This is a genomic window from Paenalicyclobacillus cellulosilyticus (assembly GCF_014647315.1).
GTDB classification, from domain to species: domain Bacteria; phylum Bacillota; class Bacilli; order Alicyclobacillales; family Alicyclobacillaceae; genus Alicyclobacillus_J; species Alicyclobacillus_J cellulosilyticus.
In genome coordinates this window covers 1-57,671 of sequence record NZ_BMOY01000015.1, presented here as the reverse complement: position 1 = coordinate 57,671, position 57,671 = coordinate 1, and the positions used below count along the sequence as shown (strand labels likewise).

The 57,671-nt window shown below is 64.0% G+C and carries 51 protein-coding genes, 12 tRNA genes and 1 pseudogene (1 of these 64 running past the window's edge); 61 read left to right on the top strand and 3 right to left on the bottom strand.

Annotated elements, in window-relative coordinates:
• From infB to IEX97_RS06310, 20 genes are all read left to right on the top strand, one after another.
• Positions 1-1,291, top strand: part of the annotated coding region (infB, locus tag IEX97_RS06405) for a translation initiation factor IF-2 (protein ID WP_229776515.1) (this coding region is incomplete at its 5' end). 707 nt of the annotated region lie to the left of the window's left edge; 1,291 of its 1,998 annotated nt are in view.
• A gap of 45 nt (positions 1,292-1,336) precedes the next feature.
• Entirely contained in the window at positions 1,337-1,795 is a 459-nt protein-coding gene (rbfA, locus tag IEX97_RS06400; RefSeq protein WP_188881835.1) for a 30S ribosome-binding factor RbfA, read from the top strand.
• A gap of 19 nt (positions 1,796-1,814) precedes the next feature.
• Positions 1,815-2,822 (top strand): DHH family phosphoesterase, encoded by a 1,008-nt coding sequence (locus IEX97_RS06395; protein WP_188881834.1) that lies wholly within the window; start codon positions 1,815-1,817, stop codon positions 2,820-2,822.
• Entirely contained in the window at positions 2,819-3,799 is a 981-nt protein-coding gene (gene truB / locus IEX97_RS06390) for a tRNA pseudouridine(55) synthase TruB (RefSeq protein WP_188881832.1), read from the top strand. Before IEX97_RS06395 ends, truB begins: the two co-directional genes overlap by 4 nt.
• A complete protein-coding gene (ribF, locus tag IEX97_RS06385) occupies positions 3,786-4,751 on the top strand; it encodes a riboflavin biosynthesis protein RibF (protein WP_188881831.1) in 966 nt (321 codons plus the stop codon). Before truB ends, ribF begins: the two co-directional genes overlap by 14 nt.
• Positions 4,752-4,908: 157 nt before the next feature.
• Positions 4,909-5,175: a 30S ribosomal protein S15 gene (gene rpsO / locus IEX97_RS06380; RefSeq protein ID WP_188881829.1), complete on the top strand. Its 267-nt coding sequence runs from the start codon at positions 4,909-4,911 to the stop codon at positions 5,173-5,175.
• Positions 5,176-5,322: 147 nt separating this feature from the next.
• Entirely contained in the window at positions 5,323-7,521 is a 2,199-nt protein-coding gene (gene pnp / locus IEX97_RS06375; RefSeq protein WP_188881827.1) for a polyribonucleotide nucleotidyltransferase, read from the top strand.
• A gap of 191 nt (positions 7,522-7,712) precedes the next feature.
• Complete coding sequence (locus tag IEX97_RS06370) at positions 7,713-8,690, top strand: polysaccharide deacetylase family protein (protein WP_188881825.1); 978 nt, start codon at positions 7,713-7,715, stop codon at positions 8,688-8,690.
• Between the two features lie 174 nt (positions 8,691-8,864).
• A complete protein-coding gene (locus tag IEX97_RS06365) occupies positions 8,865-10,130 on the top strand; it encodes a M16 family metallopeptidase (protein ID WP_188881823.1) in 1,266 nt (421 codons plus the stop codon).
• Between the two features lie 2 nt (positions 10,131-10,132).
• Positions 10,133-10,597 (top strand): dUTP diphosphatase, encoded by a 465-nt coding sequence (gene dut / locus IEX97_RS06360; RefSeq protein WP_229776513.1) that lies wholly within the window; start codon positions 10,133-10,135, stop codon positions 10,595-10,597.
• Positions 10,598-10,872: 275 nt separating this feature from the next.
• A complete protein-coding gene (gene dpsA, locus IEX97_RS06355) occupies positions 10,873-11,754 on the top strand; it encodes a dipicolinate synthase subunit DpsA (protein WP_188881820.1) in 882 nt (293 codons plus the stop codon).
• Between the two features lie 19 nt (positions 11,755-11,773).
• On the top strand, positions 11,774-12,376 hold the full coding sequence (locus IEX97_RS06350; protein ID WP_188881819.1) for a dipicolinate synthase subunit B: 603 nt from the start codon (positions 11,774-11,776) through the stop codon (positions 12,374-12,376).
• 64 nt (positions 12,377-12,440) lie between these two features.
• Positions 12,441-13,472 (top strand): aspartate-semialdehyde dehydrogenase, encoded by a 1,032-nt coding sequence (locus tag IEX97_RS06345; protein WP_188881845.1) that lies wholly within the window; start codon positions 12,441-12,443, stop codon positions 13,470-13,472.
• Positions 13,473-13,541: 69 nt separating this feature from the next.
• Positions 13,542-14,744 carry an aspartate kinase gene (dapG, locus tag IEX97_RS06340; protein ID WP_188881818.1) on the top strand — a complete coding sequence of 401 codons (1,203 nt, stop codon included), beginning with the start codon at positions 13,542-13,544 and terminating at the stop codon, positions 14,742-14,744.
• Between the two features lie 19 nt (positions 14,745-14,763).
• Entirely contained in the window at positions 14,764-15,645 is an 882-nt protein-coding gene (gene dapA, locus IEX97_RS06335; RefSeq protein ID WP_188881817.1) for a 4-hydroxy-tetrahydrodipicolinate synthase, read from the top strand.
• A gap of 450 nt (positions 15,646-16,095) precedes the next feature.
• Positions 16,096-17,688: a ribonuclease J gene (locus IEX97_RS06330; RefSeq protein WP_229776524.1), complete on the top strand. Its 1,593-nt coding sequence runs from the start codon at positions 16,096-16,098 to the stop codon at positions 17,686-17,688.
• Positions 17,689-17,869: 181 nt separating this feature from the next.
• A complete protein-coding gene (locus tag IEX97_RS06325) occupies positions 17,870-18,637 on the top strand; it encodes a ClpP family protease (protein WP_373289416.1) in 768 nt (255 codons plus the stop codon).
• A 7-nt stretch (positions 18,638-18,644) separates the two neighbouring features.
• On the top strand, positions 18,645-18,866 hold the full coding sequence (locus tag IEX97_RS06320; protein WP_229776522.1) for a YlzJ-like family protein: 222 nt from the start codon (positions 18,645-18,647) through the stop codon (positions 18,864-18,866).
• Positions 18,867-18,934: 68 nt separating this feature from the next.
• Positions 18,935-21,388, top strand: a complete 2,454-nt coding sequence (locus IEX97_RS06315; RefSeq protein WP_188881813.1) for an FtsK/SpoIIIE family DNA translocase — start codon at positions 18,935-18,937, stop codon at positions 21,386-21,388.
• Positions 21,389-21,468: 80 nt separating this feature from the next.
• Positions 21,469-22,122 carry a hypothetical protein gene (locus tag IEX97_RS06310; RefSeq protein ID WP_188881810.1) on the top strand — a complete coding sequence of 218 codons (654 nt, stop codon included), beginning with the start codon at positions 21,469-21,471 and terminating at the stop codon, positions 22,120-22,122.
• Here IEX97_RS06310 and IEX97_RS06305 read toward each other — a convergent pair.
• Positions 22,092-22,433 (bottom strand): hypothetical protein, encoded by a 342-nt coding sequence (locus tag IEX97_RS06305; protein WP_188881808.1) that lies wholly within the window; start codon positions 22,431-22,433, stop codon positions 22,092-22,094. The two genes, IEX97_RS06310 and IEX97_RS06305, sit on opposite strands and share 31 nt — an antisense overlap.
• A 243-nt stretch (positions 22,434-22,676) precedes the next feature.
• Between IEX97_RS06305 and IEX97_RS06300 the strand changes: the two genes are divergently transcribed.
• The 17 genes from IEX97_RS06300 to IEX97_RS06220 all read left to right on the top strand — a co-directional run bounded on the left by IEX97_RS06300 (position 22,677) and on the right by IEX97_RS06220 (position 42,142).
• Entirely contained in the window at positions 22,677-23,699 is a 1,023-nt protein-coding gene (locus tag IEX97_RS06300; protein WP_188881806.1) for a hypothetical protein, read from the top strand.
• Between the two features lie 86 nt (positions 23,700-23,785).
• A complete protein-coding gene (locus IEX97_RS06295; RefSeq protein WP_229776511.1) occupies positions 23,786-24,592 on the top strand; it encodes a DUF3388 domain-containing protein in 807 nt (268 codons plus the stop codon).
• 42 nt (positions 24,593-24,634) lie between these two features.
• Positions 24,635-25,672, top strand: a complete 1,038-nt coding sequence (locus IEX97_RS06290; protein WP_188881803.1) for a helix-turn-helix domain-containing protein — start codon at positions 24,635-24,637, stop codon at positions 25,670-25,672.
• Between the two features lie 238 nt (positions 25,673-25,910).
• Positions 25,911-26,489 carry a CDP-diacylglycerol--glycerol-3-phosphate 3-phosphatidyltransferase gene (gene pgsA / locus IEX97_RS06285; RefSeq protein ID WP_188881802.1) on the top strand — a complete coding sequence of 193 codons (579 nt, stop codon included), beginning with the start codon at positions 25,911-25,913 and terminating at the stop codon, positions 26,487-26,489.
• A gap of 52 nt (positions 26,490-26,541) precedes the next feature.
• On the top strand, positions 26,542-27,828 hold the full coding sequence (locus tag IEX97_RS06280) for a competence/damage-inducible protein A (RefSeq protein ID WP_188881800.1): 1,287 nt from the start codon (positions 26,542-26,544) through the stop codon (positions 27,826-27,828).
• A gap of 65 nt (positions 27,829-27,893) precedes the next feature.
• Entirely contained in the window at positions 27,894-29,474 is a 1,581-nt protein-coding gene (locus tag IEX97_RS06275) for a DEAD/DEAH box helicase (RefSeq protein ID WP_188881798.1), read from the top strand.
• Positions 29,475-29,688: 214 nt separating this feature from the next.
• On the top strand, positions 29,689-30,738 hold the full coding sequence (recA, locus tag IEX97_RS06270; protein ID WP_188881841.1) for a recombinase RecA: 1,050 nt from the start codon (positions 29,689-29,691) through the stop codon (positions 30,736-30,738).
• Positions 30,731-31,432 carry a regulatory protein RecX gene (locus IEX97_RS06265; RefSeq protein WP_229776521.1) on the top strand — a complete coding sequence of 234 codons (702 nt, stop codon included), beginning with the start codon at positions 30,731-30,733 and terminating at the stop codon, positions 31,430-31,432. The genes recA and IEX97_RS06265 overlap by 8 nt, the downstream gene beginning before the upstream one ends.
• Before the next feature lie 294 nt (positions 31,433-31,726).
• The gene (gene rny / locus IEX97_RS06260; RefSeq protein ID WP_188881795.1) at positions 31,727-33,277 is read left to right on the top strand and encodes a ribonuclease Y; all 1,551 of its coding nucleotides are present in this window, start codon (positions 31,727-31,729) and stop codon (positions 33,275-33,277) included.
• 73 nt (positions 33,278-33,350) lie between these two features.
• Positions 33,351-34,190: a TIGR00282 family metallophosphoesterase gene (locus IEX97_RS06255; protein WP_188881794.1), complete on the top strand. Its 840-nt coding sequence runs from the start codon at positions 33,351-33,353 to the stop codon at positions 34,188-34,190.
• A 65-nt stretch (positions 34,191-34,255) separates the two neighbouring features.
• Positions 34,256-34,516: a stage V sporulation protein S gene (locus tag IEX97_RS06250; protein WP_188881792.1), complete on the top strand. Its 261-nt coding sequence runs from the start codon at positions 34,256-34,258 to the stop codon at positions 34,514-34,516.
• Between the two features lie 103 nt (positions 34,517-34,619).
• Positions 34,620-35,576, top strand: a complete 957-nt coding sequence (locus IEX97_RS06245; RefSeq protein WP_229776507.1) for a dipeptidase — start codon at positions 34,620-34,622, stop codon at positions 35,574-35,576.
• Positions 35,577-35,855: 279 nt separating this feature from the next.
• The gene (gene cotE, locus IEX97_RS06240; RefSeq protein ID WP_188881790.1) at positions 35,856-36,395 is read left to right on the top strand and encodes an outer spore coat protein CotE; all 540 of its coding nucleotides are present in this window, start codon (positions 35,856-35,858) and stop codon (positions 36,393-36,395) included.
• 96 nt (positions 36,396-36,491) lie between these two features.
• On the top strand, positions 36,492-37,889 hold the full coding sequence (locus tag IEX97_RS06235; protein WP_229776519.1) for a YheC/YheD family endospore coat-associated protein: 1,398 nt from the start codon (positions 36,492-36,494) through the stop codon (positions 37,887-37,889).
• A gap of 48 nt (positions 37,890-37,937) precedes the next feature.
• Complete coding sequence (locus IEX97_RS06230) at positions 37,938-39,320, top strand: YheC/YheD family endospore coat-associated protein (RefSeq protein ID WP_229776505.1); 1,383 nt, start codon at positions 37,938-37,940, stop codon at positions 39,318-39,320.
• Between the two features lie 28 nt (positions 39,321-39,348).
• The gene (locus IEX97_RS06225; RefSeq protein ID WP_188881786.1) at positions 39,349-40,842 is read left to right on the top strand and encodes a putative amidoligase domain-containing protein; all 1,494 of its coding nucleotides are present in this window, start codon (positions 39,349-39,351) and stop codon (positions 40,840-40,842) included.
• Between the two features lie 16 nt (positions 40,843-40,858).
• Complete coding sequence (locus tag IEX97_RS06220; protein WP_229776517.1) at positions 40,859-42,142, top strand: YheC/YheD family endospore coat-associated protein; 1,284 nt, start codon at positions 40,859-40,861, stop codon at positions 42,140-42,142.
• Positions 42,143-42,195: 53 nt separating this feature from the next.
• Here the strand turns inward: IEX97_RS06220 and IEX97_RS06215 are convergent, their stop codons facing one another.
• Complete coding sequence (locus tag IEX97_RS06215) at positions 42,196-42,477, bottom strand: hypothetical protein (RefSeq protein ID WP_188881782.1); 282 nt, start codon at positions 42,475-42,477, stop codon at positions 42,196-42,198.
• A 159-nt stretch (positions 42,478-42,636) separates the two neighbouring features.
• Here IEX97_RS06215 and miaB point away from each other — a divergent pair, with 159 nt between their 5' ends.
• The 24 genes from miaB (at position 42,637) to IEX97_RS06095 (ending at position 57,174) form a co-directional block, all read left to right on the top strand.
• Positions 42,637-44,124, top strand: a complete 1,488-nt coding sequence (gene miaB, locus IEX97_RS06210) for a tRNA (N6-isopentenyl adenosine(37)-C2)-methylthiotransferase MiaB (protein ID WP_229776503.1) — start codon at positions 42,637-42,639, stop codon at positions 44,122-44,124.
• Positions 44,121-44,606, top strand: a complete 486-nt coding sequence (locus tag IEX97_RS06205) for a YlbF/YmcA family competence regulator (protein ID WP_188881780.1) — start codon at positions 44,121-44,123, stop codon at positions 44,604-44,606. Before miaB ends, IEX97_RS06205 begins: the two co-directional genes overlap by 4 nt.
• 124 nt (positions 44,607-44,730) lie before the next feature.
• Complete coding sequence (gene mutS, locus IEX97_RS06200) at positions 44,731-47,403, top strand: DNA mismatch repair protein MutS (protein ID WP_188881779.1); 2,673 nt, start codon at positions 44,731-44,733, stop codon at positions 47,401-47,403.
• Positions 47,403-49,310 carry a DNA mismatch repair endonuclease MutL gene (gene mutL, locus IEX97_RS06195; RefSeq protein WP_229776501.1) on the top strand — a complete coding sequence of 636 codons (1,908 nt, stop codon included), beginning with the start codon at positions 47,403-47,405 and terminating at the stop codon, positions 49,308-49,310. Before mutS ends, mutL begins: the two co-directional genes overlap by 1 nt.
• 83 nt (positions 49,311-49,393) lie before the next feature.
• Positions 49,394-50,230: a class I SAM-dependent methyltransferase gene (locus IEX97_RS06190; RefSeq protein WP_188881778.1), complete on the top strand. Its 837-nt coding sequence runs from the start codon at positions 49,394-49,396 to the stop codon at positions 50,228-50,230.
• Positions 50,227-51,207: a tRNA (adenosine(37)-N6)-dimethylallyltransferase MiaA gene (gene miaA / locus IEX97_RS06185; protein WP_188881776.1), complete on the top strand. Its 981-nt coding sequence runs from the start codon at positions 50,227-50,229 to the stop codon at positions 51,205-51,207. The genes IEX97_RS06190 and miaA overlap by 4 nt, the downstream gene beginning before the upstream one ends.
• Before the next feature lie 35 nt (positions 51,208-51,242).
• Positions 51,243-51,485 (top strand): RNA chaperone Hfq, encoded by a 243-nt coding sequence (hfq, locus tag IEX97_RS06180; protein ID WP_188881775.1) that lies wholly within the window; start codon positions 51,243-51,245, stop codon positions 51,483-51,485.
• 69 nt (positions 51,486-51,554) lie between these two features.
• Positions 51,555-51,630, top strand: a tRNA-Thr gene (locus IEX97_RS06175).
• 7 nt (positions 51,631-51,637) lie between these two features.
• Positions 51,638-51,722: transfer RNA gene (locus IEX97_RS06170), tRNA-Tyr, on the top strand.
• Positions 51,723-51,810: 88 nt separating this feature from the next.
• Positions 51,811-51,886 (top strand) — tRNA-Trp (locus IEX97_RS06165).
• 5 nt (positions 51,887-51,891) lie between these two features.
• Positions 51,892-51,967, top strand: a tRNA-His gene (locus IEX97_RS06160).
• Positions 51,968-51,973: 6 nt separating this feature from the next.
• Positions 51,974-52,048 (top strand) — tRNA-Gln (locus IEX97_RS06155).
• Positions 52,049-52,103: 55 nt separating this feature from the next.
• Positions 52,104-52,180 (top strand) — tRNA-Arg (locus IEX97_RS06150).
• 1 nt (position 52,181) lies between these two features.
• Positions 52,182-52,258: transfer RNA gene (locus IEX97_RS06145), tRNA-Pro, on the top strand.
• A gap of 23 nt (positions 52,259-52,281) precedes the next feature.
• Positions 52,282-52,356: transfer RNA gene (locus IEX97_RS06140), tRNA-Ala, on the top strand.
• A gap of 61 nt (positions 52,357-52,417) precedes the next feature.
• Positions 52,418-52,492: transfer RNA gene (locus tag IEX97_RS06135), tRNA-Asn, on the top strand.
• Between the two features lie 5 nt (positions 52,493-52,497).
• Positions 52,498-52,573: transfer RNA gene (locus IEX97_RS06130), tRNA-Thr, on the top strand.
• A 73-nt stretch (positions 52,574-52,646) separates the two neighbouring features.
• Positions 52,647-52,722 (top strand) — tRNA-Val (locus tag IEX97_RS06125).
• Positions 52,723-52,728: 6 nt separating this feature from the next.
• Positions 52,729-52,822 (top strand) — tRNA-Ser (locus IEX97_RS06120).
• Between the two features lie 270 nt (positions 52,823-53,092).
• Positions 53,093-54,610 (top strand): spore germination protein, encoded by a 1,518-nt coding sequence (locus IEX97_RS06115; protein ID WP_188881773.1) that lies wholly within the window; start codon positions 53,093-53,095, stop codon positions 54,608-54,610.
• A gap of 120 nt (positions 54,611-54,730) precedes the next feature.
• A complete protein-coding gene (locus tag IEX97_RS06110; protein ID WP_229776499.1) occupies positions 54,731-55,708 on the top strand; it encodes an AAA family ATPase in 978 nt (325 codons plus the stop codon).
• Positions 55,705-56,322, top strand: coding sequence for a GTPase domain-containing protein (locus tag IEX97_RS06105; RefSeq protein ID WP_188881771.1), 618 nt, complete (start codon positions 55,705-55,707; stop codon positions 56,320-56,322). The genes IEX97_RS06110 and IEX97_RS06105 overlap by 4 nt, the downstream gene beginning before the upstream one ends.
• The gene (locus IEX97_RS06100; RefSeq protein WP_188881770.1) at positions 56,303-56,923 is read left to right on the top strand and encodes a hypothetical protein; all 621 of its coding nucleotides are present in this window, start codon (positions 56,303-56,305) and stop codon (positions 56,921-56,923) included. Before IEX97_RS06105 ends, IEX97_RS06100 begins: the two co-directional genes overlap by 20 nt.
• Complete coding sequence (locus IEX97_RS06095; protein ID WP_188881768.1) at positions 56,920-57,174, top strand: hypothetical protein; 255 nt, start codon at positions 56,920-56,922, stop codon at positions 57,172-57,174. The genes IEX97_RS06100 and IEX97_RS06095 overlap by 4 nt, the downstream gene beginning before the upstream one ends.
• Positions 57,175-57,205: 31 nt before the next feature.
• Here the strand turns inward: IEX97_RS06095 and IEX97_RS06090 are convergent.
• A pseudogene (locus IEX97_RS06090) lies at positions 57,206-57,671 on the bottom strand (DDE-type integrase/transposase/recombinase); the annotation flags it as partial.

Below are 57,671 nucleotides of genomic sequence, written 5' to 3'. Positions count from 1 at the left end.
CGCACAGGTGACCGACATCTGCATCCTGGTCGTGGCGGCGGACGACGGCGTCATGCCGCAGACCATCGAGGCCATCAGCCATGCGAAAGCGGCGAACGTGCCCATCATCGTCGCCGTGAACAAGATCGACAAGCCGGACGCCAACCCGGACCGCGTCAAACAGGAATTGACCCAGCACGGCCTGGTGCCCGAGGAGTGGGGCGGGGATACCATCTTCGTCAACATCTCCGCCCTCAAGCGGCAGGGTCTGGATGAATTGCTCGAAATGGTGCTGCTCCTGGCGGACATCAGGGAACTCAAGGCCAATCCGAAGGCGCGCCCGCGCGGCACGGTCATCGAGGCCAAGCTGGACCGGGGCCGCGGCCCCGTCGCCACCGTGCTGGTGCAGAATGGCACCTTGAAGGTGGGCGACATCGTGGTGGCTGGCACGACGTACGGCCGGGTGCGGGCGATGGTCAACGACCGCGGGAAGCGACTGAAGGAAGCCGGCCCTTCCACGCCGGTCGAGATCCAGGGCCTGAACGGCGTGCCGAGCGCCGGAGACCTGTTTGTCGTGTACGACGATGAGCGGGCGGCGCGCAACTTGGTCGAGAAGCGCGCGAACCGCGAGCGGGAGCAGATGCAGGCCACGACGCGCGTCACCCTCGACGACCTGTACCGTCAGATCCGCGAGGGCAACATCAAAGAATTCAACGTCATCGTCAAGGCGGATGTGCAGGGTTCGGTGGAGGCGTTGGTGCATTCCATCGAGAAGATTGAGGTCGAGGGGGTGAGGGTGAAGGTGATCCACCGCGCGGTGGGCGCCATCACCGAGTCGGACGTGGCGTTGGCGAGCGCGTCCAACGCCATCATCATCGGCTTCAACGTGCGGCCGGACGCCAACGCCAAGCGCGCCGCCGAGACGGAACGGGTGGAAATCCGGCTTTACCGCGTGATCTACGATGTCATCTCCGAGTTGGAGTCGGCGATGAAAGGCCTGCTCGAACCGGAGTTCAAAGAGGTCACCATCGGCCATGCGGAGGTACGGCAGGTGTTCCACATCTCCAAGGTCGGCACGGTGTGCGGCTGCTACGTCCAGGACGGAAAGGTCACCCGCGATGCGCAGGCGCGGCTCATCCGCGACGGCATCGTCGTGTACGAAGGGAAGGTCGACTCCCTCAAGCGGTTCAAGGACGATGTGCGCGAGGTGGCGGCCGGGTTCGAGTGCGGCCTGACGCTCGAGCGGTTCAATGACGTCAAGGTCGGCGACGTGATCGAATTCTTTAAGATGGAAGCCGTCAAGCCACAATAAGGGCACGCTCGCGGCGCAGAGCCTTCTGAAGGACGGGGAGAAGACATGGCGCGCATTCGCACCCAACGTGTGGCGGAAGAGATGAAAAAGGAACTGGCGGACATCATTCGGTATGAATTGAAAGACCCGCGCATCGGGTTCGCCACCATCACCCGGGTGGAGGTGTCGCCCGACCTGCAGTACGCACGGGTGTATGTGAGCGTCTTGGGCGACACGGAGACCAAGAAGCACACGCTGCAGGCGTTGGCAAAGGCGAGCGGCTACATCCGCGGCGAGGTGACGCGCCGGCTGCATCTGCGCCTGGCGCCCGAGATGGTGTTTAAAGAGGACGACTCAGGGGAGTACAGCGCCCGTATTGAGCAGGTCCTGCGAGAACTGCGCGGCGGCAGCCCGCCGGAAGGACTCGCCGCCCCCGGCGGGAACCACGGACTCGCCCCAGATCACGACACAAAACGCGGTGCTCATCCGGGGGAAGCGAGCGGTGCGCAACCGGGGAACGAATGAACGGATGGAGGAACGGAACATGGTGATTTGGCAGCCCCGGCCCCGTGACGAGGAGCGGCTGACCGCGGTGGTCAGGGAGATCCTGGCCGGGGATGAGTGGTTGATTGTGACCCACGAGCGGCCGGACGGCGACGCCATCGGCAGTTCGCTGGCGATGGCCCAGGCGCTCGAACAACTCGGCAAACGCTGGACGTTTGCGGTCGGCGAGCCGTTGCCGCGCCGTTACAGTTACTTGCCCGGTTTTGCGTGCGCGAAGATCGCATCCGGGGCGCCGGCGCGGCGGTTTTCGAACGTGATTGCGCTCGACTGCGCGGATGAAGCCCGCTTCGCCCAAGTGTCGCACTGGATTGAGCCGGGGGCGCGGGTGGTCAACGTCGACCACCACCGAACCAACCCGCACTACGGCCAGGCGGCCTGGGTGGACGAACGGGCGGCGGCGACGTGCGAATTGGTCTACCACGTGGTGATGGGATTAGGTGTCCCGCTGTCGGTCGAGGTCGCCATGTGTTTGTACACAGGGATCCTCACCGACACGGGAGGGTTCAGTTATCCCAACACCACGCGGGAGGTCCATCAGATTGCGGCGGAGTTGCTGGCGTGCGGGGTGCAGCCTTACGACATCGCGGAACCGGCGCTCGAATCGCGGTCGTGGGAGCAGATGCGCTTGTTGCAGTTGGCGCTGACCAATTTGTCCGTCTCGGACGACGGACAATACGCCGCGGTGTACGTCACGCGCGGGATGCTGGAAGGGACCGGGGCGTCCGACGACGACACGGAAGGGTTGGTCGGCTTCGCGCGCAGCATCGACACGGTCGAGGTCGGGGCGCTGTTTCGTGAGACGGCCGACGGGCAGGTGAAAGTCTCGCTGCGGTCGAAGCGGCGCGTCGATGTCTCCCGGATTGCCAAACAGTTCGGCGGCGGCGGGCATGCCCGGGCAGCGGGCTGCACGCTGGCCTGCAGCCTGGACGAGGCGATGGACAAGGTGTGGGACGCCGTCCAACGCGCATTGACGGAGGCGCGAAGTTGATAGGGAAGCAAGGCGTGTTGTTGATCGATAAGCCGCAAGGGTTGACGTCGCATGACGTGGTCGTGCGCGTGCGGCGCGTGCTCGGGGAGAGGCGGGTCGGTCATGCCGGCACGCTCGATCCCGGCGCGACCGGGCTGTTGGTGTTGTGCATCGGGGAGACGGTGCGCTTGCTGGAGTATATCGCAGCGGACGAAAAGGCGTACGAAGGGGTGGTGGCGTTCGGCGCCGCCACCGACACGGACGACGCGTTCGGACGCGTCATCGCCCGCGCATCCGCCGCCGGACTGGCGGAAGAAGCGGTGAGACATGCAGCGTCAGGGCTCGTCGGCGACATCTGGCAACGGGTACCCGCCTACGCTGCGGTCAAGATTGGCGGCAGGCGTGCGTACGAGCTGGCCCGGTCGGGGCAAGCGGTGGACATGCCGGTGCGCCAGGTCCGCATTCATTCCCTCGAAGTCACGTCGTTCACACCGGGTGAGGTGGCGCATGCCTCCTTCCGCGTGGTGTGCAGCAAGGGAACGTATGTGCGCGCGCTGTGCCGCGATTGGGGGCAAGCGGTCGGACTGCCCGCCCATCTGGCGGCGCTGCGCCGCACCCGCGTCGGATGGTTCCGGTTGGAAGACGCGATTGCGCTCGACGCATGGGAAGCCTCGCCTGCACCGCGGTCGTTTTTGCGGCCGGCGCGGGACGCGGTGGCGCACCTGCCGCAGGTGGCGGCGCGGGAAGCGGAGTTGACGGCTTTGGCGCAGGGAAAGCCCGTGTCGTGCCCCGATGCGGTGGCCGGTTTGGCGCCGGGCGAACCGGTCGCTGTGCTGGCGCCCTCCGGCGAGGTGGCGGCCATTGCGCTCGTCGCTTGGTTCCGGGGTGCGCGCTGGTTGCGGCCGCACAAAGTGTTGTGGCGCCCGGCGCACGCGGGAATGCAGGCGCAGACCGGCAAGCCCGGCCGAAAGAGGGGATCCGACGATGCGGGTGATTGAATGGACAGACCGGCCGGCCCAGGAACAGGGTGCGTTGATCCTCGCCATCGGCAAGTTCGACGGTGTCCATCTCGGGCACCAGGCCATCCTGAAGCGGGCGGATGTGTTGCGCGGCCGCCATCCCGGCACCGAACTCGGGGTGTTGACCTTCTTTCCCCACCCCGACTGGGTGCTGTTTCAGCGCCCTGGGTACGACCGGTGGCTGACACCGCCTGCCGAGCAGGCGCGCCTGTTGGACGGGTTTGGGGTGGACCGGCTGTACCGGGTCCGCTTTACGCAGGAGTACGCGCGCGTGAGCGCGGAATCGTTCGTGCGCCAGCACCTGTCCGCCTTGGGGGTGCGGGTGGTGGTGGTCGGTTCCGATTTCCGGTTCGGTCACGGCGGCCGGGCGGGCACCGCGGAGCTCGCAGCGCTTGGGGGCGAGATGGGCATCGAGGTCGTCGTGGTCGATCCGGTGCGGCTGGACGGCGAAAAGGTGGGGAGTTCCCGCATCCGCGCCCTGCTTTCCGCGGGGGATGTGGCGGGCGCGGCCCGGCTGCTCGGCCGTCCGTACGTGTTGGAAGGGACCGTCGCAGCGGGTGACGCGCTCGGAAGGAAGATCGGGTTCCCGACGGCGAACCTGGACGGGCTGGACCTGTTTGTGCTGCCCGCGTTCGGCGTCTACGCGGTCACGGTCGATGTGCCGGAACACGGCGTCGCAGGGTGGCCGGGCGTCATGAACATCGGGGTGCGGCCGACGGTCGGCGGGCAAAGCCCGCGCGCCGAGGTGCACCTGCTCGACTTTTCCGGAGATCTGTACGGCGCCCGGATGCGGGTGAGCATCCGGCAACAGATTCGCCCGGAGCAGAAGTTCACCCATCTCACTGCGCTGTCGGCGCAGATTCAGCGCGACGTGGCAGCGGCACGCGCGCTGCTCGCCAGCCATCTCTGGCATCCGCGTGAACGCTTGTGATATACTGTATCAGTCGACCATCCAATCGCCTGGGAAGGACGGGCGGCGCGGAAAGCTCGCACGCACGCGCCGCAAACTGTACCTGGGACGTGCGCGCCCTCCACGCGGCGCCTTCGGTGCAGGGATGTCCAGGCTGGAATGTGGAGGAGGCAGAGAGATGCTGAGCCAGGAGAAAAAGCGGGAGATCGTCGAGAAGTTTCAGTTGCATCCGACCGACACCGGGTCGCCCGAGGTCCAGATTGCGATTTTGACCGAGCGGATCAACCAGTTGACCGAGCACTTCCGGGTGCATAAGAAAGACCATCATTCCCGCCGGGGGCTGTACAAGATGATTGGGCACCGGCGCAACCTGTTGAACTACCTTCGCAAGAAGGACATCAACCGCTACCGGCAATTGATTGAAACCCTGGGGCTGCGCAGATAGGGATACAAGGCGGGCGAAGCGGAAGCTTCGCCGCGAACAAGCGGGCATGGTGCCCGCTTGTTTTACATCCCCCGCCGCAAGGCGCGTACATAGCATGATGCATCGCGTGGGTGCGGACCCATCCGCGCCCAAGGAGGAGTTAGGCGCATGGTCAAACAGCGGTCGTTTATGGTCGCAGGGCGACAGATGACCTTGGAGACAGGCAAATTGGCGAAACAGTCGACGGCGGCGGTGTTGGTCCGTTATGGCGACACCGTCGTCCTCGCGACGGTGACGGCGTCGAAAGAACCGAAAGACCTCGATTTTTTTCCGCTGACGGTCAACTATGAGGAGCGTTTTTACGCTGTCGGCAAAATCCCGGGCGGCTGGATCAAGCGCGAGGGCAAACCGAGTGAGCACGCCATTCTGGCCTCACGGCTCATCGACCGGCCCATTCGGCCGCTGTTTCCCAAAGGATTTCGCAATGAGGTCCAGGTGGTCGCGATGGTCCTGTCGGTCGACCAAGACTGCTCGCCGGAAATCGCCGCGATGATTGGCACGTCGGCAGCGCTCACCATCTCCGACATTCCGTTTGACGGACCGATTGCGGGCGTGATTGTCGGCCGCGTCGACGGGCAGTTTGTGATCAATCCGACGGTGGAACAGGCGAACAAAAGCGAGATGCACCTCGTGGTGGCGGGGACGAAAGACGCCATCGTGATGGTCGAAGCGGGCGCCAACCAGGTGCCGGAGGACATCATCCTCGACGGCATCTTGTTCGGCCACGAAGCCGTAAAGGAGATCATCGCGGAACTCGAAGCGTTCGCCGCCGAGGCGGGTGTCCCGAAACGCCAGGTGGTGCTCCACACCATCGACGAACAGCTGGAGCAGGCGGTGCGGGCTTACGCGACGGAGATGGTGAAGACGGCGGCGCGCAACCCGGACAAGCAGGCGCGCGACGCGGCGCTCGAAGCCGTGTCCGCGCAGGTGAAGGAGGCGTTTGCCGAGCAGTATCCCGGCCAGGAGAAGGACATCGACGAAGTGCTGCACACCATCTTGAAGGAAGAAGTCCGCCGTGCCATCCTCGAGGAAGGCATTCGCCCGGACGGACGCCGGTTGGATGAGATTCGCCCCATCTCCTGCGAGGTCGGCATTCTGCCGCGCGCGCACGGGTCCGGCCTGTTCACGCGCGGCCAGACGCAGGCGCTGTCGGTGTGTACGCTCGGAGCGCTCGGCGATGAGCAGATCCTCGACGGGCTCGGGTTGGAAGAGTCGAACCGGTACATGCACCACTACAACTTCCCGCCTTTCAGCGTGGGTGAAGCACGGGCGCTGCGCGCACCGACCCGGCGCGACATCGGCCACGGTGCGCTTGGTGAACGCGCCCTCGATCCGGTCATCCCGCCGCCGGAAGAGTTCCCGTACGCCATCCGCGTGGTGTCGGAGATCTTGGAGTCGAACGGTTCGACCTCGCAGGCCAGCATCTGCGGCAGCACCATGGCGTTGATGGACGCGGGCGTGCCCATCAAGGCGCCGGTGGCGGGCATCGCGATGGGGCTGGTGAAGGAAGGGGATCAGGTCGCCATCCTCTCCGACATCCAAGGACTGGAAGACCACTTGGGCGACATGGATTTTAAGGTGGCGGGTACCGCGACAGGGGTCACCGCACTGCAGATGGACATCAAGATCAAGGGCATTGACCGCGACATCTTGGCGCGGGCACTGAAACAGGCGTATGAAGGCCGGATGTTCATCTTGAGTAAGATGCTCGAGGCCATCGCGAAGCCGCGCGGGGAATTGTCCAAGTACGCGCCGCGCGTGATCACGGTGCAGATCAACCCGGACAAGATCCGCGACGTGATTGGGCCGGGCGGCCGCGTCATCAACAAGATCATCGACGAGACCGGCGTGAAAATCGACATCGAACAGGACGGCCGGATCTTTATCTCAGGCACCGATCCGAACGGTGCCAACCGCGCGAAGGAGATGATCCTCGACATCACGCGGGATGTGGAGGTCGGCAAGACGTACCGTGGCCGGGTGACCCGTATTGAAAAGTTCGGTGCGTTCGTCGAGATCCTGCCCGGCAAGGAAGGGTTGGTTCGCGTTTCGGAGCTTGACGTTCGTCGCGTGAACCGCGTCGAGGACGTCTGCCAGGTCGGTGACGAGATCATGGTCAAGGTGACGGAGATCGACGCACAGGGGCGGATCAACCTGTCCCGTCGCGAAGTATTGAAAAACCAAGTGCAGGCCCCGGCGAAGCAGGACGCGAAAGCACCGCTGCGCGGAGGCCGGCCGGGCGCAACCGCGCCGGGCGGGCGCCCCGGGGTCGCACACCGTCCTTCATCCCACTCGGCCCGCCGGTGAACCTTGTTGCACCCGCCGCCCGGATGCAGCGCCGGCGAGCGCGTGAGCGAGCAAATGTCCCTTCCTGGCCGCGGTCCTTCCGACGACGAGGCGATGTTGCCCGTCGGGGAAGGATGTTTTCATATTGGGCACCCTAGCGAAGGTGAGCACAACAGGCCATACCGCAAGGCCAAAGGAGGGTGCACCGTCGGATGAAGGCGCATGGGAAGTCTTGGCGGAGGTGGGCAGCCGTCGCACTCGCCGTCGGAATCGCGGGGACGGACGGGCTTTGGGGCGGGTGGCGTGCGCCGGTTGCGCGGGCAGCGACCGCCATGTCTGCTGCAAACGAGGCGGGCGTGGATTGGGCAGCCGCATGGCGCGATGCGGCGCGTTTTGCGGTTCCCGCCGTCGATGCCCGCGTCGACCGGGTGTGGCACGCCATACCAGGGCTGATGGGATGGCGGTTGGATGAGGAAGCGAGCCGGCGGCAGACCGAAGCCGCGCGCGACGGCCGCGTGCATTGGGTGTGGCGCGCCGTACCGCCCCGCGTTCGCCTCGCCGATCTGCCGCCAAAACCGGTGTACCGGGGTCCTGCCGCGGAGCGGGCGGTCTGCCTGATGTTCAATGTGTCATGGGGCGAGGACGCCCTGCCCTCCATCTTGAACACGTTGGCAGAAAAGCGTGTGCGCGCAACCTTTTTTCTCGACGGGGCGTTTGTCCGCAAACACCCGGATTGGGCGCGGGCCATCGCGGCCGCCGGTCACGCCGTCGGCAGCCATGGCACGGGCCACCCGGATTTCCGGCGCCTCGCCAATTCAGAGCTTGCTCGCCAAGTTCAGGTGACCAACCGGATCATCCGGGAGGTGACGGGCGTGACGCCGCGGCTGCTGGCGCCGCCCGCCGGCGCATACGACCAAAGGACCGTCGAGATGGCGCGGGCGGCGGGGATGTACACCATCCTCTGGACAGCCGATACCATCGACTGGCGTCGGCCTCCCGCCCGCGTGATCCGGCAACGGGCTGTGCATGGCGCCGAACCGGGAGCACTGATTTTGATGCATCCAACCCAACCGACGGCCGCCGCCTTGCCCGGGATCATCGACGACCTGCGTCAGCGCGGGTTTTGTTTCAAGACGGTTGACGACGTGATTTCGGAGGTGCGGTGCGGGCAGCCGCCGGCAGGTCCGTGATCCAGGCAGCATGCTTCGTGCAGCGTGGCCGGATGCGTGCACCTGGCGCCGGCCGGGAGCATGTGCGCCTTGAGCGGCCAACCGGACTTCTGGTATAGTTAGGCTGCTCATGCAGCGACCAGAGGACGTGACGAAGGCGCGGCGGAGAGACCTGCTGAGCTAGGAGGATGCGGTGTGGCCTATCGGTGCCGATTGCACAACGGAATCCGGGTCGTGGGAGAGGAGATCCCGTCCGTCCGGTCGGTGAGCCTCGGGATTTGGATTGGCACCGGTTCTCGCTTCGAGACGGCGGAGAACAACGGCATCAGCCACTTCGTCGAACACATGGTCTTCAAAGGCACCAAGCGGTTCACCGCGCGCGAGCTGGCGCAGGTGTTCGACGGCATCGGCGGACAGGTCAACGCGTTTACGTCGAAGGAATACACGTGTTACTATGCCAAGGTATTGGATGAGCACTTTGAGCTTGCCCTCGAAACCCTCGCCGACATGCTGTTGAACTCCCTGTTCGCGCCGGAAGAGATGGAAAAAGAGAAAAAGGTCATCATCGAGGAGATCCGGATGTACGAGGATACCCCGGATGAGCTCGTGATGGACGTTTTGGCAGAACACGTCTATGCGCCGCATCCGCTCGCGTACACCATCCTCGGCTTGGAGGAGAACCTGCGGCGGTTCACGCAGCGCGACGTGCGCGGGTACCTGGCCAAACGGTATCGCCCGGAGAACATCGTGATCGCCATCGCCGGCAATGTTCCTGAAGAACAGGCGGTGGCGGCGGTGGCGCGGTGTTTCGACGGTGTGGCGGACGACGGGGAGGCGGCGGACGACGGGCCGGGGACCAGAGCCCCCGGTTTCATCCGGACGTGTGCGGTGCGGCAAAAAGACACCGAACAGGTGCACCTCTGCCTGGCAGCGCCGGGCTTGGCGGCGGGTGACGACCGTCTGTATCCGCTGATCCTGTTGAACAACGCCCTCGGCAACACGCAAAGCTCGCGGTTGTTTCAAGAGATCCGCGAAGAACGAGGACTGGCGTACTCCGTGTTTTCGTTTCACTCTGCGTACCGCGACTGCGGCATGTTCGGGGTGTACGCAGCCACCTCCCCGGAGACGGTGGCGGACGTCTTGGCGCTCATCCAGGAGATCTGCGCCGAAGTGGCCTGCAAGGGTTTGACCGAGGCGGAGTTGCAGAAGTGCAAGGAACAGGTGAAGGGTTCGATGATGCTCAGCCTGGAGAGCACGAGCAGCCGCATGAGCCGGTTGGCGAAGAACGAACTGTTGCTCGGGCGGGAGGTCACCCTGGACGAGACGCTCGCGGCCATCAACCGGGTGACGGTGGCGGACGTGCAAGCGGTGGCGCGCGACATCATCGGCCAGCCGTTTGCCTTGGCATGCGTCGGGCCGACGGAAGGGTTGAATGTCGACAAATGGTTTGCGGCGAGTTGACGGTGAAATGGAAACCGGTGTCCCCTTGGTTCAAGCCGGAGTATACGCCGGCGTACGCTTCCGCGGGTGCAGCCGGCATGGACCTGCACGCCTGCATCCCCGGCCCGCTCACCATGCTGCCGGGTGAGCGGCAGCGGGTGCCGACCGGCGTTGCGTTCCAGTGGGACAGCCCGTACGTGGCCGCCTTGGTGTTTGCGCGCAGCGGCTGGGCTTGGCGGCAAGGTGTGGCGCTTCCCAACGGTGTCGGCGTGATCGACAGCGATTACACGGGCGAAATCCAGGTCTTGCTCACGAATTTCGGCGACCAACCGGTGGAGATTCAGCCGGGTGACCGCATCGCGCAGGTCGTGTTCGTGCCTGTCTATTTGGCGCGCTTGATGGAGGTGGCGGAATTCACACCCACGGCCCGCGGGGCGCGCGGCTTTGGGTCGACCGGCGTCGCACCGCTTGCCGGCGGCGGGACGTAAGGCGGTTTGTGCAGGCCATGGCTTCGACGGATGGCGACAGGGCGCATGCCTCCGGCTTCGGATGGGGGATGCGCGGGCAAGTGGCCCTTCGGGGCACCCGGAACAGCGACCGGGTGTGTTCGAAGGGCCGATTTTTTTGCCTCACGCGGCGGGTGACGCCGGTTGCACCTGTGTCATAGGCTATCGTGCAAGGCGGATGGCGGACACTCGGCGCAATGCCAAAGGGGCGTGCCCACCTGCGGCCGCCTGTCGCTGCGGCGAGAGGGGGAATGTCCATGCTGACAGGTCGCCGGATCGTGTTCCTCGGGGGCGACGCGCGGCAACTCGAGGTTGTCGCGTTGGCGACAGAATGGGATGCCAGTGCGGTGTTGATTGGGTTTGACAAGGTCGAACGCACGTTTCCCGACACGGTCAAAGCGGAGTTGGACCCGGATGTGTTTCGGCAGGCGGACGCCGTCATCCTGCCCGTGGCGGGCATGGACGACGACGGCCGCGTGGAGAGCCAGTTTCGCGATGCCCCGCTGGTACTGGGCTCAGAGCATTTTGCAGCCATGAGGCCCGGGACCATGGTCTTTACCGGGATCGCCCGGCCGCTGTTGGAAGAGCGGTGTGCCGCGCACGGGCTGAACCTCATCAAGTTGATGGAGTTGGACGAAGTAGCCATCCTCAATTCGATCCCGACGGCGGAAGGGGCCATCGCCCTGGCGATGCAGTATACCGACATCACCATCCACGGGGCCAAGGCGGTTGTGTTGGGGTTTGGACGCTGCGGACAGACGCTGGCGCGCGTCCTGGCGGCGATGGGGGCGCGGGTGCGCGTCGGTGCAAGACAGGCGGCGCACATCGCCCGGATCGTCGAGATGGGCTTGGAGCCGTTTCCGCTGTCCGGCATCGAGCGCGCGGTGGCGGACGCGGACGTGGTGTTCAACACCATTCCGCACCTGGTCCTGCACGCGGGGGTGTTGGCCGGCATGCCGCGGGAGTGCGTGATCATCGACATCGCTTCCAAACCAGGCGGGACCGACTTTCGGTACGCGGAGCGGCGCGGGATGAAAGCCATCCTCGCGCCGAGCTTGCCTGGCTTGGTCGCGCCGAAGACAGCCGGGCGGATCATCGCCAACACCGTCTGCCGGATGCTGGCAGAGGCGGAGAGTTGAACGGAGGAGGCGATTGGCGGTGGAACTGAAAGGGAAGACCATTGGTTTCGGCGTCACCGGTTCTCACTGCACGTATGCCGAGGTATACCCCGAGATCGTCAGGCTGGTCGAGCTCGGGGCGCATGTGATTCCTGTCTTTTCGCATACGGTCCTTTCGGTCAGCACGCGCTTTGGCGAAGCCGGGGAGTGGGCGCGGAAGATCCAGGAAGTCACCGGGCAGCAAGCCATCACCGACATCACGGAAGCGGAACCGCTCGGTCCGGCCAAGGCGCTCGACTGCATGGTGATTGCACCGTGTACGGGGAATACCCTCAGCCGGTTGGCGCATGCGGCGACCGATTCGCCCGTCTTGATGGCGGCCAAGGCGACGCTGCGCAACGACCGGCCGGTGGTTCTCGCCATCTCGACCAATGACGGGCTGGGGTTGAACCTGTATAATATCGCTAAATTGATGAACATGAAAAATGTCTTCTTTGTGCCGTTTGGGCAGGACGCGCCGCATGTTAAAATGAATTCGTTGGTTTCGCTGATGCGGCTGATTCCGGAGACGTGCGCGGCGGCGCTGGAGAAGCGGCAGTTGCAGCCTGTCCTCATCGAGCGTTGGCGTGAACAGCGCGCATGAAGGCTCTTTCCCCTTGCGCCGCAGCAGAAGAGAAAAAGGAGAGAAGATGTCCCTCATGGTTAGTTTGCAGAAGAAGGACGCATACCGGGTGGCTGTGTTGGGTGCGACCGGGGCGGTCGGCCGGGCGATGGTGGAGACGCTCGCGCGGCGCAACTTCCCGGTCGCCGAACTTCGTCTGTTGGCCTCGCCCAAATCGGCCGGCCAGACCATTTCCTTTCGCGGTGAGCCCGTCGTGGTCCAGGCGGCGGAGGAGGCGGCGTTCGCCGGCATCGACATCGCCTTGTTCAGCGCCGGTGCGGATGCGAGCCTGACCTTCGCTCCCCTGGCCGTGCGGCAGGGAGCCGTCGTGATCGACAACAGCAGCGCCTACCGGATGCACGAGGATGTCCCTCTGGTCGTTCCGGAGGTGAATCCGCACGCCCTGGCGCATCACCGTGGCATCATCGCCAATCCAAACTGCTCCACCATTCAACTGGTGGTCGCGGTCAAGCCGCTTGTCGATCTCGGCCTGGAGCACATCCACGTCGCGACCTACCAGGCCGTGAGCGGCATGGGGCAAAAGGCGGTTGACGCGTTGATGCAAGAAGTGGCGCGCGGGCCCGCGTCATCCGAGCCGACGCTGTTCCCCGTCGTCTCGCAACCTGAGCACTATCCGATGGCGTTCAACGTGCTCCCGCAGTGCGACGTGTTTTTGGACAACGGTTATACGAAAGAAGAGATGAAGCTCGTCAACGAATCCAGGAAGATCCTCGAGCTGCCGGGACTGGCCGTCAGTCCGACCGCGGTGCGCGTGCCGGTGTTGTACGGCCATTCGGAGGCGGTGGCGCTCCGGTTCTCCCGGCCTGTGCGCGTGGAAGAGGTGCGCGAGCGGCTGGCGCGCGCACCCGGTGTCGTGCTCGTCGACGATCCGGCTCGCCGCCGTTATCCGCACCCGCGCATGGCGGCCGGCACGGGTGAGACGTACGTCGGCCGTATCCGCCAGGACCTGTCCGACCCGCACACCGTGCTGATGTTCATCGTCGCCGACAACCTCCTCAAAGGGGCGGCGTGGAATGCGGTCCAGATTGCAGAGGCGCTGATTGGGCGCGGTGTGTGAGGACGACCGCTCGCCCGGGCGGGAAGGCAGCGAGACGATGCACCTTGGTGCGCCAGGAGGGAGCGGACGATGAAGATTGTGGTGCAGAAGTTCGGCGGGACCTCCGTGGCGACCCGGGAAGGCCGCCTGGCAGCTGCGGGTCACGTGGAGGATGCGTTGGCTTCCGGTTATCGCGTCGTCGTGGTCGTGTCGGCGATGGGGCGCAAAGGGGATCCGTACGCCACCGATACGCTGTTGGGGCTCCTGGATGACCACGATGCGGTCACCAAGCGGGACCTGGATATCCTCATGTCGTGCGGTGAAGCGGTCTCCGCCGTGGTGTTTGCCAGTCTGTTGCGCGGCCGCGGCCACGAGGTCACCGTGTTGAGCGGCGGACAGGCGGGCATCATCACCGACCATGACTACGGCAGCGCGCGCATTCTGGAGGTGCGTCCGGACCGGATCTGCCGTGAATTGGAGGCGGGCCGGGTCGTCGTGGTGATGGGGTTTCAAGGCGTGACGACCGATGGTGACGTCACCACCCTCGGCCGGGGCGGGAGCGATACGACGGCCGCCGCGCTCGGTGTGGCTCTCCATGCGGAATACGTCGATATCTTCACGGACGTCGAGGGTATCATGACGGCCGATCCGCGCATCGTGCAGGATGCCCGGCGCCTCCGTTACGCAACCTATACGGAGATATGCAACCTGGCTTACCAGGGGGCGAAGGTGATCCACCCGCGGGCGGTCGAGATCGCCATGCAAAAAAACATCCCCATCCGAGTCCGCAGCACACGCTCCAAGGATGAGGGCACCCTGGTCACGAACCACATTGCACCGCTGGAGGCCGGGAGAGTCACGGACCGGTACGTGACGGGCGTGGCTCACACCGCAGACATCACCCAAATCCAGGTCGAGGCGGACGCAGGCGCGCAGCACCGGGTATTTGCCGTCATGGCTCAACACGGCATCAGCGTCGATTTCATCTCCATCTCGCCCGACCGGATTGCGTACACGGTGGCTGACGCGGACGCGGAGCGGGCCGTGCGGTTGCTCCGGGCGAGCGGCTTCGAACCCGTGGTCCGCCCCGGGTGCGCCAAGGTGGCGGCGGTGGGCGCCGGCATCGCGGGTGTACCGGGCATCATGGCGAAAATCGTCGCGGCGTTGGCGCGCGAAGGCATCGACATTCTGCAGTCTGCCGACTCCCACACCACCATCTGGTGTCTGGTACGGCGAGAACAAATGGAAGCTGCGGTGCGCGCCCTGCACGCGGCGTTTGAATTGGGTGCGTAAACAGCGAGGAGGGAACCCCATGGATTTTGGACGGCTGGTCACGGCGATGGTGACCCCGTTTGATGAGGACGGCAACCTGGATGAACCGGGTTTGTCTGTCCTCATCGACCATCTCATTGCGACGGGGACGACCGCGATTGTGGTCAGCGGCACAACGGGTGAATCGCCGACCCTCTCTCACGACGAAAAGTTGCGCCTCTTTGCACGGACGGTTCAGTGCGTCAGGGGGAGGGTTCCGGTGATTGCCGGAACCGGAGGTAACAATACCAAAGAGACCATCGCCTTGTCCAAGGAGGCGGCGGCGCTTGGTGTCGACGGGCTGTTGTTGGTGGCGCCGTATTACAACCGCCCGACCCAGGACGGTTTGTACGCCCACTTTGCCGCCGTCGCGGACGCGGTGCCGTTGCCCATCATGGTGTACAACATCCCCGGCCGGACGGCGGTCAACATCGACGTATCGACGCTGATGCGTTTGGCCCAGATCCCCAACATCGTCGCCGTGAAGGAGTCGAGCGGCGACTTTTCGCAGATTGCCCGCATCGCAGCGGAAAAACCGGATGATTTTCTCCTGTACAGCGGGGACGACAAGTTTACGCTCCCCATCCTGGCCTTGGGCGGTTACGGCGTGGTCAGCGTCGCCTCCCATGTCGCGGGCCAGGAGATGCAGGCGATGCTGAACGCGTTTGTCCAGGGGGATGTGCGCACGGCTGCAGCGTGGTCCGGACGCCTCCTGCCGTTGTTCGACGCGCTGTTCCGCGTGACCAGTCCGGCTCCGGTCAAGAAAGCGCTCCAGTTGCTCGGGTTGCCGGGGGGCGGGGTGCGCCTGCCGCTGGTGGAAGCGCCCCGGCATGTCGAGGACGAGTTGCGGCGCGAGTTGGTGCGGTTGGGCAAACTCGGTTGAAGGCCCGTCGTCCGTCATGTCTTTCCTCGTCCGGTCTGTCACTTGCGACATCTCCGGGTCGAGTGCGGCAGGTTGTGCCGGCCTCACGGCCAGGGTATAATACTCGTACAGTGACTGGTGCGGCTTTGATTGGATAGGTCATCCTCATGGGAGACTGGCGGCGCGCGGGACTCTCGTCGGCACGGAACGGAGCGCACAGGGCCCACGAGAGACTGCGGTGTGGTTGGTCGGTGGTCGAAGGTGCGAAGCCCGAGCTTTTTTGTGGTTTTCTCACCGCGGTCGGGGTGAACGGCTCTTTTTTTGCCCGCTCCGTGAAACGCGCGCAGGTCGGTGCCGTGTGGTCGCGACAATCGAAGCTTTCCCTGGATTGATGGAGGTGCAACGTTGGCGCGCGGAAGATCCAAATTGTCGATCATCCCCCTCGGCGGTGTGGGCGAGATCGGCAAAAACATGACAGCGTATACGTACGGCAATGACATCATCGTCGTCGATGCGGGTTTGAAGTTTCCGGAAGAGGACATGCTTGGCGTGGATGCCGTCATTCCGGACATCACGTATCTGCTTGAGCACCGCGATAAGGTACGGGGGATATTCCTCACGCACGGCCATGAGGACCACATCGGCGGATTGCCGTATGTGTTGAAAAGCCTGAACGTCCCCGTTTACGGGACGCGCCTGACCTTGGGGTTGGTCGAAAACAAGCTCAAGGAGCACGGTTTGACCGATACGGTCAAACTGCATGTGATGGATGGCAATGCGCAGGTCCACGCCGGTCCGTTCCGGGTTTCTCTCTTCTATCTGAACCACAGCATCCCCGATACGGCCGGTTTCGCGATTGAGACGCCGGAAGGCGTGGTGGTCCACACCGGGGACTTCAAGTTCGACCATACCCCCGTGGACGGCCGCCACGCCGACCTGCACAAGTTGGCCGCACTCGGCCAGCGCGGCGTGTTGGCGCTCGTCTCGGACAGCACCAACGCGGAACGGCCTGGCTTCACGCCGTCCGAGCGCACGGTGGGAAAGGCCATCGAGGACATCATCAGCCAAGCGCCGGGACGCATCATCCTGGCGACGTTCGCATCGAACATCCACCGCATTCAACAGGTGATTGCGGCGGCCGAGCGGCACCGGCGCAAGGTGGCGGTCGTCGGGCGCAGCATGGTGAACAACATCCAGATCGCCATGCAACTTGGGTACTTGCACATCCACCCCGGCACCCTGATTGACGTCGATGACATCGGCAAGATGGCCCCGGAGAAGCTGGTCATCCTCTCGACCGGCAGCCAGGGTGAGCCCATGTCCGCATTGACGCGCATGGCGCGCGCTGCGCACCGCAAGGTGGAGATCATGCCGGGCGATACGGTGGTCCTGGCCAGTTCGCCCATCCCGGGGAACGAAAAGTATGTGGCGCGCACCATCGACCAGCTGTTCCGGGTCGGCGCCAACGTGATCTATCAAGGTGTGCACGTATCGGGCCACGGGAGCCAAGAAGAATTGAAGCTGATGCTCAACCTCACGCGGCCCAAGTACTTCTTGCCGGTGCACGGCGAGTTTCGCATGCAACGCCAGCACGCTGAACTGGCGAAGGCGGTGGGTGTCCACCCGGACCATATCTTCATCCTTGACCTCGGCGACGTAGTGGAGTTTGAAGGTGGCCAAGCCCGGCTTGCCGGACGGGTGACCGCGGGCACGGTGATGATCGATGGCTTGGGCGTCGGCGACGTGGGGAACATCGTGCTCCGGGACCGCAAGCTGTTGTCGCAGGACGGCATCCTGGTGGTGGTGGTCACGCTCTCGAAGGCGACGGGTTCAATCCTGTCCGGACCGGATATCATCTCGCGCGGTTTCGTCTATGTGCGTGAATCGGAAGCGCTGTTGGAGGAAGCCAACAAATTGGTGGAAGCCACCTTGGTCCGCATGGTGTCAGACAACATCAGCGAGTGGTCGTCGCTGAAAACGGCGGTGCGGGATACCCTCGGCCGTTTCTTGTACGAACAGACGCGACGGCGGCCGATGATCCTGCCCATCATCATGGAAGCATAACCTGCGGATGCGGGTGCCTGGCGGACGCTCATGGCCGCCAGGCTTTTCGATTTTCTGCGCGGGATCGGCGCGTGCTTCGGGATGCGTGCCGTCGGGTATGGGTGCATGGCCGGTGTCTCATACTAGCTAGCGTTCGACGAGGCGGCATATCGCCTTGAACGCGCAGGAAAGGGGCGACCTTATGCCAGGGGAAAAAGCGTGGCCGAATATGGAGAGCGCCGGTGCGGACGAGGAGACGCTGGCGCCGGCACCCGCGCCCGCAGAGAGCGCAGCCGTCGTGCAAAGCGTGCAAGCCTTGGGCCAGACGGACCCCATTCGGGCGGATTCCAACATTTTCTGCCTGACCATCGTCGGTCAAGTCGAAGGGCATCTCGTATTGCCGCCTCAAAACAAGACCACCAAATATGAGCATGTGATCCCGCAGCTGGTCGCGGCGGAACAAAGCGAGAAGATTGAAGGGGTGCTGGTCATTCTCAACACGGTGGGCGGCGATGTCGAAGCGGGTTTGGCCATCGCGGAGATGATCGCCAGTTTGAGCAAGCCGACCGTCTCCCTCGTCCTCGGCGGCGGGCACAGCATCGGCGTGCCGATTGCGGTTGCGGCGGACTACTCGTTCATCGCCGAAACCGCTTCCATGACCATCCATCCCATCCGTTTGACCGGCATGGTGATCGGCGCACCGCAATCATTCGAATATCTAGAAAAGATGCAAGAACGGGTAACCCGCTTCGTCGTCAGTCATTCGCGTATCAGCGAAGCGGTGTTTCGTGAATTGATGCTCAACACCGGCGAGATGGCGCGGGACATCGGCACCACGGTGGTGGGCCGGGACGCGGTGAGGTACGGGTTGATCGATGAGGTCGGCGGCATTGGCCAAGCCATGGCCAAGCTCAACGCGCTCATCGCTGCGCGGCGCGGAACCCAGGTGACTGGACAGGGGGTGCAGTGACTTGGTGATGTGGACCATCGTGCCCGCGTCGTTGCTTTGGGACGGGTTTGGCGAATCGTCGCCGCGATGGGTGGAGGTGGAGCATGAAGGCGTCACCATGTTGGTCGTTCCGCAGGGTGACGGCTTTGCCAGGCTGGAGCGGCTCATCAGCCCGCGCCCCGGCGACTACCTGCGCCCGGAATGGCAACCTGGGGCGAGGATCTCTTTGGCAGGAAAAAGCCGCCTCTGACGCGAATTCTCCTGTACCTCGGCAAAGAGCGTGTTTGGAGCGCTCCCGCCGCTGTCCAGGAGGGCCAGATGGGCAAAAAGCAACACAGGCAGGATGTGCTTCGCTATGAACTCACCGGCTTGGGCCTGTTGACGCTCAGTGCGCTCGCGCTGGGGAAGCTGGGATTGGTCGGGCGCTACCTCGACGTGGCGTTCGTGTACCTGGCGGGATCGTGGAGCTTCCTCGTGCCCATCTTCATCGGATATGCAGCGGTGTACATGATGGTGCAGCGAGCCACATTTCCGTGGCACAGCCGCCACATGGGGCTCCTGGTGCTGTTCGTCACGTGGTTGACGGCGATGGAATTCGATTTGTATCAACGGATTGCTCCGTTGTACGCCGGGCAACCTGTGCCGTTGTACACCGCCACGCTCAACGCCATCAAGAACATGTGCGAACCGCTGTTTCACCCCGCGGACGTATCGGCAGAGCCGTCCGGTGCAGGGGGCGGTCTCATCGGGTATGTGTTCTTCGCGGTCGCACACGCCTTGTTCTCCACCGTCGGTACCATGCTCGTGCTGGCTGTCGGTGCGCTCATCGGCGCAGCGCTGGTGACGCAGCAGTCGCTGGTGGCCGGTGTCCAGCGCGGCACCCGCTGGGTGGAGCGGCAGTTGGAGAAAGCTTGGTCCGCGTGCCGCCAGTACATCGCGGTGCTGTTCAGCGCCGAACGTGCCACAGCGCGCACCAAGTCCCGAGCAGGGAGACAACGTCCCGGCCCATCGCGCCGCCAAGTGGCGGAGGTGGTGCTCGAAGGCGAGGTGGTGGCCGAAGAGGACCAGGATGTGGCGGCGGATGCGGCGCAACCCATGGCGCAGGATCAACCCCCCGTGGTCCGTGATTTCGCGGAATTCGCCCGGCCGCCGCGGCTCGATCCAGAAGGACCGCCGCAGCCATGGGTCGAACAGGTGGGCAACGCGCTTGTCGTGCGCTACCCTCCGCACCAACAGCCCGCCTGGACAAAAGGTCAAGAGGGAGGCCGCGGGGAATCAGTCCGGACGGGGGCAGAAGATGCTTCCTGGATGAGTCCGCCGGTGCGGAACGAAAGTTATCAACTCCCGCCGCTCTCGATGTTTGCGTTGCCCGAACCGGCCAAGGGCGGGTTCAATCTGCGCAGCGCGCAGGAGAAGGCACGCAAGTTGGAGACCACCCTCGAAAGCTTCGGTGTCCAGGTGAAGGTCCTGGAGATCAGCCGCGGGCCTGCGGTCACCCGCTTCGAGGTCCAGCCGGCCGTGGGGGTGAAGGTCTCGCGCATCCTCAGCCTGCAGGACGACATCGCACTGGCGCTGGCGGCGCGGGACATCCGGATTGAGGCGCCTGTGCCTGGGAAATCGGTCATCGGGATTGAGGTGCCGAACGCAGAGGTCGCGGTGGTCACGCTGCGGGAAGTGCTCGAGTCCCCTGAGTTCCAGCAGGAGCCAAGTCTGCTCGCGGTCGCGTTGGGAAGGGATATCACCGGCGCGGCCATCGTGGGCAACTTGCAGAAAATGCCGCACCTGTTGGTGGCCGGGGCCACCGGTTCCGGCAAGAGCGTGTGCATCAACGGGATCATCGCCTCCATCCTGACCCGCGCCAAGCCGCATGAGGTCAAATTCTTGATGATTGACCCAAAGATGGTGGAGTTGAGCGTCTACAACGGCATTCCGCACCTGTTGGCACCGGTGGTCACCGATCCGCGCAAGGCGGCGTTCGCTTTGAAGAAGGTCGTCCAGGAGATGGAGTCGCGTTACCAGGCGATGGCGGAGCGCGGCGCGCGCGACATCGAACGCTTTAACCAACTTGTGCGCCAGGACGGCGGCGATCCCTTGCCGTACATCGTCGTGATCATCGACGAGTTGGCGGACTTGATGATGGTGGCGCCAGGCGAGGTGGAAGACGCCATCTGCCGGATTGCCCAGATGGCGCGGGCGGCCGGCATCCATTTGATTGTTGCCACGCAACGCCCGTCGGTGGACGTGATCACCGGGCTCATCAAGGCGAACATCCCAAGCCGGATTGCGTTCATGGTTTCGTCCATGGCGGACTCGCGCACCATCCTCGACGCCGGCGGAGCGGAAAAGCTGCTCGGGCGGGGCGACATGCTGTACCTCCCCGGCGGCGCGTCCAAGCCGACGCGGGTACAAGGCGTATTCGTGTCGGAAGCGGAGATTGAGCGCTTGGTGGCGTTCGTCAAGGCGCAGCAGCACGCGGTGTACACCGTCGATCTCCAACACGGCGGCGAGGACGACGGGAGTGCGGACACAGGCGACCTCGATCCGCTGTTCGTCGAGGCGATGGATTTGGTATTGGACCAGGGGCAGGCGTCCGTCTCGATGTTGCAACGCCGGTTTCGCATCGGATACGCGCGGGCGGCCAGGATCATCGATCAATTGGAACAGCACGGGCTCATCGGCCGGTTTGAGGGTTCCAAGCCGCGCGAGGTTCGCATTGACAAGGCGCAGTGGGAACAGATCAAGTCGACGTTTCGCGTGCATGGAAACGGGTGATGGAACAGCCGCCAAGAGGGATATTTTCGCCGCAACCCCGATAAGGTGTGATAGAGCGGACGAGCGAGGGGGACGGCGGCATGAAGATGAAGGGGATGCAGTGGCGCCTGCGCGCGGGCGCATGGTTTGCGGTGATGGCACTCGGTGTCATGTACGCATGGGTCACAGCCGGGCTCGAACATCACACAGGGGTGGAGCAGGCAGGAAGAGGACAGGCCGGGTTGGGCCAAACCGTGCTCGGGCGGCCGTCCGCCACAGGAGCGGTGCCGCAAACCGCAAGCCCCATCGCAGCCGGCGTTGGGCAGAGCGGTCAGGGAGAGCAGTCGCCCGATGTACCCGATGCGGTGGTGGAGACGATTGCCTCCGCACTGGCGCCGGTGGCGGGAGTCACGGAATTGGTCGTCCAGTCCGCGGGGCAAGGATACGATGTGGCGGCGGAGGTCGATCTCGGTGCGTATGCGGATGCGGCGTTGGTGGCGGCGGCGCACCGGGATGTCGATGTTTTCTTCCCGGCGGTCTACCGGTTGGCGCTGCCGATTGAGAATGCCCGCATCTACTTTTTTGTGGATGGGCGCTTGACAGGAGGGGCAGAGCTGCCGCGGCAAGCGTACCGGCAAACCATGGCAGCCAATTCTGCCCGCCCAGGCGATCTCGCTGCCGTGCTGGCGAAGGCGAACGGTGCAGACGGAGCGTGGTTCTTCGTTCAAGGCGCGTCGGGCATGCCGACCATGTAGGCTTCCGTATAGATGATGTGATGGCGGCGGATCTCCTTGAGCAGCGCGCGCACCACCGGTCGATGGCCGGTGCGCATCAAGGTTTCGATGATGGTGTGCGCCGTAAAGGGTTCGTCGAGTGCGCTTTGGACTTCGGGATTCTCGTCCAAGCACGACAGCCAACGGTCATCGTATTGGTCTTTGCGGCGTTTTCGGTAGGCTCGCTCATACAGGTCTTTCACCGTGAACGGAGCATGCACCATCCGCAGATAAAATTCCAACTGATAAAAAGCCTTCGCGACCGACAGGTGCTCGCGAGCACTTTCAGACATTTCATATCCTCCCTCTCGAGCCTATTATCCTGGGAATCGGGCGGAAAGGCAAGGTACCCGCGGGGCATGGTATAATGGACACATCGGATGGAGTTGGAAATCACATCGGGATGGAAATCACGCTGCTGGCCGCGTCGCCATGCATCAGGGCGGCGTGTCTTCTTTCGCGTGGAGCGCGCATCACTCATCATGGACAGGGGCGATGGCGTGGTACGTGCCTGCTGCCAAAAGGCGTTGCGAGCGTTGACATGGGTCGTCATCGCCGTGTGCACCGGATGTGGCGTCCCCGACCTGGCGCATATGCGACCCACGGCTTGGAAACCGGCCGCGGAAGTGGTCCTCGTCGGCACGGCCGCAGGGTGGAATGCGGACACCGTGACGCGCCTGGCGGCTCAAGACGGTATGGTGGCCCGGGTGGTCCCGGCAGCACCCGCATCGTGGCAGGCCGTGCTGGGACGCGAGGTGATGCGGGCGAGCGGCGTTTTATTTCTCGTCGTGTTCCCCGGTCCCGTTCCTCAAGATGCATGGCGTTTTGCCGCGGCACACCCAGCATCGCGCTTTGAGTTTTGCGGGACCAATCTCCCCGGCGGGTCGCCGCCGGCCAATGTGCGCGCGATGGTCCCGGACGCTGCCGCTGCCGGCTACTGGGCGGGATGGCTGGCAGGGCAACTTGCAGCCGGGCGCAAAACGCTGTCCGTGGGCTGGTACGACGCGCTTCCATCCAACCGTTTCGCGTCGGGCAACCCGGTACAAACGTCATTCCCGCGCACTGCGGGTGTCAACCGTGCGTGGCTGCGGACGGCTGTCCGGGCGGCGCTCGTTGGCTTGTACACGTCCTATCCGGCGGTATCGCTGACCGAGGTGACCACGGCGTCAGCGGGCGGGACGGCTGCATCTGTGCCGGATGTGGTGGTGTCCGTTTCGCCGCCGCCTGCCTGGTTGGCCACGGCGATGGCTCAACGCCAGGGTGTACTGGTGGTGTTGACCGGTGTGACGCCGGTGGGTGTGGCGGGAATGAGCCCGCGGGTGCCTGCGCCGCAAGACCTGTCGGCGGATTTGACGGCTTGGGCCCAACGCGCGTGGCACCCAGGGGTGACCACGTTGGGCGGGCCGCGCGCGTTGAGCGTGACGGCATTGCCGGCCACACTCACGGCGACGTGGCGGATCGCCGCTGCCGGCACCGCCTTGACGCCTGCGCTTGTGGACCGCTTGTGGGCGTCTCTCCCGGATGTGGTCCGTGCGGCTTGGTCCGTCTGGGTCCCATGAAATGAAAAACGTTTTTTCATCCAAGTTGTCCGGTATATCTTGGCGAGCGCAGGATGAGCCTAGGCGAAGAAGGAGTCGGGCGAATCGTGTCGAATCATGGTTCCGACGGCTTATTGAACCAGGAAGCGGCGGAGTTTTACTTCCAGTATCGAATCAAGCGGGACAGACCGGGATTACTCGGCGACATCGCGTCGCTGTTGGGGATGCTCGGGTTCAACATTCTGCAACTCGGGGGCGTCTCTGAAGCTGAACGAGGGTTCCTGTTGCGGACGACGCGCCCGGAGAACGCAGAGATCCTGCGCGCCATCGTCGAGCGGTTGGAAGATGTGGAACTGGCCGCGCTCAGGCCGCCGTCGTTGCGGGACCGGATTGCATTGCGGCATGGCCGTTTCATCGAGCGCAGCGACGCGGAGAAACGCACCTATCGTTTCGTGCGGGATGAGTTGGGTGTCTTGGTCGATTTCATGGGGGAGTTGTTTAAACGTCCGGGCCGTCAGGTCATCGGATTGCGCGGACAGCCGCGGGTCGGCAAAACGGAGGCGATTGTCGCGGCGGCCGTTTACGCCAACAAGCGCTGGCTTTTGGTGTCTTCGACGATGCTCAAGCAAACGCTGCTCGAGGAGATGCCGGATACACCGCCGACCGAGCAAGTGGTTTACATCATCGACGGAGCCGTGTCGACCCTGCGTGGCAGCGAGGACCATCTGCGCGTGGTGGAAGAGGTTTGCCGCCAGCCGGCGCCTGTCGTCATCGAGCACCCGGACGTCTTCGTGCGCCGGTCGCGGTTCTCGTGGGACTTGTTCGACCTCGTCATCGAGTTGCGCCGCGATCCGGACGAACCGATTGAACCTGAACGGTATGAGCGGGAGACCGAAGCATGGCACGGTGAATAACCGGGCCTCCGTCGGTTGAGGCACCATGAGGAGGTGGTCAGGGTGGAGGATGAACGACTGCGCGAACTGGGAATGCGGCTCAAACGGGAGCGGGAACGCCTGGGTTTGGATTTGGGGCGCGTCCAGGCAGAGACGAAAATCCGCACCAGGTATTTGGAAGCCATCGAGGCGGGCGACTGGAGCGTGCTGCCCGGAGAAGTCTACGCGCGCGGCTTCGTCCGTACGTACGCCCGTTTTTTAGGATTGGACGGTTCGGCGTTGCTAAGGGAATTTCTGGATTCGTCCGACCAGCCCTCCGCCATGGCGGGGAACACATCCGCGCCCGGTCCGAATCCGGACCGCACGCCCGCGTCCGCCCAGCCAACCGGACAAGGTGTAAGCATGCCTCGTTCTGGTCCTTCCAAAGCGATGCCATCCGCGCGCGTGCCTGCTGCATCCGCACCGCCTGTGTATCGCACCCGGCGCCGTGCAGCGGATGTGCATCGCACACCGCGCGGGTGGGCCGGACAAGTGTTTGTGGTCGCCGGGATCCTGGTACTGTTGGCGGGCGGTGTCTGGTATTTGAACCGGCATCCCGGCGGGCGGGCAACCACGGGAACGCCGGCGCCGACGCAGACGCCGAACACACAGACTGGTTCGGGCGCAGGCGGTACATCCCATTCGCATACGGGTATGTCCAATACAGCGCGGCATCCGAAGCGTCCCACGTCGCCGGCGCCTTTGCGCACGACGGTCATCGCGGCTCCGTTTGACCCGCATCGGTTGGTGCAGACGTACGCTGTCGCGACCACGCTCCCGTTGTCGGTGACGATGAGCGTTACTTCGCCGTGCTGGGTCAGCGTGAGCGCGGACGGGCAGACCGTGGACGTGAGTGAGATCCTTCAGCCTGGTTCACCGAGGTCATGGCAGGGGGAACAGACGGTATCGATTCGCTTGGGGCATGTGCAAGGGGTTCAACTCTCGGTGAATGGGCAGCAAGTCCCCTTACCGGCGACCAATGCCGCCATCGATGTGGTGTTCAACCGTACGCCGCCTGGTCCTCCCAACGGGCAGACGGGGTCGCCGAGTGCAGGTCCGTGAGGGGGCTTGCGCGCATGCATGCTTGTCGTGCGCATGGATGCATGTGCTCCGAGGACGGTATGTTGCCGCGTCTTTTTGACACCTGCGGCGAGGCTGCGCTATACTAATTTTACCTTCGCACGGACGGGAACAGAAAGAGCAAGGGCGGAGAGGTTGTGGTCAGAAGCGGCCAAGGGCAGGTGACCGTTCGTCGCTGCCGAGTGCAGAATTCGGTCCAACGATTGGGGCGTGCGTCTGATTGAATCTGGCTAACCGCATCACGATAGCCAGAATTTTTTTAGTCCCAGTGGTCGTGTTTCTGCTGCTGGTACGTTACAACTTCTGGTCTGTGACCATCAATCACCGCACCACCACAGGCAGCGAAATGATTGCGGCGCTGGTGTTCATCGCCGTGGCGAGCACCGATGCGCTCGACGGGTACATCGCGCGCAAGCGCCGTTTGATTACCAACTTCGGGAAGATGTTGGACCCCTTGGCCGACAAACTGTTGGTCTCCGCTGTGCTCATCAGCCTGGTGGAGATGCAGCGGCTTTCTGCTTGGGTCGCCATTCTTATCATCAGCCGCGAATTTGCGGTCACAGGTCTGCGTTTGGTCGCCGCCGCGGAAGGCGTGGTCATTGCCGCGAGCAAGCTCGCCAAGTGGAAGACGGCGACGCAGATTGTGGCGATGGTGGCCTTGATGATGAACAACTTCCCGTTCTCCATCGTGGGGTTCCCCTTCGACGTGGTGATGGTCTACGTGATGGTCGCCGTCACCGTCTGGTCCGGCATCGATTACTTCATCCGGAACAAGCAGGTCTTCGGTCCGGAACGGTAACGACGGAGGCCGCGAGACACCGGTTGTCTTGCGGTGAAAGCGGGGTGACAGCATGACCGCCGCGTGTCGGGCGGAACACATCGCCGTCGGTTCCGAGATCCTGCTCGGTCAGATTGCGAACGGCCATGCACAAACCATTTCCAGGGCGTTTGCCTTGCATGGCTTTTTTCTATTCCATCACACTGCGGTGGGCGACAACTTCGAACGCATCGTGAAGGTGTTCGAGGTGGCCGCAAGGCGTTCCAACGTCGTCGTCGTGACCGGGGGCTTGGGGCCGACGGACGATGACCTGACGAAGGAGGCGTTGGCCGCGTTCCTCGGCCGCCCATCGGAACTTTCACCGGAAGCCCTGCGGCAGCTCGAGTCTTGGTTCGCCGCGCGCGGGCGCAAGATGCCGGAGCAGAACCGCAAGCAAGCGTACCGGATTGCAGGCGGCGAGCTGCTCCCCAATCCAAACGGGACGGCACCCGGTGTGTACGTGTGCGCGAATGGGGTGCACTACTTCTTATTGCCCGGCCCGCCGCTGGAAATGGAGCCGATGCTGCAGCATGAGGTCATTCCCCGCCTGAAGCAGATCTTTGGGGGCGGGCAGGTGTTGGTGTCGCGGGTGATCCATTTCTGCGGAATTGGGGAATCTGACGTGGATGCTGCCATCAAAGACCTGACCGGTATGGCCAATCCCACCGTGGCACCGTTGGCGGGCGAAGGGGAGATGTTGTTGCGGATCACGGCCGCGGCTGACCATGAGGAGGGCGCGCGGGCGTTGATCCAGCCTGTGGAAGACGAGATCCTGCGGCGGTTCGGATCGTACGTGTACGGGTTTGACGATGAGACCATCGCGAGCGCCGTGGGCAAGGCGCTGCGGCAGGCAGGAGCGACGCTCGCGGTCGCCGAGAGTTGCACCGGCGGCTTGGTTTCATCTATGATTACGGCGGTCCCCGGGGCGTCAGACTACATGTTGGGCGGTGTCACGGCGTACCACAACCAGGCCAAGGTGGCTTGGCTCGGTGTCCGCGAGGAGACGTTGGCGAGGTTCGGCGCCGTCTCAGAGCAGACGGCGCTCGAGATGGCGCAGGGCGTACGTGAACGATTTGCCGCCACGTACGGCTTGGCGACGACCGGCATCGCGGGACCGGGGGGAGGAAGTCCGCAGAAGCCGGTCGGCCTGGTGTTCGGCGCCGTGGTCGGACCGGACGGCCGGCAGACGGTGGTTCGCATGCAGTGGCGCGGTTCACGGGAACAGGTGCGCCTGCGTTCCGCCAAACGTGTGCTTTGGGAGTTGCTCAAGCTCGTCAGCCCACGTGCGGAGGCATTCCCTGGTGCACAATCCAGAGCATGAGGATGAGCAAAGGGATGGAAGAACGAAATATGGAAGAAAAAACAACAGAAAAGGTGAATACACAAGTGACCTCTTTTCAGGATTTTGGTTTAAGCCGGCGCGTGCAACAGGCCATCGACGACATGGGGTATGAGGAGCCGTCCCCGATTCAGGCGGCGTGTATTCCGCTGATTTTGGAAGGTAAGGACGTCATCGGCCAAGCGCAGACCGGAACGGGCAAAACGGCGGCGTTTGGCATCCCCATCGTCGAACGGGTGACCACGGAGCCGCGTGTGCAAGCCTTGGTGCTTGCACCCACGCGCGAGTTGGCGATCCAGGTGGCCGGCGAATTCCGCAAGATCGCCAAGTACAAGCGGGTACGCACCCTTCCTATCTACGGCGGGCAGTCCATCGGGCACCAGATCCGCGCCTTGCAGCAGGGAGTGCAGGTGGTCATCGGCACCCCCGGGCGGGTGTTGGACCACATCCGCCGCGGTACCTTAAAATTGCAGTCCGTGCAGACGGTGGTGCTCGATGAGGCGGATGAGATGCTCGACATGGGATTCATCGACGACATCGAGGCCATCTTGCGCGAGACGCCGAGCGAACGTCAGACCTTGCTCTTTTCCGCCACGTTCCCTCCGGAGGTGCGCAGGCTCGCTGTCCGGTACATGCGCTCGCCGGAGCACGTGACGGTGACGCGGGGCGAGATGACCGCGCCGCTCACGGAGCAGGTCTATTACAAGGTCCTTGAACGCAACAAGCTGGAGAGCCTCTGCCGCATCATCGACAGCGAGGAGGTAGCGCTCGGCATCATTTTCTGCCGCACCAAGCGGGGCGTCGACGAGCTGGTGGAGGCGCTGTTGGCCCGAGGTTATCTGGTGGACGGCTTGCACGGCGATCTCAGCCAGGCGCAGCGGGATCGGGTCATGAAAAAGTTTCGCCAAGGTGAGATCGAGCTCTTGGTGGCCACCGATGTGGCGGCACGCGGACTGGACGTGGAAAACGTGACCCACGTCATCAATTACGACATGCCGCAGGACCCGGAGTCGTACGTCCACCGGATCGGCCGCACAGGACGCGCCGGCAAGCGCGGATTGGCCATCACGCTGGTGACGCCGCGCGAGTTCAAGCTGCTCAAGCAGATTGAGCGTGAGACCGGTGCGAAGATGACGGCGCGGGACGTCCCATCGCTCGCGGACGTGGCGGAACGGCAAGCCGAGATGTGGCGCAACCGGATTGTGGAGGCCATTCAAGAGGGAGGTCTCGGCCACTACCGGGCCATCCTCGGCAACATCGTCGACGAGTACGACCCCATCGACATCGCGTGCGCGCTGCTCAAAATTGCGTCTTCCGGCGAATTGGAGGCGTCGGAGCAAGCCGACTACGACTTCGGCGACACCGGGGCGACGCCGGGGATGGTGCGTTTCTTCGTCAATATCGGGCGCAGCAACCGGATCAGCCCGGCGGATCTCGTCCGCACCATCGCCGAGGAAGCGGGGGTGCCCGGCCAAGCCATCGGGAAGATCGATATTTTCGACCGGTTCACGTTCGTCGAGGTGGAGCAAGAATCGGCGCCTTTTGTATACGAAGCGCTGCGCCAGAGCCGGATCAACGGCGCTCGGGTCAACCTGGAGCCGGCCAAGCCGCGCACGCGCGCGCGTTGACGGGCAACGCGCTGTACGGACGCAGCGCTTCGGATTCGGGGCATCAGATTGGGTCACCGCCGCGGCAAGCCGCGGCGGTTTTGTGTCCCGGGAAGCGAACACATGTTTGCGCGATGGATACGAATTGATACAATGGAAAGCAGGAAAGGACGTTGGACGAGCCGAATGGCTGATGTGTACGGATGTTTGAACCATGGGAGGATGCTGCACGATGATGAACGACCGGCGCGCTGCTCTGGACCAAGCCTTGAAGCAGATTGAGCGTCAATTTGGCAAAGGTTCTATCATGCGCCTGGGTGAAGCCGCGTCGATGAGCGTTGAGACCATCCCGACCGGCTGCATCGCCCTCGACATCGCCCTCGGCGTCGGCGGGTTGCCGCGCGGCCGGGTGGTCGAAATTTACGGCCCGGAATCGTCAGGCAAGACGACGGTGGCCCTGCACTGCATCGCGGAAGTGCAAAAGCGTGGCGGACAAGCCGCGTTCATCGACGCGGAGCACGCCTTGGACCCGCTGTACGCCAGCCGCGTGGGTGTGAACATCGACGAGTTGCTGATCTCGCAGCCGGATACTGGAGAACAAGCGCTGGAGATCGCGGAGGCGCTGGTGCGCAGCGGCGCGGTCGACATCATCGTCGTCGACTCGGTGGCTGCCCTGGTGCCCAAGAGCGAATTGGAAGGGGATATGGGGGATTCCCACGTCGGGCTGCAGGCGCGGTTGATGTCGCAAGCGTTGCGCAAGTTGGCCGGCGCCATCGGCAAATCGAAGACCATTGCCATCTTTATCAACCAAATTCGCGAAAAGGTCGGCGTGATGTTCGGCAACCCGGAGACCACGACCGGCGGCCGGGCGCTCAAGTTCTATTCCACCATCCGCTTGGAGGTGCGTCGTGCCGAGGCGTTGAAGCAGGGCAACGAGATCGTCGGCAGCAGGGTACGGATCAAGGTGGTCAAGAACAAGGTGGCCCCGCCATTCAAGCAGGTGGATGTCGACCTGATGTTCGGCGAAGGATTCTCGCGGGAAGGAAGCCTCATCGACCTCGGTGTCGAGATCGACATCATTCAGAAGAGCGGCGCATGGTATGCGTTCCGTGACGAACGGCTCGGCCAAGGCCGGGAGAATGCGAAGCAGTTTTTGAAGGAACATCCTGAAATCGCGGATCAGATTGAGGAGGAGATCCGCGCCCACTTCAACGTCGCGGCGGCCAAGTTGTCGATTGGTGCGGCGGAGGACGACGAGGAGGAGGCCTTCACGTTTGATGAATGAACAGCCGGTCGTCATCACGGGGCGCACCGGCGTGCCTGGCCGTGCCGATTGGTTACGTATTGAGCTTTCGAACGGCGAGGCGTTGGAGGTCCCGCTTGCGAGTTGGCTGGACCGAGGTCTGCGCCTGGGCCAGGCGGTGACCCCGGATTTGCTGCAGGCGTTGGCAGAAGATGCGGCGGAGGCAAAAGCGTATCAGCAGGCGCTCGCTTACCTGCAACGGAGAGACCGAACGGCGCAGGAGGTCCGTCGCTTCTTGCAACGAAAAAACGTTCCCGCGCCCGTGGCGGCCTCGGTGTTGCAACGCTTGCAGGCTGCCGGTTGGGTGGACGACGCGCGTTTTGTGCTCCGTTTTTGGGAGATGCACCGGGAGCAGATGAGCCGGCAGGAGATGCGGTGGCGGTTGCGGCAACGCGGTGCGGCGTCGTCGCTCATCGACACGGTGTTGGCGGGGAACGCGCCGGGTGCAGCAGACGGAGAAACAAGGGGTTCGGATGTGGAGAACAGCGAGCGGTCGGCCGCGCTCCGTCTGGCGGAAAAGTACTGGCGGACGCACGCTTCTCTGCCGTGGCTGCGGCGGAGGGAACGCTTGTCCGCGTGGTTGTACCGGCGGGGTTTCCCCGCCGCCGTCGTCCAAGACGCGGTGCGGGCGGTGGCGGTGCCGGAAGCAGGCGAGGAATGCGGACCAAAGCCGTAGCGTGAGGGCATCCACGAGCAAGGCGCGCTCCGTGCGTGTTTTTTATGATATTTTCATTTCATTTCTCCTCTTTGTTTTACATTTCCTCTCTGCGCATGGCGCACGCAGCGAATCCCGCGGTCGTCTCGGTGTCCGGCGGCGTGCGTTGCGTCAGCCACCTTTCCTTGACAAGGTTTGGTACCGAAAGCTACAATGGAAACGCGTATCGTTTGCGGCCTCTAGCTCGAACCGGTGGCACTTGCGGGTATACCTTCTGGCGTGTTCACACGGGAGAGCAAGGAGGCAATCGCAAGCATGACGCTTGTTGAATGGATTGTGTTGGCGCTGGTTGTGTTGGTGGCGCTGTCGGTCGGTTTCGGCGGCGGGTACTACGTACGCCGTTCGCTTGCGGAGGCGAAGATTGGCGCGGCCGAAGCGAAGGCCTTAGAGATCCTGGAAGCTGCGCAGCGGGACATCGAGGCGAAGCAGAAAGAGGCGCTGTTGGAAGCCAAAGAGGAAGCTCACCGCATCCGACAAGAGGCGGAGCGGGAGATCCGGGAGCGCCGGGCCGAGTTGCAAAAGCTGGAGCGCCGGGTTCTCCAAAAAGAGGAAGTACTGGACCGGAAATTGGAAGCCGTCGACCGCAAGGCGGAAGCCCTGCGCGAGCGGGAGCAGGAGATTGAACAATTGCGGGCGGAGATCAGCGAATTGCACGCCCAACAAGTGCGGGAGTTGGAGCGGATCTCCGGGTTGACCCGGGAGAGCGCCCGGGAAATCATCCTGGCCAACGTCGAACGGGAAAGCCGTCATGACGCCGCCCTGCTCATGAAGGAGATTGAGCAGGAAGCCAGGATGGAGGCGAACAAGCGGGCCCGCGACATCATCGCGACGGCCATTCAGCGGTGTGCGGCAGACCATGCTGCGGAGATCACGGTGTCCGTGGTGAATCTGCCGAATGACGAGATGAAGGGTCGCATCATCGGACGCGAGGGTCGAAACATCCGAACGCTGGAGACGCTGACGGGGGTGGATCTCATCATCGACGATACCCCGGAAGCGGTCATCCTGTCTGGGTTTGACCCGATTCGCCGCGAGATCGCCCGCTTGGCGCTGGAGCGGTTGGTGGCGGACGGACGCATCCATCCGGCGCGCATCGAAGAGATGGTGGAGAAGTCCCGGCGCGATATCGAGGAACTGATTCGCGAAGAGGGCGAGCAGGCGACGTTGGAGACAGGCGTTCATGGCCTGCATCCGGACTTGATCCGTTTGCTCGGGCGCTTGAAGTTCCGCACCAGCTACGGACAGAACGTCTTGAAGCACTCCATCGAGGTGGCGAACCTCGCGGGATTGATGGCGGCGGAACTCGGTCTCGACGTCGCCCTCGCCAAACGCGGCGGTCTGCTGCATGATATCGGGAAAGCCGTCACACACGAGGTGGAGGGCTCGCACGTCGAAATCGGCGTCGACCTGGCGAAGCGGTACAAGGAACACCCGGTGGTGATCAACGCCATCGCCGCGCACCACGGCGACGTCGAGTTCACCTCTCCCATCTCCGTGATTGTGGCCGCGGCGGACGCCATCTCGGCGGCGCGTCCCGGTGCGCGGCGAGAGACGTTGGAGGTCTACTTACGACGCCTGGAGAAGCTGGAGGCGATTGCCGAGGCGTTCGAGGGTGTGGAGAAGTCGTACGCCATTCAAGCCGGTCGCGAGATCCGCATCATTGTGAAACCTGAACTGGTCGACGATGCGGAGTCGGTGCGCATGGCGAAGGAGATCTCGAAGAAGATTCAGAGTGAGTTGGACTACCCTGGTCAAATCAAGGTGACCGTGATTCGGGAGACGAGAGCCGTCGAATACGCAAAATAGAGTAGCCGCGATGGCTACTCTATTTTTTACCGCGGACTGTCTGTGCCAAGAAGCGGTCAGAGGAGAAACGGCCTTGAAACTGCTATTTATCGGGGACATTGTGGGCGTGCCGGGTTGCCAGTATGTGCGCGAGGTATTGCCGGGTTTGCTGCGCGCGTTCAACCCAGATCTGGTGGTGGCCAACGCGGAGAACGCCGCGAACGGGAAGGGTTTGACGCGGAAGGCGGCTGAGCAGTTGTTCGACGCCGGCGTCGAAATCCTGACCTTGGGAAATCACGCCTGGGACCACAAAGACATCTTCACGTTCATCGACGAGGATCGGCGCATCATTCGACCCGCCAACTACCCGGAGGGAACACCCGGCTCAGGATACACGGTCTGCACCGTCCGCTCGCGGCCTGTGCTCATCGTCAACCTCATGGGCCGCACGTTCATGCAATCATTGGACTGCCCGTTCCGGGAAGTCGATCGCATCCTCGCGCTTCACCCGCACATTCATCACATCGTGGTCGACATGCACGCAGAGACGACTTCCGAAAAGTTGGCCATGGGATGGTACTTGGACGGACGCGCTTCGTTGGTGGTGGGGACGCATACGCATGTCCCGACGGCAGACGAGCGCGTCCTGCCCGGGGGAACGGCGTACATCACGGATGTCGGCATGGTCGGGCCGAGCGACGGGATCCTCGGCATCGACCGGGAGACGGTGATCCGCCGGTTCATCACGCAGTTGCCGAGCAAGTTTGCGGTGGCCAACGGCCCGCGCCAGTTTTGCGCGGTTCTGGTGGAACTCGACGACGCAACCGGCCGGGCGCGCTCGATTGAACGCGTGTACATCGCGGAGCAAACGCCTGCTCCAGGTGTTCAGGCGCGCCGCCGTGATCGCGATGTGTCGTCTTCCTTACAGGAATAGTCGCACGAGCGGCGAATATCGATATAATGTCCCAGTCCCGAGGTGAACGAGGAGGTCGTCGGTGCGTGGATGTGTTAAAGGTTTCTGCTAAGTCGAATCCGAATTCGGTAGCCGGGGCGCTGGCAGGTGTATTGAGGGAGCACGGCATTGCGGAAATTCAAGCCATCGGGGCGGGCGCGCTCAACCAAGCGGTAAAGGCGGTGGCCATCGCGCGCGGGTTCGTCGCGCCCAGTGGGGTGGACCTCGTTTGCATCCCGGCCTTCACCGACATCATGATCGACGGTGAGGAACGGACAGCCATCAAATTGATTGTCGAGCCGCGGTGAAGGTCGGTCGCATGGATCCTTGGTGAGCCTCCTGCCGGAAGGCGCCGCGGACGATGACGGCTCGTGCCACGTCGGCAGGAGGTTCTAGCGGAGGGCGAGGGCGGTGTACGCTGTGGCGGACGCGCATGTGGACGCGCTGTGGCGAATGGTCACCGCGGGTGGTGACTTAGAACCTGCGTTGGCGTCCAGCCCGGAGCGGCTGCGTCAGGGCGGGGTCGCCCTGCAGGTGTTCGCCCTCTACGCCTCGGCCGGACTGCCGCCGCACGCGCAGTGGGACCAGGTCCTCGAGGAATTGGATTATTACTACGCCGCGTTCGTGGCGCAGGCGGGCGTCACGCCGGTGGTTTCCGCCGCAGACCTGTCAGCCGGCGCCAAGACAGGTTTACGCGGCGTCCTCGCGCTGGAAGGGGCCGGTTGCCTCGCAGGCCAGACCTGGCGTCTGCGCACATTGCACCGCTTGGGCGTCCGCGGCCTCGGGTTGACATGGAACTGGGCCAACGACCTGGCCGACGGTTGCCTGGAAGCGCGTGGCGCAGGGCTTACGTCCCGCGGCCGGGAGGTCATACGCGAGGCGCGGCGGCTCGGGATGTGGGTGGACCTTGCGCATCTGTCGGAAGCCGGCATCCGCGATGTGTTTCGCATGCTGGACGGACCTGTGATGGCATCGCACGCCAACGCGCGCAGCGTGCATCCGCACCCGCGGAATCTGACCGACGACGTGCTGCGCGAGGTGTTTGCCCGCGGCGGGTTTGTGGGTGTGACGTTTGAAGCAAGCTTCGTCACAGCGGAACGGTCCCCGGGACCTGCTGCCCTGTTTCGCCACATCGACCATATGCTGTCCTTGGGCGGAGAGGACAACGTGGGTTTTGGTTCTGATTTCGACGGCCTCTCCCGTCCGCTTCCCGGCCTTGCCACCGCGGCCGACTACGCAGCGTTCGCCCGTCAAATCGCGGCGCGCTACGGCCATGCGCTCGCCGAAAAACTGCTCATCGGCAACCTCATGCGTTTCCTCCGCTCAGCTCTGCCCTCCGCCGATCTCCGCGACTCGTCCTCCCCTTGATACACCCTCGGCCACCCGCGGCACGGTCGTGCCGCCACGGCGTCCGCCGTCTCCGGCTTCGTCAGCCGAGCCCATTTTCAGCATCCCGCAAAAGACAGGATAACCGCCCGGGAGCCGGCGGCATACGATGAGGCGTAAGTGCATCCGGCATCCACCTGACCGCTCCCCGTCGCGGCATGGTTTTGGCTTGGCGGATGTACAGTGAAACGCCTTCCGGTCCGGCGTGCAGGCAAAGAGGTGGCTCACGCCGGTCAAGGGATCAAGCAAGGAGGTTGCCGCATGGTGCTCTCGAGCAAGGATCTCCACTACCGCGAAATCGTGGCGAACGCGGTGTGCGGCCGCGGCAGCAAGTATTCTCAGACCACCTACACGTTGCGCCCGGCCAACCGGCCGAGCACAATCGGCGGGTGCTGGGTGATGAACCACACCTGCGAGGCGGAACTGGTCGGAGACTACGTGGAGGTGCGCGGCCGCTTCGACATCAATGTATGGTATTCGTACAACGGGAACTCAGAGACGGCGGTTGCGAAGGACACGGTGTCGTACGTCGAACAGATTGCCCTGCGGGAATTGGATGTCCACGCGGCACGCGACACGCGGCAGGTGGAGGTGCGCGTGTTGCAGAGCCCGAATTGCATCGACGCCACCATCACGGGCAATGGATCCGAAATCCTGGTCAAAGTTGAAAAAGAGTTGGGGGTCGAGGTGCTCGGCCAGACCAAGCTGTGTGTCGTCACGTATGACGTGGCGGACAAAAAAGGAGAGGAGTACGGGGAGGAAGACGACCTTTTGCTCGAAGAGGCCGAGGTGGAGGGTTGACCGTTCGCAGCGGCACCATCCGGTTGTGGCGATGGGGCGGATGACGCCCCATTTTGCCGTTTCGCACGCGGCGGGTGAAAGGATGAAGCGAACGTGATGGTCGAGGTTGTGGTCGATCCGGTGTTGACAGGAAGGGAGGCGCGGCTCGATGGACAAGCTGCGGCCAAGATACCGAAGTGGCTGACGTTTGCCGGGCGGACGGCGGAAATTGATTGCGCGCGCGCACCGGCCGCACCCATCGCGCCCCGGGCAGCCTTCCCCGTCTCCTCGGGCAGAGAAATGGATGCAGCGACGCCACGGCTCTTCATCAGCCCGGCCGTCGGCGCGGCGTTGGGGGTACCTGCACGCTTGCGTCTGCGGACGAGGACGGACGGCACGGGCTGGCAACTCGGTCCGTGTTTTGGCATCTACGCCTGTCCCTCTCCTTCGCCAGGCCGCTTGTTCGGAGAACAGACCCGCATGTTTCAAGATCTCGCCGTCCTCTCCGCAGCGCGCGGCATCGATCTGGTCGTGGTGGGGCCAGGTTTTTCCCAGCTACGGCGTGGTTGGCGGTTCGACCCGGAGCAGGGGGTTTGGCATGAGTCCGTGGTCGGATTGCCAGACCTGGTGATCCGACGCGCCGGGGTGTTTCCTTGCCACGTACGCCGTTTGGCCCGGAAGGAACTGTCCTGTCTGCGCCGGGCTGGCCGTCTGCACACATTGCCGTGGCGTTGCAGCGACAAGTGGTACTTGCAGCGGTGGCTCAGGTCCCTGCCTGACTTGGCTCCGTATCTGCTCCCCGCAACGCGGACCCGGGATGCGGAGGAGGTGTACCGCCTCGTCCATGTCTGGCGCGACGTGTATGTCAAGCCGGTGCACGGGTCGCAAGGGCGATCCATCGTCCGTCTCTCCGTGCATCGGGACGGGGTTTTGGCCCGATGGCACGGCCGTTGCGGACGGGGCGCACGCACGGTTTCCCTTCTGCCCCGTGCACACCTTTTGCGCACCCGGCGCGACGTCCGCCGGTTTTTCCGTGCCATGGGGTTGGGAACATGCCTCGTGCAGCAGACGTTCCTGTTGCCGCGGACGGAGGACGGGCGTCCGTTCGACTTCCGATGGTTGGTGCAGCAAACGGGGACACGATGGGTGGTGGCGGCGCGCGTGGCGCGGGTCGGTCTGCCCGGCGCGGTGACGACGAACATCCACACCGGAGCGCAGGCAAAAGACGCGGAGGTCCTCCTTCAGGCACGGTGGGGTCATGATGCATCGCGCCTGCGCACGGCGTTGGATGAGGTGGCATTGACCACGGCGGAGCGGTTGGCGGTCGCGTTCGGTCCGTTTGCCGAGGTGGGGATTGACCTCGCGGTCGCGCCGGACGGGCGGATCGCCTTGTTTGAAGTGAATCCGACACCCGGTAGGCGCATGCTCAGATCGCTCGCGGGCGACGTGCGGACGATGTCACTCGCGTACTTGCTTGAATATGTTAGCAGGGCGACTGGGTTCATCGATCCGTGACCGAGCGCCACAACCAGAGCGCGTTCGCGAGCGAAAGGGGATGCCCGCATGGAGGTCACGCGCGCCTTGAAGTTGTCCGTCTTCGCCCATGGGGTGTCGATGATCCGGCTCCATCCGCAGCTGTGTGCGCGGCTCTCCGTGGGAGAGGGGGAACGGGCGGAATGCACGTTCGGGCGCCTTTCGGCCCAGGCTCCCGTGTGGGCGGATCCGGCGCTCCCCGCCGACACCGTCGCCGTCAGCACGCCCTTGGCGGACCGCCTGTTGCTGCGTGACGTCGCGGCGCGCGTCCGCGTTTGGCCCTCGGGCCGGAAGTTCCACATCGGCCCGACCGTAGGGGTCTTGAGCAACCCGCGCTGGATTGAGAAACAAAAGAGGTACGCTCCTTCGCCTTTGGCTCTGGCGCTGGAACGGTTGGCGGATGCAGCGGACCGAATCGGCGCCTTGGCGTACGTGTTTCGCATGCGGGACGTCGATTGGGAAGGCCAGCGTGTGCACGCGTTCGTGCGCACGACGCGCGGGGCGTGGACGCGAATGTGGTTGCCGTTGCCCGACGTGGTCTACGACCAGGTGGTGTCGCGCCGCCTGGAACAGGATGCGAACTACCAACGAGACAGGGCGCGCTTGGCGCGCCTGTATCAAGACAAGATGTTCAACGCCGGCTTTTTCGACAAGTGGCAGGTGTACGAGTGGCTCGCACAGGACGTACGCCTACGCCGCCACATCCCGTCCACCATACGCTATCAGCAGGCCGACAGAGCGGCCCGGTTCTTGGCGAAACATTCCGTTGTCTTCGCCAAACCTGCTCACGGCAGTTTAGGGCTTGGCATCGTCCGCTTCGTACGGCAACCGGACGGGACGTGGATCTGCGAGGTCAAACGCAAGCAGAAGCCGCCGTGGCGTGTGCAAGCAGACCACGCGCTTGCTGCTATACAGCAATTGCGGCCGCGCCTCGAGGCGCGGCCGTACATCCTGCAACAGGGCATCGACCTGGCACGCACCGGGGACCGCCCGTTCGACATCCGGATTGTTCTCCAGCGGGACGGCACCGGTGCGTGGCGGCGCACCAAGATGTTCGCCCGCATCGCCGGTCCGGGCGAGTTCACGTCCAACCTCAGCAGCGGCGGCCAGGCGCTGCCCGTTCCTGTCTTACTGAGTACGGTCTTTCCCGCCTCCGCAGTCCGAAGCAGGTGCATGAGGCAGATCCGCCGTGTGGCCCGCCTCGTCGCGGAAGCCATGGAACGGGGGGCCGGGCAAACGTTCGGCGAGCTCGGGATTGACATCGGGATTGATACGACGGGCAAAGCTTGGGTGATTGAGGTCAACTCCAAGCCGTGGAAGTCTCCGTCCACCGGCAAGGGGCGCCCCGAACTGGTGGAAATGGCGTTTCGCAGACCAATGGAGTACGCCGTGTACCTGGCAACACGGCAGTAGGCGGTGTCTGGGAAAGGAGATGTCGCTTGTGGCTTTCTACCTGCTGCACGCGAACCAACCGTCTGCCAGACGGCTGATCCGGCGCGTGCCGCGCCTCTGCAACTACCGAGCGAGCAACGCCATCACGGAGTCGGACGTCGTGTTGCGGTGGGGACCTGCGGTGGAAAGCGATCCGGTGGCGGCGCGGGTGCTCAACGCCCGCCGCGCTGTGGAGCGCACGGTCTCTCGTGTGTACATGGGGAAGCTGCTGCGCCGGGCGGGCATCCGTTTCCCGACGCGCGAGCAACTGGCGGATCCCACGCACGCACCCACCCGGTTTGTGCGCCACTTTCGGATCCCGGTGTTCGACTTGCAGCCCATCGCCTGTTTTCAAGCGGAGGCAGAGCCGCTGTGGCTGAACCGGCGCATTCAGCGCGTGTCCGAGACGTTTACGGAAGTCGCGCTCGACGACGATCCGGCGGCCGTCCGGGCGAAGCGGTTGGCGGTGCGCGCCCTGCATGCGCTGGGGCTGGATTTCGGATTGGTCAGCATGGGGATGAACGCCCAGGGGTTTCTGTATGTCGTGGACGTGACGCCAAGCCCGGTGCTCGAAGGACGTTTGCTTGAACTGTTTGCGGAGGCGGTCGAACAGTTCATCACGCGCGAGGAAATGCTGGCCCGCGACGGATTTGGGCCGGTGCGGATGGGTGCGGACATCGAGCTGATGCTGCGCAATGCCCAAGGGAAGATGGTATTGGCCAGCAAGTTCCTGCCCCGGAAAGGGAGGGTGGGATGTGACGATCGCAGCGTCCGCTACGACGGGCAGCGCCTGCCGTTGATGGAACTTCGCCCCGACCCGGACACCAACCCGCTCGTGCTGTTGGAAAACCTGCGGCAGACGATGGTCGAGGCGGCTTCTGCCATCAACCGCAGCCAGATTGAGTGGCGTGCCGGCAGTTCCCCGTTCCGTCCGTACACGACAGGCGGACATCTTCACTTCTCCGGGGTACCCCTTTCCAGCCATTTGGTCCGCGTGCTGGACAACTACGTGGGGTTGCCGCTGATGATGGTCGAGAACCATGCGACCGCCCGCCAACGTCGCCCTCGTTACGGGTTTCTCGGCGACGTGCGGATGAAGAAGCACGGCGGCTTCGAGTACCGCACGCCGGCCAGCTTCGTCGTCGATCCGGATATCACGGCGGCGGCGTTGTGCTTGGCGCACCTGGTGGTATCCCACCATCGGACGCTGCCTGTATGGGACATCTACGAACCGAGCCTGCAGGCCGCGTTTTACGACGGAGACCCGCGCCCGCTGTGGCCGGTGTTTGAGCGCACGGCTGCAGCCGTGCGCAGCCTGCCGGGCTACGAACGGTACCGGGACCACATCGAACCTCTCTACCGCATGATTGAAGCGGGCGCGACGTGGAACGAGGACGTGGACGTTCGCGCCGTCTGGAACATTCCCGTCGTGCGCGCCGCTTCGGCGCGGTCGCATCCGGCGCGGTCGCATCCGGCGCGGCTCGGCCTGACCATCCAAGGGTAAGGAGGGGCTTTGCGTGATGCGGACAAGGGCAGCGCGCCGGGGGGCGCACGCAGAACTCATCTGGTACCAGAGCGGGGAGCACATCCAGATGACGGTGCGGATGGCTTCCTCGCCAGCCGGCATGGATGCGGCGTGGGTCCGGGTGGGAAACCTGCAGGTTCCGTTGACGACCGCCCGGTTGCCCGGCCCATGTGTGTACCGGCATCCTGTCCGGATTTGGCACACCAAAGCGGGATGGGAGACGGGGCCCGTCTTCGCGGTCCTGGTGGGACCGGGCGGAAGGGGGTTTACCGGCAACCGGGCGGATCTGCGCGATTTGCAGCGCACAGCGCGCAAACGGCACGCATTTCTCTATGTGTTGCCCTTGGACGCGGTCGATGACCAACCGACCTGGACGGGATACGTGCGGATCGGCGATCGTAAATGGATTCCGTTGCCATGCCCTCATCCGCAAGCGGTGTACAATCGTGTCCCGACACGGGACGGGGAACGGACGCCCTGGATGGCTCATGCCCGGACCCGGTTTTGCGCCTTGCACATCCCGATGTTCAATCCAGGCTACTTCAACAAGGCGGAGATATACCGCATCGTCGCGGACAGCCCGCTGTCGTCGCACCTGCCGGAAACGGTGACGAGGCCCAGCCGGACGGCCTTCACGGCCATGCTGCGCCGCCACGGGGCGGTGTACCTGAAGCCGGTCGGCGGCAGCCTGGGACACGGGATCATCCTGGTGGCGCGCGAACCAAGCGGCTTTCGTGTCTGTGCGCTCCGTCACGGCACGTGCCGTGCCCGCGCAGGATTAACGGCTGCGGAAGCGTGGCAGGCGGTGCGGACGGAACGCCTGCGCGCGCCGTACGTCGCACAGGCCGCCAAACGGTTGATCGCTTGGCAAGGCCGCCCCTGCGACGTCCGCCTCTTGGTGCAAAAGCGCGCCGGCTCGTGGCGGGTGGTGGGCAAAGGGGTGCGTGTGTCCGGGCCGGGTGCCATCACCACGCACGTCCCGAACGGCGGTTCCATCGCGGACACACGAAAGGTGCTGTCGGCGGCGTTTCCAGGGCGGGCAGACGACTTGGCGCGCGAGATCGACCACCTCGCGGTCCGCATGGCGGAGGTGATCGACCGCGCGTACAGCGGCCAGTTGGGTGAAATGTCGATGGACATCGGGATCGACGTCGAGGGAAAACTGTGGTTCTTCGAAGCGAACGCCAAGCCAATGCGGTTTGACGAACCGGAGATCCGCCGGCGTGCTGTGCAAGGCGTCTTGGACCACTTGGAAGAACTGGCATTCGGCGCAGGATGAGGACGGCCGCGTTGCAGCAGGGATGGCCCGGCATCCTTCCAGGCCGCGCCGGCTCAGGGCAACGGGACTTCACCGGGTATGGCTTCGTCGTCGACGAGCGGCCACGGCAACAGGAACCAGCGCTGGCCGCGACGGGCTTCCAGCACGGCGTGCAGAGGCACGTACCTCCACTCTCCGGCATACACCAATCCGGCACCGTGCTCCCTCAACACCTGGTGCAGTTGTCCAAGATGCTCCGCCACCTGACGGCGGTCCGGTGAAACGACCGGGCCTTCCATCGTCGTTCCGCCGAGCAGGGTGAGGCGAAACGTCGGCACCTGGCGTTTGTGCGACATGGGCATCTCCCCTTTCGTGCAGGACCGCGGCGGTGCGCATGCGCGAGGCGTCACCGGAAAATCCCGCAAGCAGCGGACGCCATCATGCGCCGCAGGCTGTCCATCGTCTATAATAGTAAAGTGCACTCCGGTGTGCCGGCGAGAAAGGTGGGAAACCGTGTGGAAAATCGGATCACCCTGTTGCGGCAAGGACGCTTGCAGCCAGGCCAAGGCCTGGTGTTCGGCACGCATCGACCGCATCCAGTGGAGCGCATCCACTTCGATATAGATCAGTACGTGGCGGCGTACCGCGTGGGACGCAAGCCGGACGGCAGCCCGTACCGTTATCATATCAGGACGTACGGGTGCCAGATGAACGAACACGACACCGAGGTGATGGCCGGGCTCCTCGAGGCCATGGGGTATGAGGCGACCGATGCGGTCGAGGAGGCCGATTTCATCCTCTTCAATACCTGCGCCGTGCGGGAAAACGCGGAGGATAAGGTGTTCGGTGAAATCGGCCGCTTGCGCCCGCTCAAGATGCAGAACCCCCAGCTTTTGCTCGGGTTGTGCGGCTGCATGGCCCAAGAGCAAGGCGTGCAGCGGTTGGTCAGGGAGAAGTTCCCTTGGGTCGATCTCGTCTTCGGCACCCACAACATCCACCGCCTGCCGGAGTTGCTCACCCGCGCCCGGGAGAGCCAGGAGACGGTGATGGAGGTCTGGGACCGGGCGGCGATGACCATCGAGGATATGCCGAAGGTGCGCAAGGACCGTGTGCGGGCATGGGTGAACATTCAATACGGCTGCAACAAGTTCTGCACCTACTGCATCGTTCCGTACACGCGCGGCGCCGAGCGCAGCCGCCTGCCGGAGGACGTGGTACGCGAGGTGGAGGCGCTCGCGGCGGAAGGCTATCGGGAGGTCACGCTGCTCGGCCAGAACGTCAATGATTACGGGATTGACATCGGGGTCACGTTTGCCGACCTTTTGCGCCGTATCAACCGGGTGCCAGGCATTGAACGGATCCGGTTTACGACCAGCAATCCGTGGAACTTCACCGATGACCTCATCGCGGCCATCGCCGAGTGCGAGCACGTGGTCGAACACATCCATCTGCCGGTGCAGTCGGGGAACTCGCAGATCCTCAAACGGATGAACCGCACGCACACGCGGGAGTTCTACCTGGCGTTGGTGGACAAGATCCGCCGCGCCATCCCCGGCGTGAGTTTGACGACCGACATCATCGTCGGCTTCCCCGGCGAGACGGAGGCGCAGTTCCAAGACACGCTGAGCCTGGTACGCGAGGTGGAGTTCGACAACGCATTCACGTTCATCTATTCGCCGCGGGAAAACACGCCGGCGGCAAACTTTCCGGACGATGTGCCGCTTGAGGAGAAGAAGGACCGCCTGCGCCGGCTCAACGAACTGCAGGCGGAGATCAGTCTGCGCCGCAACCAACAGTTGGCCGGCCGGACCGTCGAGGTGTTGGTGGAAGGGGAGAGCAAGACCAACCGCCATGTGTTCGCCGGCCGCACCCGCACCAACAAATTGGTGTTGTTCCAGGGGGAAAAGCGGTTCGTCGGTCAACTCCTCCCCGTGAAAGTGACGGAAGCCCAGACATGGCTGCTCAAGGGCGAGTTGGTCCGCGAGGAGGTGGCGGTGTCATGACGGACGGTACGGCGCTCCATACCCCCCTCCCGCAGGCGGAAGCAGGTTGCGCCCACTGTGATCCGTGCAACCAGGCGCTGTACAAAGCGGATCAAATTGCCAGGCGGATCGGCACATCGGACGTGGCACAGCGCTACTGGCAGGCGCGGGAGAAGATGGAGCGCCATGAGGAAGCGCAGGCGTTGTTTGAAACGTTGAAGCTGAAGACGAACCAGAAGCTCATCCTCCAAGAGCGTTTGGGCGCGGACCACCCGAAAGTCATGCTGGTGCAGGTCGAGATCAGCGAGATTGAAGAGAAGCTCTACCAAATTCCGGTCGCCATGCAGTACAAAGAGGCGCAGGACGAGCTGAACGACCTGATGCAGAGCGTGGTCCAGGTCCTCCTGTCCCGCCTCGGCGACCATTTGCCTGTGGAGCCGGGCCCCCGCCAAGGATGCGGTCAGGGCCACGGCGGGCAAGGTTGCAGTTGCGGCAGGTCCTGAGTGGTCATCCTGGGATGCATGGACGAACGGGAGTGGATGACGCCTATGCCGTTGCATAGGCGTCATCCATTATGGGACAGCCCGGGTCTTGTGCCTGCGGCGGGAGGGAGGCGAAAGCGCGGCCATGTCGCTGACGCCGATGCTGCAACAGTACATGGAGTTGAAACAAGCGTACCCGGAAGCCTTGTTGTTGTTTCGGCTCGGGGACTTCTATGAGCTGTTTTTCGACGACGCCATGGTCGCCAGCCGTGCACTGGAGATCACGTTGACCAGCCGTGATGCGGGCAGTGCGGGGCGGATCCCGATGTGCGGTGTGCCGTACCACGCAGCGGATCAGTACATCGCCCGCCTGATCGATCAGGGCTATGTGGTCGCGGTTTGCGAACAGGTCGAAGACCCGAAGACGGCGAAAGGTTTGGTGAAGCGGGAAGTCGTCCGGGTCATCACGCCGGGGACGTTCTTGGCGGAAGACGGGACCCGCAACCGGTTTTTGGCGTCCGTCGTCGGCCGCGGCGGCGTATGGGGGGCCGGGTTCATCGATGTCGGCACGGGCGAGGTCTGGTACCTTGAACATGCGGACGAACAGATGCTGCGCGAACGGATGCGCGCGTGGCAACCGGCAGAGGTGCTGGTTTACGAAGGGGCGCAGCTTCCTGCCTGGTTGACGGCACAGGATGCGCCTTGGCGCCTGACGCGCCGGCCGGACACGTTCGCGGCGGAACAGGCGGCGGTGGAGGCCCTTTGCACGCAATACGGTGTCGCAAACCTGGTGCCGCTCGACCTGACACCCCATCCTGTGGCGGCACACGCCTTGGGGCTCGCGGTCATGTACATCCGGGAGACGCAGCGCGCCATCCTCCCGCACCTGCGCACGCCGAGGAACCTGCTGCGGGGGAAACACCTTGTGCTCGACGAGACGGCGGTGCGCAATCTGGAACTGCTTGAAACCGTCCGGACCAGGCAACGCAAAGGCTCGCTGTACGGGTTGCTCGACGAGACCGAGACGGCCATGGGATCGCGCCTGCTGCGCCGCTGGATTGAACGGCCGCTTTGCGACAAGTCGGCCATCGAGGCCCGCCTCGACGCCATCGCGTGGCTCGTCGACAACGCCCTCTTCCGGATGCGGCTGAAAGCCTCGCTGCACGGCGTCTACGACCTGGACCGGTTGTTGGGCAAGGTCGCATTCGGTTCAGCCAATCCGCGCGATCTGTTGGCCTTGGCGCATTCGGTCGCCGTCCTGCCGGACATCAGGGGCGTCCTGCAAGCTGCGGAAGGGGGTTGGCTGGCCGAGTTGGCGCAGAGTCTGCCTAATCTCGCCGACCTTACGGACGAGATCACCCGCACATTGGTGGACGATCCGCCCGTATCCCCGCGCGAGGGAGGGATCATCCGCCCGGGCGTCGATCCGTTGCTCGACCGCTTGCGCGACGGGCAGAGCCAAGGCGCCGAATGGCTGTTGGCGTTTGAACGCCAGGAGAGGGAGCGCACCGGCATCAAGTCGCTCAAGGTCGGCTACCACAAGGTGTTCGGGTATTTTATTGAGGTGTCGAAAGCCAATCTGCACCTGGTCCCTCCGGAGTACGAACGCAAGCAGACGCTCGCCAACGCGGAACGCTACACCGTGCCGGCGCTCAAAGCGGCCGAGGCGGAGATCCTCGACGCCAGGGAGCGGGCGCTCGCACGGGAGTACGAGTTGTTTTCGGCGTTGCGTGAACATGTGTTGGCCCGGCAGCGGGATATCCAGGCGGCGGCGGAAGCGTTGGCGTGCCTCGACGTCCTCACCGCATTGGCCACGGTGGCCGCACAGCGCCGTTATGTTCGCCCCGTCATCACCGAGGAGCGCGCCATCCGCATCCGAGCCGGACGGCATCCGGTCGTGGAAGCGATGGTCCCGGGGCGCTTCGTGCCCAACGATGTACAACTCGACGACGAGCAGCCGCTCATCCTCATCACGGGACCGAACATGGCGGGCAAAAGCACGTACATGCGCCAAACCGCACTCATCGCCATCATGGCGCACATGGGCAGCTTCGTCCCGGCGGAGGCGGCGGAGATTGGGCTCCTCGACCGGGTCTTTACGCGCATCGGGGCCTCGGACGACCTGTCCGCGGGCCAGAGCACATTCATGGTGGAGATGGTCGAACTGGCGCACATCCTGCGCCAGGCCACGGATCGGAGCTTGGTGTTGCTCGATGAGATTGGCCGCGGGACAAGCACGTACGACGGACTGTCCATCGCGGAAGCGGTGATGGAAGCGTTGCTGCAGCCGGGGCGTAACCCGTTGACGCTGTTCGCCAGCCACTACCACGAGCTGACGGAGGTGGTGGCAGAACTCCCGGGAGCCGCCAACTATTCTGTGCTCGTCGCGGAGGACGGGCAGGACATCACCTTTTTGCACACCGTGGTCCCTCGCCCGGCCGACAAGAGTTACGGGATCCAGGTCGCGAAGTTGGCTGGCATTCCGGCCGACGTCATCGCGCGGGCGCAGGCGTTGTTGGCGGTACGGGAAGGTAAGGCAAAGCTTGCAGCGGCAGACGGGCGCACGCGTGGTGCGGGTATGCCGGACGAAGCCGCGCTGCAGGCGTCGGAAGCCGCGCTGCAGGCGTCCGCCGCGCGGGAGTCTGTCACGCCGGCGTCTGCTGTACAAGCGTCCGCCGCGCAAGCTTCTGCGGAACGGGAAGGGAGCGCGTTGGCGTTGTTGCGGCGGTTGGCCGAGATGGATATCGAGCACATGACGCCGATCGCGGCCATCCACGTGTTGGCAGAACTGCGGGAAGCGGCGAGGAGCGTGTTGTGATGGGGCGCATCAGGGTGTTGCCGGAGGCGCTGGCGAACCTGATTGCGGCGGGGGAAGTCGTGGAACGGCCAGCCTCCTGTGTGAAGGAGTTGATAGAAAACAGCCTCGACGCAGGCGCGCGCAGCGTGCGGGTCTCCTTGGTGGACGGCGGGATTACCGGCATCGTCGTCCAAGACGACGGTTGCGGTATGGACGCGGAGGACGCCACCTTGGCGTTCGCGCGCCATGCGACGAGCAAGGTGCGTTCGGCGCGCGACCTGTACCACATCCGGACCCTCGGCTTTCGCGGCGAGGCGCTGGCGTCCATCGCGGCGGTGGCGGACGTGACCCTCAGGACGCGCGAGCCAGGCGCTGAGGCGGGCGTCGAAGTGCACGTCGCGGGCGGCGTGATCGATCCGCCGAAACCGGTCGGGATCCCGCCGGGCACACGGGTTGAGGTGCGTTCCTTGTTTTACAATACGCCGGCCCGGTTGAAGTACCTCAAGTCGGTGGCGGCGGAGCAGGCGCGCTGTGTCGAGGTCGTGCAGCGCGCAGCCGTCAGCCGCCCCGACGTCTCGTTCTGGTGCGAGGCCAACGGACATGTGGTGTTTCGGACGAGCGGCCGGGGTGACCTGCGCGAGGTGCTGTCGGTACTCTTCGGCGTCGGCGAGGCGCAGCAGTTCCTCGAGGTGCGCGCGGAGACAGCCGATTACCGCCTGTACGGCTACATCGGCCGCCCGGCGCAAGCACGGGCGCGGCGGGCGCAGGCGTATTGGACGGTCAACGGCCGGCCCATCCGCAGCCCGCTGTTGCACCAGGCGGTCGTCGACGGGTACGGCGGACGTTTGCTGGTGCAGCATCATCCCGTCTACGCGCTCGCCATCGACTTGGATGCCGCCTTGGTGGATGTGAACATCCATCCGCATAAAACCGAAGTGCGCTTCAGTGAGGAAGCGGACGTGTGCCGCATGGTTACGCGCGCGGTGCGGGAAGCGCTGGCGCAAGCCAACCTGGCGCCGGGTCTTGTGGCCTCGGTGCGTCCGCCGGCGCCGGAGGGACGCGCGGGACAGGAGGAGGCGGTTTTTTCGCCGCGGCTGTTCCACGGCGGAGACGCCGGAAGCGGGGGAGGCGCCGGGGCGCGGCGCCTCCATGATGCGCCGTTCGTCGTCCGCGAGGCGCGCGGTCGTTTGGCACTGGACGCCATGCGCCCCCCCAACGCAGAGGAGGAAGAAGCTCCGCAGCCGGCGGCCGCGGCGGACGCCGACCGATGGGCACCCCCCCATCCGACGGGCGAGCGTGACAGGGCTGAGGTAGCCACGGACGCCGCCCCGGTGACGGACCGTCCCCGGCTGATGCTGCGGCCCGTGGGGCAGGTGCTTGACACGTACATTGTCGCGCAGGACGGTGAGCACCTTTACATCATCGATCAACACGCTGCCCACGAACGGGTGTTGTTTGAGCGTTTCCGCGCCCGCTTGGCTGCCGAGACGGTTCGTACCGTCCCCCTCATCGTGCCTGTATCGCTCGGCGTCACGCCCGCGCAGGCGTCCTTGGTGTCCGCCCACGCCGGACTGTTGGCCCGGCTCGGCATCGTGATCGAAGAGCTTGGCGGTCAACATGTGGTGTTGCGGGAGGTGCCGGATGTATGGGAGGGATTGGACTACGTCCGGCTGGCGGAGGAGGTGGTCGCCGCGCTCGAAGAAGCGCAAGGAGCGAGCGACCTGCCGGGCACGTTGCGGCACGCGCTGGCGACCCGGGCTTGCAAAGCGGCGGTGAAAGCGCGTCAAACGCTCAACCGGGCGGAGATGGAGGCGCTCTGCGCGGCGCTCGCCGCAGCCGAAGACCCGTTTCATTGCCCGCACGGGCGTCCGGTGCTGTTGCGCATGTCTCAGCGCGATTTGGAGAAGGCATTTCGCCGCATCGTGTGAGCAGCACCATGTGAGCCGCATCGTGTGAGCACACGGCGGACGGCCTCTGTGGACGGGGTTCGCCGGCAGAAAGGGGGAAGGTCATGGAGGTGCGGACGAGCCCGGGGACACCGTCCCCTTGGCAGGGAGAGCGGGCCATCGTGACGACACCATGGCACGACACGCCGCAAGCTTGCGCGCACGCCCAAGCACTGGCGGCTTGGTTCGCTTGTGCATACGTGCCGCGGCGCCGCCGCAGCATCGCCCGCCTGTGCGAAGAAGAAGCGGCGAGCGTCGTGATCGTCGCGGAGACCATGCCGAAACTCTACCATGCGCGTGCGCCGGAGGAGCCGCTTTTTTTCCACCCAGGGACGGCGCAGACGCGCTTGGTCGCGGTTGACCGCGGGCAGGGGGACCGCCTGTTGCGGGTGGCCAGGGTGCGCCCGGGCGATGTGGTGGTCGATGCCACCCTCGGCCGGGGGCTGGACGCATTGGTGCTCGCCGCTGGCGTCGGTCCGCACGGGCGGGTCATCGGCCTGGAGTCGTCTTGGGCGTTGTACCGCCTGTTCGCTTACGCCAAGGCGCATCCAGGCGGTGCGTTTCCCCATCTGCGGGCGCTGTGGCCGCGGATTGAGCCCGTCTGGGCTGAGCACACGGCTTGGTTGGCGCGCCAGCCGGCGGACAGCGTCGACGTGGTCTATTTCGACCCCATGTTTCAACGGCCGCTTGTCGGCGGGACGAGCATCGACGCGGCCCGCGCGTTCACCAACCCGTCGCCGTTGGCCGCCGCGGCGTTTGCGGAGGCGCAGCGCGTCGCCCGCCGTTGTGTGGTGGTGAAGGAGCGCCCCCAATCCACCGTTTGGGAGCAGCTGGGCCTTGTACCCGACAAACCGCGCGCGCCGTTCGCCTTCGGCGTATGGTGGAAGGAGGCGGTGGAATGACGGCGGACGGTGGGACGCGCGGACCGGTGTTGTGCATCGTCGGACCGACGGCGACCGGCAAAAGCGATCTCGGTGTACGCATCGCCAAAGCGGTGGGCGGCGAGGTGGTTTCCGCTGACTCGATGCAGGTCTACAAAGGGATGGACATCGGGACGGCGAAGTTGACACCCGAACAGATGCAGGGGGTACCGCACCACCTGATCGACATCGTGGAACCCAGTCAGCGCTTCACCGTCGCCGAGTGGGTGACGTTGGCGGATACGGTCATCGCCCGCCTGCATGCGGAGGGAAAACTGCCGGTGGTGGTCGGTGGCACAGGCTTGTACATCCGCGCCATTGTGGAAGACCTCGATTTCGCCGCGAGCCCGGGTTCCGCCGCGGTGCGCGAGAAGTGGCGCCGCTTTGCGCAACAGCATGGCCCGTATGCGCTGCACGCCGCGCTCCACCGCGTGGATCCCGACGCGGCGGCCCGGTTGCACCCGCACGACGTGCGCCGCGTCATCCGCGCCCTCGAAGTGGCGGAACTGCGCGGACAGAAGTGGTCGGCAGGATACCGGTGGGCCATCCGCGGCGGGCGGTACGATGCCCGCCAGTTTGGCCTCATGATGCCGCGGGAAGCCTTGTACGCGCGGGTGGAAGCGCGGGTCGACCAGATGATGGCACAGGGTCTGCTGGAAGAGGTGCGTCGTCTGTTGGCGAGCGGCGTACCGCGCGATGCGACCGCGATGCAGGCCATTGGTTATAAGGAATTGGCGGCCCACTTGGCGGGAGAGATGACGCTGGCGGAAGCGGTCGCAGAGATCAAGCGGGCGACCAAACGGTTTGTCAAGCGGCAAGTTGCGTGGTTTCGCAGGGACCCCCGCATCACTTGGTTCGAGGTCGATCCGGTGCGGGGAATGGCTGAGGAAGACGTGGCGCGCATCTTGGCGGAGGCGCGGCAGATGACAGCAGGAATTCAGCGAATCGCCCGCGAATAGAACTTGGAATATGACCGAGAGTGGAGGCACAAGGCATGTCCAAACCGTCGGTGAACATCCAGGACGCGTTTCTCAACCAGGTGCGCAAGGACAAGGTGCCCGTGATTGTGTATCTGGTGAACGGGTTTCAAATCCGCGGCGTCGTCAAGGCGTTTGACAATTTCACGGTCCTCCTGGAATCGGATGGGAAACAACAGATGATCTACAAACACGCCATCTCCACATTCATCCCGTCACGAACGGTGCCGATTGTCTTTGAACCCGAACCGGAAACGTAAAAACCGCCGGCCGGGGCGTTGACAAATCGCCAAGGCATATGCTAAGTTATGTGCTGTCGCCGATGCGGTGCCAGCGTAGCTCAGCAGGTAGAGCAACTGACTTGTAATCAGTGGGTCGCAGGTTCGATTCCTGTCGCTGGCTCCAGGTTCGCGGAGGGGTACCAAAGTGGCCAACTGGGGCGGACTGTAAATCCGTTGCGTAATGCTTCGTAGGTTCGAATCCTACCCCCTCCACCACGATTCTGGGCCATGCTTGCACCCCGGTACCGCTCAGGTACCGGGGAGATGGCTCCGCGGAAGCGGCGGCCCGGGGGATGGGCCAGACAGGGGCGTAGTTCAGCTGGTAGAACGGCGGTCTCCAAAACCGCATGTCGTGGGTTCGAATCCTGCCGCCCCTGCCAACGCGGTGAGTATGGCGAAGTGGTTAACGCACCGGATTGTGGCTCCGGCATTCGTGGGTTCGATTCCCACTACTCACCCCACATGATTGGGGAGTAGCCAAGCGGTAAGGCAACGGACTTTGACTCCGTCATGCGTAGGTTCGAGTCCTACCTCCCCAGCCAATCCAGGCGCCCCTGGGTGAACACCTCAGCGTTCTGCGCTTGGATGCAAATGGATGTGCCCGTAGCTCAGTTGGATAGAGTGCTTGACTACGAATCAAGAGGTCGGGAGTTCGAATCTCTCCGGGCACACCATCGGAGCATAGCGCAGCTTGGTAGCGCGCCTGCCTTGGGAGCAGGAGGTCGTGGGTTCAAATCCCGCTGCTCCGACCAGCGAGGCGTTGTCAGAGAGATGCGGGGGTATAGCTCAGGGGGAGAGCACCTGCTTTGCACGCAGGGGGCCGTCGGTTCGAATCCGACTACCTCCACCAAGCCCGGTCGCTGGCGCTCGGACTCATCCGTGCGGTCCAACCGTTTCGGTGTGGTGAGCGTTCCTCGATAGCTCAGCGGTAGAGCATCCGGCTGTTAACCGGAGGGTCGTAGGTTCGAATCCTACTCGAGGAGCCAATAATGCTCCCATAGCTCAGTTGGCAGAGCGCATCCATGGTAAGGATGAGGTCACCAGTTCGAGCCTGGTTGGGAGCTCCAAACGTCATCATCCCAGCGCACGCGGACCGGGCCGGTGACCCCCAGGCGGCAGGGAGTGTCGAAGGAGCCGTTCGGGCGGTTAGCTCAGTTGGGAGAGCACCTGCCTTACAAGCAGGGGGTCAGCGGTTCGAGTCCGTTACCGCCCACCACATCGTGGAGTGATGGCCGAGTAGGTCGAAGGCGCTCGCCTGCTAAGCGAGTATACGCCCAAAAGGCGTATCGACGGTTCGAATCCGTCTCACTCCGCCATATCGTTGCCACGTGTTGGGCGTGGTGTGCTGGCCGCGTCTCACGAAGTCGAAGTTTCTTTTCAGAAGGCAAACAGCGTACAATCCCTTGGATCATGTTCTTTTTTCCGAAGAGATCCGTTTCGGACGGGTCTCTTTTTTTATGCCTCCTCTTCATTCCTCCCTGCACGTCCGCCCCTTTCTTTTGGGTGCATGGCGCCACCTGTTCTGGGAATCGTAGTATGTGGGTTCGCCGGTGCGGCGTGAACCCGCCTGACAGGGAGGTGTCGCCATGCCGGAGAGACCGGTGCAGGATGTTGTGCAGCAGGTGGAAGACAGACCGATCTCATCCAGTCTCGATGAAAACGTCCGCTTCATCGACGAATGGATTGGCGTCGGGAAGAGTTGGGACATCATCGCGAAGCCGTTCGCGTTTGCCGGCGTGCGTATGATGACGTACGTGACCAACGGGTTCTTCCTGACCATGAACATGGTGCTCGTACTGGAGGACGTGCACGCCCAGGTCAAGTCTTTCATCGAGGCACGGCACGGCCAGCCCTATACCTTGGAGGATCTGGTGGCGCATCTGAACACGCACGTGGCGTTCGTCCAGGTGCAGACCGTCCCGCGGATGCGCGACGCTGTGCGCTTCATCCTTTCCGGGCCGATGATTGTGTTCATGGATGGGTTCGACCAAGCCCTCATGATCGACACCCGCATCTATCCCATGCGCAGCATCGATACGCCGCGGGTCGAACACGTCATCCGCGGCAACTACGACAGCTTCACCGAAACCATGTTGATGAATACGGCGCTCATCCGCCGCCGCCTGCGCGACCCGAGGCTGCGCGTCGAATTGATGCAACTTGGGCGCCGTTCTCAGACCGACGTGTCGCTCGTCTATCTCGAGGACGTGGCAGACGAGAGACTGGTCGCAAAGGTTCGCGAGAAGTTGCAAACCGTGGAAACCGACAGCCTCGTTTTCGGTGAGCAGCAGGTGACCGACCTCATCGGCAAGGTTCGCTGGAACCCGTATCCTATCGTGCGCTACACCGAACGTCCGGACGTCGCGGTGACCGCCCTCTTGGAAGGCCATGTCGTGATTGTCGTCGATACCACGGCACAGGTGATCATCGCACCGGCGACGTTCTTTCAACACCTGCATCACCCGCAGGAGTACCATTCTTATCCTCTCGTCGGCACGTACATGCGTTGGGTCATCCTGTTCAGCGTCATCGGCAGCATCTTCCTGCCCGGGGTGTTCCTCGTCGTCAACGCCCATCCGGAGTTGATGCCGAGGTGGATGTCGTTTTTTATCGCCAACCGTTCCGATCCGCTGCCGCTCTGGGTCGAGCTCGTCATCGCGGAGGTGGCGCTCGACATGCTCCGCATTGCGGTCCTGAACACCCCGGACGCCATCTCGTCATCGGTCAGCATCGTCGCCGGGCTGCTCCTCGGCCAGTTTGCCGCCAAGATCCACCTGGTCCAGGAGGAGGTACTGGTCTACATGGGCGTCGTGATGCTGGCTCAGTACGCCACGTCGTCGTATGAGCTCGGGTCGGCCAATCAAATGGCGCGCCTGTGGGTGATCCTGTGGACGGCGGCGCTCGGCAGATGGGGCTTGTTCATCGCCTTGCTCAGTTGGCTGGTGTTGCTCCTTTCGACCAGGTCGTTCGGCGTCCCGTACCTGTGGCCGCTCATCCCGTTTCGCTGGCGCAACGGCCTGCGCGACATCCTGCTGCGCGTGCCGACCTCCGATTTGCACGGGATCCCTGAGGTTCTGCGGCGGGCGCGCCGTTGCAAAGACTGACCCGTATCCTGCGCACGTCCTCCGGCATGGGCGATCACCCAGGCGAGAAGCGGTGCATAGGGTATCATGCACTGCCCTGCCGGGGGTGCCCACGTATCGCTTCGGCCGGAGGTGACGAGCGTGCCGTTCCTGCAACCCCACCTCGCCCATCAACAGGTGATCTCCCAGTACCGGGCGGGCGAGATCGCGTTGACGGATGCTCTGCACATGCTCACCTATCCAACACACCCACCGGCGCCTGGGGATGGCGAACTTGGCATCAGCAAAGAGCGCCTCCTGGCCGCGCTCCGCGAGCTCGACCAATTGGTCGGCCTGCAGGAAGTGAAAGCCATCGTGCGCGAGGTCTTCGCGTACCTCTACATGCAGCGGCGGCGCGCCCAACTGCATTTGCGGGCCGACCCGATGGCGCTGCACATGGTGTTCAAAGGCAATCCAGGAACCGGGAAGACGACGGTGGCGCGCATCTTGGCGCGGATGTTTCACGAGTGCGGCCTGTTGGCGAAAGGCCATCTGGTCGAGGTGGAGCGCGCCGATCTGGTGGGGGAGTACATCGGTCACACCGCCCAGAAGACGCGCGAACAGATCAAACGGGCGTTGGGGGGCGTGTTGTTCATCGACGAGGCGTACTCCCTGGCCCGCGGCGGCGAGAAGGACTTTGGACGCGAGGCCATCGACTGCTTGGTGAAAGGGATGGAGGACTACCGGGAGCAGTTTATCGTGATTCTCGCTGGATATGCGCGAGAGATGGATGCATTTCTGGCGACGAATCCGGGGCTGCCGAGCCGGTTTCCCATCCAGCTCACGTTTCCGGACTACGACGACGAGATGCTGATCTGCATCGCGCGCCAGATGGCACAAGCACGGCAATACCAGATCACCCCGGAGGCAGAAGCGAAGATCCGCCAGCAGCTGATGCGCATCCGCCGTGTACCGCACCTGTGCTCCGGGTTCAGCAACGCCCGCTGGGTGCGCAACACCTTGGAACGGGCGATGCGGCGCCATGCGCTGCGCCTGTTCGATGCACCCGTCCTCTCCCGCGAACAGATGATGACGTTGAAACCGGAGGATTTCCAATGGGGGGAGGAGGAATGGATGTGAACCGGCACATTGTCGTCGGGCGGACGGGCGCCGGCAAGACGTTGTTCTGCATCCGTTTCGCCCGTTTCCTTGGCCTGCACGAGTTGACCTGGCTGGTGGAACGCACCGACGGACGCAAAGACCGGCGCCGTATGTCGTTGTTGGAGGCAGAACGTTGGTTGTCGGCCCCCCATGCCCACACCACGCGTCAACTCCAATCCATCCAGGTGGAGGTGCCGCGCGGGAAGTCGAAACCATCCTTTCTTTTGACCGACACCACCGGCCTGGCGGACGGTATCCACCCGGACAGCTCGCTGCGGGACGCCATGGCGAAAACGCTCGAAGCGATGCTCACGGCGCAAGTCATCTTGCACGTGGTCGATGCGGACGCGCTCGGGCGCGCCTTGGCGGAAGGGGAACATGCGGCGTGGTCTGCGCTCGACGATCAACTCGTCCAACTTGGGTTGCACCGCGGGGCATATCTGCTGCTGGCCAACAAGATGGACCTGCCTGCCGCCCGGTACGGCCACCAGTTCTTGGCGCACCGTTATCCGAAAGGCAAGGTGATTCCCATCTCAGCGCGCCAAGGGACGGGATTCCGTGAGGTGAGAGACCATGTTTGGCGGCTGGCATGACGTGTTCATCCGGCTGGCAGCGATGGTGGCGGTCGGTGCGGCGGTCAAGCTGATGGACGACTACTTGGACGCAGAATTCGATCTATGCCTCGGGAAGCGGACGCTCGCCGCCAGATGGGGACGGGCGACGCTGCCGTATGCGCTGGTCCTGGCGCTGATAGGGTGCTCGCTCGACCGTACCTTGGCGGTGTCGCTGTTTTTCGGGAGTTACGCGGTCGGTATGTTGAGTCAATTTGCGGAACGGATGCCGACGCGCGTGCCCGCGTACGTCGAAATGGCGCTCGCATTCATGACAAGCGTGCTGCTCGCAGGGTGGCGGTCCGCGCTGTGGGGAGTCGCGATGATGGCCGTGATCGACTGGCTGGACGATTTCATGGACCGCCTGCCGGATAAACAGTCCGGGCAACGGAACCTGGCGGTGCGCATCGGAACGGTGGAGACGCTGATGCTCATGCTGATTGCGCTGTGCATCGCGGTGTTGTGCGACGGCATGGATACCGCGATCGCGTTCGTCGCCGCGGTGTTGTTGTACGCGGCGGCGGAATGGACCACCACCTGCCGGCGGCACGTGCCGAACGACGACGGGGTGAGCGTTGGATGACGCTGTTCCATCTAGGGGTATGGGTGTGCATCCTGTGCCTGGCGTCCGCCTTGTTGGGATATCGCGCGGGCCGCAGGGCAGGGCGGCGGGAAGGGTGGGGGAAGGCAGCGGTGATGACGCCCCTCATCCTGCGCCGGCAGGCATGGCGCACAGGGCGCTGTCCGGTCTGCGGCTTTGCGGCAAACCTGCAGCCGGAGCGGCTGCAGGCGGAAGGGGGGCGGGTGCCCGTGTCAACTCACGAAAAAATCTAACCCAAGGGGAAGTGGATCACTCATATGAAAATCAAACTATTTGACCCTCCACTTTGGGCAGTTCAGGAGCCGGTTGGGGCGGCGTCGCTGTGGATAACCCATCCGGTCCGAGCCTCAACAGCGTTTCCAGTTGGCGATGAATGGACAGCGGATTGAGGCTGGCCGCCCACTCCGTCCACACTTGCTTGGCAGGCCCATCCAACACACCGCTCTCCAGCAGTCGTTGCAGGGGTGTGCGGGCTGCGTCAAATGTCTTGCGGACTTTGCTTCCCTGCCGTTGTTTGTGGACCGTCTTGCGCGTCGGGAGGCACGCGTTGGCGTAGACATCCAGCCACGCATACACCGTGTTGAGCCATTGCACGTGCTCAGGTGTGTCGTATCGCTCATAGCCGACGATCTCGCGCACAAGGACACGGTTTTTCTGCTCCACGTGTGCGTTGTCGTTCTTTTTGTAGGGGCGGCTGCGCGTCAATTCGAGACGTCGTGCCCTTGCGAAG

What these genes read in the sequence shown, in the direction of transcription:
- IEX97_RS06280 (WP_188881800.1), top strand. Translation starts at nt 26,542, where the DNA reads ATGACCGCCGCGTGTCGGGCGGAACACATCGCCGTCGGTTCCGAGATC.
- IEX97_RS06305 (WP_188881808.1), bottom strand. Translation starts at nt 22,433, where the DNA reads ATGTCTGAAAGTGCTCGCGAGCACCTGTCGGTCGCGAAGGCTTTTTAT.
- mutL (WP_229776501.1), top strand. Translation starts at nt 47,403, where the DNA reads ATGGGGCGCATCAGGGTGTTGCCGGAGGCGCTGGCGAACCTGATTGCG.
- IEX97_RS06115 (WP_188881773.1), top strand. Translation starts at nt 53,093, where the DNA reads ATGCCGGAGAGACCGGTGCAGGATGTTGTGCAGCAGGTGGAAGACAGA.
- IEX97_RS06235 (WP_229776519.1), top strand. Translation starts at nt 36,492, where the DNA reads ATGGTCGAGGTTGTGGTCGATCCGGTGTTGACAGGAAGGGAGGCGCGG.
- dpsA (WP_188881820.1), top strand. Translation starts at nt 10,873, where the DNA reads ATGCTGACAGGTCGCCGGATCGTGTTCCTCGGGGGCGACGCGCGGCAA.
- IEX97_RS06315 (WP_188881813.1), top strand. Translation starts at nt 18,935, where the DNA reads ATGGGCAAAAAGCAACACAGGCAGGATGTGCTTCGCTATGAACTCACC.
- mutS (WP_188881779.1), top strand. Translation starts at nt 44,731, where the DNA reads ATGTCGCTGACGCCGATGCTGCAACAGTACATGGAGTTGAAACAAGCG.
- IEX97_RS06190 (WP_188881778.1), top strand. Translation starts at nt 49,394, where the DNA reads ATGGAGGTGCGGACGAGCCCGGGGACACCGTCCCCTTGGCAGGGAGAG.
- pnp (WP_188881827.1), top strand. Translation starts at nt 5,323, where the DNA reads ATGGTCAAACAGCGGTCGTTTATGGTCGCAGGGCGACAGATGACCTTG.
- IEX97_RS06395 (WP_188881834.1), top strand. Translation starts at nt 1,815, where the DNA reads ATGGTGATTTGGCAGCCCCGGCCCCGTGACGAGGAGCGGCTGACCGCG.
- IEX97_RS06095 (WP_188881768.1), top strand. Translation starts at nt 56,920, where the DNA reads ATGACGCTGTTCCATCTAGGGGTATGGGTGTGCATCCTGTGCCTGGCG.
- IEX97_RS06325 (WP_373289416.1), top strand. Translation starts at nt 17,870, where the DNA reads ATGCCAGGGGAAAAAGCGTGGCCGAATATGGAGAGCGCCGGTGCGGAC.
- ribF (WP_188881831.1), top strand. Translation starts at nt 3,786, where the DNA reads ATGCGGGTGATTGAATGGACAGACCGGCCGGCCCAGGAACAGGGTGCG.
- rbfA (WP_188881835.1), top strand. Translation starts at nt 1,337, where the DNA reads ATGGCGCGCATTCGCACCCAACGTGTGGCGGAAGAGATGAAAAAGGAA.
- rpsO (WP_188881829.1), top strand. Translation starts at nt 4,909, where the DNA reads ATGCTGAGCCAGGAGAAAAAGCGGGAGATCGTCGAGAAGTTTCAGTTG.
- IEX97_RS06370 (WP_188881825.1), top strand. Translation starts at nt 7,713, where the DNA reads ATGAAGGCGCATGGGAAGTCTTGGCGGAGGTGGGCAGCCGTCGCACTC.
- dapA (WP_188881817.1), top strand. Translation starts at nt 14,764, where the DNA reads ATGGATTTTGGACGGCTGGTCACGGCGATGGTGACCCCGTTTGATGAG.
- IEX97_RS06265 (WP_229776521.1), top strand. Translation starts at nt 30,731, where the DNA reads ATGAATGAACAGCCGGTCGTCATCACGGGGCGCACCGGCGTGCCTGGC.
- IEX97_RS06215 (WP_188881782.1), bottom strand. Translation starts at nt 42,477, where the DNA reads ATGTCGCACAAACGCCAGGTGCCGACGTTTCGCCTCACCCTGCTCGGC.
- cotE (WP_188881790.1), top strand. Translation starts at nt 35,856, where the DNA reads ATGGTGCTCTCGAGCAAGGATCTCCACTACCGCGAAATCGTGGCGAAC.
- IEX97_RS06220 (WP_229776517.1), top strand. Translation starts at nt 40,859, where the DNA reads ATGCGGACAAGGGCAGCGCGCCGGGGGGCGCACGCAGAACTCATCTGG.
- hfq (WP_188881775.1), top strand. Translation starts at nt 51,243, where the DNA reads ATGTCCAAACCGTCGGTGAACATCCAGGACGCGTTTCTCAACCAGGTG.
- dapG (WP_188881818.1), top strand. Translation starts at nt 13,542, where the DNA reads ATGAAGATTGTGGTGCAGAAGTTCGGCGGGACCTCCGTGGCGACCCGG.
- IEX97_RS06320 (WP_229776522.1), top strand. Translation starts at nt 18,645, where the DNA reads ATGTGGACCATCGTGCCCGCGTCGTTGCTTTGGGACGGGTTTGGCGAA.
- miaA (WP_188881776.1), top strand. Translation starts at nt 50,227, where the DNA reads ATGACGGCGGACGGTGGGACGCGCGGACCGGTGTTGTGCATCGTCGGA.
- IEX97_RS06100 (WP_188881770.1), top strand. Translation starts at nt 56,303, where the DNA reads ATGTTTGGCGGCTGGCATGACGTGTTCATCCGGCTGGCAGCGATGGTG.
- rny (WP_188881795.1), top strand. Translation starts at nt 31,727, where the DNA reads ATGACGCTTGTTGAATGGATTGTGTTGGCGCTGGTTGTGTTGGTGGCG.
- IEX97_RS06330 (WP_229776524.1), top strand. Translation starts at nt 16,096, where the DNA reads ATGACAGCGTATACGTACGGCAATGACATCATCGTCGTCGATGCGGGT.
- IEX97_RS06205 (WP_188881780.1), top strand. Translation starts at nt 44,121, where the DNA reads ATGACGGACGGTACGGCGCTCCATACCCCCCTCCCGCAGGCGGAAGCA.
- IEX97_RS06230 (WP_229776505.1), top strand. Translation starts at nt 37,938, where the DNA reads ATGGAGGTCACGCGCGCCTTGAAGTTGTCCGTCTTCGCCCATGGGGTG.
- IEX97_RS06310 (WP_188881810.1), top strand. Translation starts at nt 21,469, where the DNA reads ATGAAGATGAAGGGGATGCAGTGGCGCCTGCGCGCGGGCGCATGGTTT.
- recA (WP_188881841.1), top strand. Translation starts at nt 29,689, where the DNA reads ATGAACGACCGGCGCGCTGCTCTGGACCAAGCCTTGAAGCAGATTGAG.